The organism is Arthrobacter sp. Soil_C_60 (assembly GCF_057656375.1).
The window spans coordinates 169477-227147 of the sequence record NZ_JBDGKM010000005.1 but is presented as its reverse complement, the minus strand read 5'-3'; the positions used below and the strand labels follow the sequence as shown (position 1 = coordinate 227147).

The following is a 57671-nucleotide window of genomic DNA, read 5'->3' as shown; positions in this document are numbered from 1 at the left end:
GTCCGCCGCTAGGTATTGGCTGTCGACATTCGACTAGCTAGCCTGATGCCCTAAGCAGGTTTGCGGCCTGGAACGGTAACCGTTCCAGGCCGCAGGTTTGCCACTGGCGTCCCCTATCCAAGCGGGCCGGTAACGACTTCGACGGCGGTGCGCAGTTGTCCCGCAGCAATGAGTTCCTCCGCGGCGGCCAGCTCCGGCGCCAGGAATCGGTCAGGCCCAGGGCCAGCCACCCGTTCGCGCAACACTGCCAGCGCGGCGCCGGTGGCCGGTCCCGGTTGCAGCGGGGCGCGCAGTTCGATGCCACGGGCAGCTGCCACCAGCTCGATGGCCAGCACCCGGCGCAGATTGCCGACGGCGGTACGCAACTTGCGGGCAGCGTGCCAGCCCATGGACACGTGGTCCTCCTGCATGGCCGAGCTCGGGATCGAATCCACACTGGCCGGGGCGGCCAGTCGCTTGTTCTCCGAGACAAGGCCGGCCTGGGTGTACTGGGCGATCATCAGGCCTGAATCCACGCCTGGATCGTCGGCCAGGAACGGCGGCAATCCGTGAGAGCGGGCCGGATCCAGCAGCCGGTCGGTGCGACGTTCGGCGATGGAGGCGACGTCCGCGGTAACGATGGCCAGGAAGTCCAGTACGTAAGCCACGGGCGCGCCATGGAAGTTGCCGTTGGAAGTGACCGTACCGTCCGGCAGCACCACGGGGTTGTCGATGGCTGCGGCCAGTTCGCGCTCAGCAACGGTGGCTGCGTACTCCACCGCGTCCCGGGCGGCACCTGCCACCTGCGGGGCGCAGCGCAGCGAGTAGGCATCCTGTACCCGGGTATCACCCTCGCGGTGCGAGGCCACAATCGGAGAGCGGGCCAGCACGCGAAACATAGTATCCGCACTGACGGCCTGGCCCGGATGCGGGCGCAGCGGCCCGTGCAACTCGGGCCGGAAAACCTGATCTGTGCCCAGCAGCGCCTCCACGCTCATCGCTGCGGTGATATCGGCAACGGTCAGCAGTTCGCGCAGGTCCGCGATGGCCATGACCAACTGACCGAGCATGCCGTCGGTCCCGTTGACCAGGGCGAGTCCTTCCTTCTCGGCCAGCACCACCGGATCGATGCCCGCTTCGGCCAGCAGTTCGGGCACAGGACGTTCCTCGCCGTCGGGACCGGTGGCCCGGCCCTCTCCCATCAGCACCAGTGCACAATGCGAGAGCGGCGCCAGGTCCCCGGAACAGCCCAGCGAACCGTACTCGTGCACCACCGGAGTGATGCCCGCGTTGAGCAGGGCGATCATGGTCTCCAGCACCTCGGGGCGGATGCCGGTGCGGCCGGAGGCCAAGGTCTTGGCCCGCAGGAACATCAGGGCGCGGACCACTTCGCGCTCCACTACCGGTCCCATGCCAGCGGCATGGGACCGGATCAGGGACTTCTGCAGCTGGGTGCGGTAGTCGGCGGGGACATGCTTGGTCGCCAGTGCACCGAAGCCGGTGGAGATGCCGTATACCGGGGTATCTGACTTTGCCAGTGCGTCCACATGGGCCCGGACCCGGGCCACCTCTTCGCGGGCTTCGGGCGAGAGTTCCACGTGGGCACCGTGGCGGGCCACGGCAATTACGTCGTCCGCGGCGGCACCGGAAGTGCCGAGGACCACGGTGGCAAGCTGTGCCGTTGTCATAGTTATTTTCCTTCGTTCATTGGGATCCGGACGCCGCGCTCGGCAGCGACCTCGACGGCGCGCTCATAGCCGGCGTCGGCATGACGGATCACTCCCATGCCCGGATCGTTGGTGAGGAGGGCGGTGAGCTTGGCAGCTGCCAGTTCGGTGCCGTCGGCCACGGAGACCTGGCCGGCGTGGATGGAGCGGCCGATGCCGACGCCGCCGCCATGGTGGATGGAGACCCAGGTGGCGCCGGAGGACGTGTTGACCAGGGCGTTCAGCAGCGGCCAGTCGGCGATGGCATCCGAGCCATCGGCCATGGATTCGGTCTCGCGGTACGGCGAGGCCACGGAACCGGAGTCCAGGTGGTCGCGGCCAATCACAATCGGCGCAGAGACCTTGCCTTCGGCCACCAGCCGGTTGAACAGCAGTCCAGCCTTCTGCCGTTCGCCGTAGCCCAGCCAGCAGATCCGTGCCGGAAGACCTTCGAACTCGACGTGCTCCTGGGCGGCGTCGATCCAGCGGTGCAGGTGTTCGTTCTCGGGGAAGAGCTCCTTGATCGCCTCGTCCGTGACGCGGATGTCCTCCGGGTCGCCGGACAGGGCGACCCACCGGAACGGGCCCAAGCCCTCGCAGAAGAGCGGGCGAATATAGGCCGGGACGAAGCCGGGGAACTCGAAGGCGCGCTCGTAGCCACCCTGGCGGGCCTCGTCGCGGATGGAGTTGCCGTAATCGAACACCTCGGCACCGGCGTCCTGGAACTCGACCATCGCCTGCACGTGGCGGGCCATGGAGACCTGGGCTTTCTTGGTGAAGACCACAGGGTCCGCTTCAGCCTCGACGTGCCAGTCCTCGACGGCGATGCCTTCGGGCAGATAGCTCAACGGGTCGTGGGCGGAGGTCTGGTCCGTGACAATGTCCACGGTCAGCTCGCCGGCCTTGTGCCGGCGAAGGATCTCGGGGAAGACTTCGGCGGCATTACCGACGAAGCCCACGGACAGACCGCGGTTCTCGGCCTTGGCGGCCAGCACCTTGGCGATGGCGGCATCGAGGTCGGTCTCGACCGCATCCAGGTAGCGCTTGGACGCGCGGCGGCGCAGACGTGTCTCGTCGACGTCGACAATCAGGCACGCTCCGCCGTTAAGGGTCACGGCCAGCGGCTGTGCACCGCCCATGCCGCCGCAGCCGCCGGTGAGCGTCAACGTTCCGGCCAACGTGCCGTTGAACCGCTTGTCGGCGATGGCGGCAAAAGTTTCGTAGGTGCCCTGCAGGATGCCCTGCGTGCCGATGTAGATCCAGGACCCGGCGGTCATCTGGCCGTACATCATCAGGCCCTCGGCCTCGAGCCGGCGGAACTCCGGCCAGTTGGCCCAGTCCCCCACCAGGTTCGAGTTGGCAATCAGCACCCGCGGCGCCCATTCATTGGTGCGGAAAACGCCCACCGGCTTGCCGGACTGGACCAGCAGGGTCTCATCCTTCTCAAGGGTGGCCAGCGTGCGAACGATCGCGTCGTAGGCCTCCCAGCTGCGGGCCGCGCGGCCGGTGCCGCCGTAGACCACCAGGTCCTCGGGGCGCTCGGCGACCTCGGGATCCAGGTTGTTCATCAGCATCCGCAGCGGCGCTTCGGTCTGCCAGCTCCTGGCCCGCAGCTCAGTGCCGCGCGGCGCCCGGATGCTGCGGGACGGGTCATGCTGGGTGAAGTTCTCGACCATTTCGCGTTCCTTCTTTCGCGTCGTGGGGATTGTCGCGGATCCGTGGGTGGCACGGCTCACAACCTCTGCTTCTATGAAACAGCCGCGGCAGCCCTTAGGAGGGGGCTTTTGAATGTGTTTCGTCTGGGATACCAGACATCGGCTTTACGTGCCGTAGATGCGGTGCGAAACCTCGGCGGCCACGGAGCGAAGTTCGGCCAACAGCGCCTCGCGGTGTTCCGCCCCCATGCGGTGGCTCAGGAAGGTGACGGCGACGGCGGCCGCCGGCCAGCCGACGTGGTCCAGTGCTACCACTGCGAGCGAGGCGAAGCCGGCCGTGACATCCCCTTCTTCGGTCGCGTACCCGCGCTGGCGGACCTGCCCCAGGTGATGCTTCAGCTGTGTGTAGCCGGTAATCGCAGGATCCGGCTGCCGAACGATGAATGCGGACTTGTCCGGAAAGATCGCGCGCAACTGCGAAGCCGGCAGCGCGGCAAGGATGGCGCGACCGCTCGCGGTCAGGTGCGCCGGGAGCCGCACACCGACGTCGGTCACCAGCGACGGGCGGTTCTTGGCCCGTTCCTCCACCAGGTAGAGCACGTCGCGCCCGTGCAGGACGGCCAGGTGCGCACTTTCGCCCACCCGGTCCACCAGCCCTGCCAGCAATGGCCGGCCCAGCCGGGCCAAGGGTTCCTGGCGGCTGTACGCGGAGCTCAATTCGAAGGCGGCGATGCCCAACCCGTAGACCCGCTCCTGCGGCAGGTGCAGCACAAAGCCGTTCTCCTGCATCACGGTCAGCAGGTGGTACACGCTCGAGCGCGGCAGCTCGAGCGCGGCGGCGATGGCCGTGGCAGTGACGGGGCCGCGGCGCGAGGCCATGTAGCGCAGTATCCGCAGCGTGTTCTCGGCTGCGGGCACCTTGGAGACTGCCATTGGTTCCCTCCTCGCGGGTCTGCTTTGTCAGAAGCATTTGTCCGGAATCCCAGACTCTTTCCCGAAATTCTGGCACATCGGATGCCCGAAATGCGGTTTCGTTGCTTGAGCCGGTAATTCACGTCACAGAAAAGTCCCCCAAATCAGGATGCCCTTAACCATGTCCTCCCAGTTCGCCCCTCCGTCCGTCCGCCCAGTCTGGACTGGCCGCAACGACGGCGATTCGCCCCAGCACCGTCGCTGGCACAATGCCGTGGCCCAGGCCGTATCCCCCGATTCCACAACCGATGCTGAGAGCTCCACGGACACTTTGTCCATCGTCGGTTTCCTAAGCGACGAGGGGGTCCGGCGAAACCAAGGGCGTCCCGGTGCCCGGCATGCCCCGGCCGCAATCCGCCGGGCCTTGGGCCCGCTGGCGCTGCACGCCAGGTTTGCTGTCCACGACGCGGGGGACGTGGCCGTCAAAGGCTTCGGCCTCGAACCCGGCCAGGAATCCTTGGGGAAGAAAATTGCTGCCCTGCTGCCTCAGAGCCGGCTGGTGCTGGTACTTGGCGGTGGCCACGAAACCGCCTATGCCAGTTACCTGGGACTGGCCGGGTCCGGGCTGTTGGAGGGCAGGCGTCTGGGCATCCTGAACCTGGATGCCCACTTCGATCTGCGCCGTGATGCCCGGCCCAGCTCCGGAACGCCGTTCCTACAAATCGCTGAGGCCGAAGCGGCCGCCGGCCGGCAGTTCCGCTACGCCGTCGCCGGCATCAGCGCACCGAACAACACCCGGGCGCTGTTCGACACGGCCGACCGGCTCGGCGTCGAATACCTCACCGACGAGCAGTGTCAGGACGGCGCGACGCTGGAGCGTTTCGTGGCCAGCTTCACGGATTCGGTGGACCTGCTTTACCTGACCGTGGACTTGGACGTGTTACCGGCAGCAACGGCCCCAGGCGTGAGTGCGCCGGCCGCCTTCGGCGTCCCGTTCCCGGTCATCGCCGCTGCCTGCCGGCAGGCAGCGGCGAGCGGAAAGCTTGCACTGGCCGACGTCGTCGAACTCAATCCGGAGTACGACGACGACGGCGCCACCGCGCGCTGTGCCGCGCGCCTGCTGACCACCATTGCGCACTCGGCCTGACAGGCCGACCCCTACGCAGAAAGCAGTACGAGATGAAAACCATGACTAAAACCCAAGCCGCGGGCGGCCTGTCACGCGGCCTGACCGCACGCCATATCCACTTCATCGCCCTCGGCTCGGCCATCGGAACCGGGCTCTTCTACGGCTCTGCGGCCGCCATCGAAAAGGCCGGGCCGGCGGTGCTGCTGGCCTATATGATTGCCGGCGCCGCCGTCTTCGTGGTGATGCGCTCGCTCGGCGAGATGGCGGTGCGCCATCCGGTGCCCGGATCGTTCGGCCAGTACGCCAGCCGCTACTTGGGCCCGTTAGCCGGCTTCATCACAGGTTGGACGTTCGCCTTCGAGATGGTGATCGTAGCGCTGGCGGACGTCACGGCATTCGGCGTCTACATGGGGTTCTGGTTCCCGGACGTGCCGCGCTGGATCTGGGTACTGGCGATCATTTTCGTCATCGCCGGGCTGAACACACTGCATGTCAAAGTCTTCGGCGAAATGGAGTTCTGGCTCTCCCTGGTCAAGGTGCTGGCCATCGTGGCGATGATCATGGGTGGGATCGCCTTGATGGTCTTCGGGTTCCATCTGCAGGCCGAGGCCGCGGTGGGGCCGCAGAACCTGGTCGAACACGGCGGCTTCATGCCCCACGGTATCGGCGGGCTCATCGCGTCGCTGGCAGTGGTGGTCTTCGCCTTCGGCGGCATCGAGACCATTGGCATCACCGCTGGCGAGGCCCGGGATCCGGGGCGCAGCATCCCGAAGGCGATCAACACGGTGCCGGTGCGCATCCTGCTCTTCTACGTACTCACCCTGGGAGTGATCATGTCACTGTTCCCGTGGGACAAGATCGGGTCCGAGGGCAGCCCTTTCGTGCAGATCTTCGCCGAACTGGGCGTCCCCGCCGCTCCTTCGATCCTGAATGCGGTGGTCATTACGGCGGCTATCTCTGCAATCAACTCGGACATCTTCAGTGCCGGGCGGATGCTCTTCGGCCTAGCCCAGCAAGGGCACGCCCCGCAGGCCTTCGCCAAGGTCTCGCGCAACGGCGTCCCGCTGTTGACTGCAGCCATCATGGGCTGCACGCTGCTCATCGGGGTGGTCCTGAACGCCCTGCTGCCGGAGCAAATCTTCCTGATCATCGCCTCGATCGCCACCTTCGCTACCGTCTGGGTCTGGATCATGATCCTGCTGGCGCATATCGCCATGAAGCGCGAGCTGGCACGCAAAAACGCCGCGCCTTCGGCCTTCCCTGTGCCGTGGTGGCCGTTCGCCAGCTATGCGGCGCTGGCCTTCATGGGTCTGGTGCTTGCGGTACTCGGCTTCTTCGAGGATACCCGGGCGGCGCTGGTAGTCGGCGTGGTCTGGATCGGGCTGCTGGTGGCCGCCTACCGGATCTGGGTCAAGGGGCACGGCCGGCAGAAGGCGAGCCTGGAGGATACAAGCGAGGACCCGGCCGAAGACGCCGCCCGGGAAGCAGGCCAGGACACAGCGCCGGACGTCCGGGAGACAATACAGCAGACGGGTAACCGGTGAGCAAGCTATTGGAGTCTGCGCAGCCCAAGGAGCAGGCCGGCTGCCTCGACGCTCCCGGCAGCGTCTGGCGGACGCGGGCGGATGACTGGGAGTTCCTCGCCTACGCCACCCGGCAGCTGGCTGGCGGATGGCGGCCTGCCGGCCAGCCCGCAAATCAGCAGGACCAACCGGGAAGCCAGGCGCTGGCCGCCGAGTGCCAGCGGCGGCTGGCACGGCTCGAACCAATCGAGGCTTACTGGTCCTTTCCCGGCCCAGGACACGTGGAACGGATCCGCCGCTGCTTGGGCGCCGGGGATGCCCGGGCCGCCCTCACCCTGATCGAAGCCGTGACTCGGCGCCTTCAGCCGGTACACGGCGAGGACGGGGACGGAGCCGGGGAAGAGTCGGAGGTGCCGGCACGACGCACGTTCGAGGTCCTCGTTATCGACGACGTCCCGCCGGCGGAACGGGCGGCGCTGCAGGAGTCCATGCACCGGCTGCGGCATGCCTCCGATGAGTTCACTTACACCGTCAACGTCGTCCCCAGTGTTGAGGACGCCCTGGTGGCGGTGCTGCTGAACCCGGATATCCAGGCCTGCGTAGTGCGGCCCGGATTCGTCAACCGCTCGCAGGCTTGCCTGGGCAGCGGCTTGGCCGGGTACGTCAGCACGCTCGCCGGCGCCGATCTGGAGCGGCTGGCGGCGCTGCCGCGCACCCTGCGGCTCGCCGAAGCGCTCACCGAGCTGCGCCCGGAGCTGGACCTGTACCTGATTGCCGCCGTCTCCATCGAGGAGCTAGCCGAGTCCCTGGCCCGCAGGTTCCGGCGGGTGTTCCGGTGGCAGGCGCTGCAGGAGCTGCATCTGTCCATTCTGGCCGGAGTCGCCGAGCGCTATGAAACGCCGTTCTTTAATGCGGTGCGCCGGCACAGCCAGCGACCCGCCGGTGTATTCCACGCGATGCCCATCTCCCGCGGCACCTCGGTGGTCACCTCGAAGTGGATCGGGGATCTGGGGGATTTCTACGGACTGAACCTGTTCCTGGCCGAGACTTCCACGACTGCGGGCGGGCTGGATTCGCTGCTGGATCCGCATGGCACGTTGCGAGCCGCCCAGAGCAAGGCGGCGCGTGCTTTCGGCGCGCAGCGGACCTATTTCGTGACCAACGGGACCTCGACGGCGAACAAGATCGTCACGCAGTCCATCGTGGCCCCCGGGGACGTGGTTCTGGTGGACCGGAACTGCCACAAGTCGCACCACTACGCCCTGATGTTGGCCGGAGCCCGGGTGGCTTATCTGGAGGCCTACCCGCTCGATGATTACTCGGTCTACGGCGCGGTTCCGCTGCAGAGCATCAAAAAGATGCTGCTGGACTACCGTCGGGCCGGACGGCTGGACGAGGTGAAGCTGATCGCCCTGACCAACTGCACCTTCGACGGCATCGTGTACGACGTGCATCGGGTGATGGCTGAGTGCCTGGCAATCAAACCGGATCTGGTCTTCCTCTGGGACGAGGCCTGGTTCGCCTTCGCCGGCTTCCATCCGGTGCTGCGCCGGCGCACCGCGATGGCCTCCGCCCGCCGCCTCGAGCAGGAACTGGCAAGCCCGGAAGCCGCAGAGCGCTACGCGGAGCAACTGGCAGTGTTGCACGATGCCGACACCGGCGAGCCGCTCGACGACGAGGTGTGGCTGCACACCCGCCTGGTCCCGGATCCCGCCCGTGCCCGGGTGCGCGTCTATGCCACCCAGTCCACGCACAAGACCCTCACCGCGCTGCGCCAAGGCTCCATGATCCACGTGCATGACAGGGACTTCAACCGGCTCAATGCCGAGTCCTTCCACGAGGCGTACATGACGCACACCTCCACCTCACCGAACTACCAAATCCTCGCTTCCCTGGACGCCGGCCGCCGACAGGTGGAGCTGGAGGGTTTTGAACTGGTGCAGCGACAGATGGATCTGGCGGGGAGCATTGCCGCGGCGGTGGAACGGCAGCCGCTACTGCGAAAATATTTCCGGATCCTCGGCGCTGGGGACCTCGTGCCGCAGGCCTACCGCGAAAGCCACTCATCGCAATCCCAGCTTGTGGGCCTGGCGGAGTTGGATCGCGCCTGGCGCGAGCACGAATTCGTGCTGGATCCAAGCCGGCTGACGCTGCACATCGGGCTGACCGGCGTGGACGGGGACACCTTCCGCAACGGCTACCTGATGGACAGGTTCGGCATCCAGGTCAACAAGACCTCCCGCAACACCGTGCTGCTCATGACCAATATCGGCACCACCCGCAGTGCCGTGGCCTTCCTGATCGAGGTCCTGGTCCAGCTGGCTGAGGCCTTCGACGAGGAGCAGGCGGGGATGAGCCCGCTCGCACTGCAGGCCCGGCAGGTCCGGGTAGCCTCGCTCACTTCGGCGCCGCCCCCGCTGCCGAACTTCAGCCGCTTTGCGGACCGTTTCCGCTCCGGCCCGGACACCCCCGACGGCGACCTCCGGACCGCCCATTTCCTCACCTACCGGGAAGGCTCCTGCCGTTACCTGCAGCCGGAGGCTGCCGCGCGGCTCGTGGCGGACGGCGAGGAGCTGGTCTCCGCCGCATTCGTTACCCCATATCCCCCGGGCTTCCCGGTGCTGGTACCCGGGCAGGTGATCACTGGGGAGATCCTCGACTACATGGCCGCGCTGGACGTACGGGAGGTGCACGGCTTCCATCCGGAATTCGGATACCGGGTTCTGGCCTAAAGTTGGAACTGCCACCCTAATGATGAGCGTGTTCGCCGCCGCCTATATTCTCGGACTGGCTGTCACCCTGCTGCTGCCGGGGCACTCTCAGAGCATATAGACCGGAGGCGGGGTCGTGGTCGCCAGACGGTCAATATCCGGGCCCTAGGGTCAGGCCTCATGCCACAAGGGCAAGGGGACAACGCCGCGGCTGCGGCCCGACTCGTCCAGCAGGTGGCCGAGACGTTTGTAATTGCGTACCACTGCCTGCCGTGAAATGACGACGCTTCCTGGCGCACGTGTTGCCAGCTCCAGCTCGTGCCGTTGAATTTCCAGATAGTCATGTACCCAGAGCGTCACAACCAGGTTTTGGGCGCCCAGGACCTGTGCGCTGAGACGACAGCCTGGCAAACCTGCAAAGTACCGGCCCACGGACTGCACGTGCGTTGCCGGTACGTTCAGAATCAGGCTGACCTCGCGCAAACCCTTCTGGACGGCTATGGAAGTATCACATCTCATGGTCATGTGTCCGGCGGCAAGAAAGCGCTCCACTCGACGCCGGGCAGTCTGGGAAGACACACTGCAGGAAACGCCCAGTTCCGCCCAGCTGGCACGGCCATCACGGGCCAGCTCGGCCAGCAAGGCCGCATCCAGCCTGTCCGGTGAATAGCCGGCCGGTGCAGGCCGGACTTCCGTAGCGATGAGCCTCGCCTGCGCGGGTGCCAAGGTGCCGCTGCGCCATTCCGAGGCCTGTCGGTACAGCTCGGTAACAAAAACTACGTCCCGGTGGGTCACGCCGGGTAGGTCCGCGAAGGCGCCGGTGATAATGGCCATCAGTTCTTCGTGGCTCGAAGCAAAGCAGTCGACGAACAGGTCGTGCGGCCCGGATACCAGAGACACTGTGCCGAAGGCGGGTTCCGCGCAGAGCCGCCGGACGAGCTCCGTGTGCTCGGCTGGCAATGAGGACAGGTGGATGAAGGCCGACCATCCGGCCTTGAGGTAGCGGCGCCCCGGAGCAGGTGTGATCCACGCAAGTCCCTGTTCCCTGAGTGCACTCCAACGGCGCGCAAGAGTGGGACCGGAGAGCCCAATGGCCTTCCCGATCCGGCTCCATTCAGCCCGTGGGTTGATCTGTAGGGCGTTCACGATTTTGAGATCCATTTCAGAGATCATGGCTGATTCTTTCAAAAAAACAGTTGTATGGAGGTTTTATTCGTATTTTCTCATTTGTCTTGTTCCCATAACTAACGTGGTGACTCGCATCACTACAGACGATGGTGCCTCAACAGAAGGAATTCCATGGCAATGAGAACAGCAACGCCGACGTCGGCGGGGACCACCCGGCGGACCGTCACGGGAATGATCGTGGCAATGGCCCTGATCGAATCCCTCAGCGGGGTCACACAGGGTTATCTGAACCCGATCCTGCCCGCGCTCGGGCCCGTCTTTTCGATCGACGACCCGACAATCAATGGCATCTTCCTTATCGCGAGCGTCAGCTTTGCGGTACTAACTCCGATCATTTCGCGCCTCGGCGACAGCTATGGCTACAGGCTCGTGCTCCGATGCTCAACTGCGGTCGTCGTCGCTGGAGTGCTCATGATGGCCCTGGCACCCTCGTTGTGGACCGTGACGATAGGCGTCGTGTTCCTCACCTGCGTCGTGGGGTTCATTCCGCTGATGATGGGAATCCTCCGGGTCAGCAGCCCCGAGCACACCCGCACCGGAGTCAGCGTGATGATCGGCATGCTCATGATCATGGTGGGCGCCGGCGGACTGCTTGCCGGGATCGTCGGCGTCGATGATCCAACCCTAGGTTTTTGGGTGGCGGTCCCGTTCGCCATCGTGGCCCTGGTCTGTTCCTTCCTCCTGCCCGACGCCGGCACTCCCACCCGAGAAGGAATCGCGTTCGTGCCGCTGCTGGCTTGTTCCTTGGGCTTAATCGGCTTCGTGCTGGCCCTCTCCATGGGCCCGGACTGGGGCTGGCTGGACATCCGGACACTCGGGTCCGGTCTCCTGGGACTCGTATTGCTGGCCTACTGGGTCGTGCGGGACGTCCGCGGCGCCAAGGTTGGAAAGTGCTTCATGGATCTTCGCATGCTCTCTATTCCGCGTATCCGCGCGGTCTCTCTCGCCACGTTCTTCTTCGGCTTCGCCTCCATCAGCTACTTCGGCACGAACGGCATCTTTCTGCACGCCGACGCTACCGAAACTGGCTACGGCTTCGGGCTCAGCCCTCTGGCGATCGCGATTGTCCTCGCCCTGGCGTCGGTACTCTCACTCTTTTCTTCCTTGCTCACCGCCAGGACACTCAGAATGTTCGGTGAACGTGCCACCCTTGTGCTCGCTGGACTCCTGCTGGCCGCCGGCTTCATCGTCATGGTCCTTGTCCATGGTTCGTTGGCCGGGTACTGCGCGGGGTTTGCCTTGTTCAACCTGAGTCTGGGCATGTACCAAGCAGCGACCCGGTCACTTTCAGTGGAAGGGGTACCGCTAGAGGAAACGTCGACGGCGGCCGGGCTGAATGAACTGGCGCTGTCGGTCGGCATCGCGGTGGGTGCCGCCGTCGTGAAACTGCTCTCATCGTCATTCGAGGAGTCCGGGCATATCAGCGAGGGCGGCCTTATCGCTATCTGGGGCGCACTCGCCGCCGGGGCTTTGATTGCTGCAGCAGCATCCGCCTTCTATCCGAAGCGGCCCGTGCCCACTGCTGGGGTATCCGCGTGAGTCCGGCCCGTCTGTCTTCAGGGGATGTGGCCTCTGTCCCTTCGGCGGTGATCGAGCATCGTGTTGCGGCGGCTTTGGAGCACTGGGAGCAGGCGATTCTTGGCCTCAGCCATGCCATTTATGCCGACCCTGAGCTTGGCGGCCAGGAGTTCAGGGCCGTCAAACGTGTCCGTGAGCTACTCCGCTCCGCGGGATTCAGTTTTGACGATGCTCAGCCATCGCTACCTACCGCTTTCAGCGCCCGGTACGGATCCGGTGAACTTATCGTCGCGCTGTGCGTCGAATACGACGCACTGCCGGAAATCGGCCACGCCTGCGGACACAACGTGAACGCGGCTTCCGCCGTGGGAGCGGCCTTAGCGCTGGCCGCCGTCGCCGACGCTCTCGGGATCACAGTTAAGGTGCTAGGCACTCCCGCAGAGGAAACCACAGGCGGCAAGGTCGATCTCATCGAGGAAGGCTGGTTCGAGGATGTTTCCCTCGCCATGATGGCCCACGCCGGGGCTGAGGACGTAGTGGGGAGTTCGTCCCTGGCCATGTGTATGTGGGACGTGCTCTATGAAGGCCGGCCGGCCCATGCGGCAGTAGCACCCCATGAGGGCGTCAATGCCTTGGACGCCCTCATGGTCGCACAGACGGCCATTGCCTTGGCGCGGCAGCAGCTTCCCCCTGGTTCCGTCATCTCTCTGATCGTCAGGGAAGGCGGTAGCGCGGTCAATGTCATTCCTGAGCGGACACGGGCGAGCGTGGAGATGCGTTCACCCAGCCTCGACAATCTGCGCGTCATCGAGGAACGGGTGCGCCGGTGCCTTGAGGCCGGGGCCCTCGCCAGCAGTTGCAGTCTCAAAATCACGCCTGTAGGCAACGCCTACGCTGAACTGCGGCAGGACCGGTTTCTCAGCACTGCTTATCGCGATGCCATGGCCACCAGGGGGAGGGAAGTTACCTATAGTGAGGAACCGGTAGCTTCCACTGACATGGGCAACGTTTCCCGGCTCGTTCCGAGCATCCATCCCCTGCTTGGATACGACGTAGGAGGCTACGCCCACCATACGGCCGGGTTTGCCGCCTACGGCTCGTCCGCATCGGCAAACAGGGCAGTGCTGGACGGGTCCTTCGGCCTCGCGATGTCGGCAAGTGCAGCGGCGCTGAATCCGGAGCAAAGGAAGCGCCTGCTCCGTAACAGCGTCCCCTCAATGGCGTTGCCTGTGCCAGAGGATCCGCCGTACTGACAGCACACTCCCAGCGGGCCGTATGTATCGGTAACGGCACATACGGATGCCCAGCGTTCAAGACCCGGCATGGCAGACCAGTTTCGACGTCGTTATTCGCTACACCGTATCCGCAGCAGCGGCGAACTGGGACATGTATAGCCGGTAGTACGCGCCCTGGGCTTCAAGCAGTTCCGCATGGTTGCCCTGCTCCACAATCTGCCCGTCCTCCATCACCAGGATGATGTCGGCGTCGCGAATCGTGGAAAGCCGGTGCGCGATCACAAAACTGGTCCGGTCAGTGCGCAGCGCCGCCATGGCGTGCTGGACCAGCAGCTCGGTCCGGGTGTCCACCGAGCTGGTGGCCTCGTCCAGAATGAGCAGCGACGGGTTGGCCAGGAACGCGCGGGCAATGGTGATCAGCTGCTTCTCGCCCGCGCTGACGTTGTTGCCCTCTTCGTCGATCACGGTGTCGTAGCCATCCGGCAATGCCCGCACAAAGCGTTCCACGTAGGTGGCCTTCGCCGCCTCCAGCACCTGCTCTTCGGTGGCGTCGAGATTGCCGTAGCGGATGTTCTCCGCAATGGTGCCGCCGAAGAGCCAGGCGTCCTGCAGCACCATGCCCACCTTGGAGCGCAGCTCGGCCCGGCTGAGCTGAGTGATGTCCACGTTGTCCAGGGTGATCCGGCCGGAGTTCAGCTCGTAGAAGCGCATCACCAGGTTCACCAGCGTGGTCTTGCCGGCCCCGGTGGGCCCTACGATCGCCACCGTTTCGCCGGGCTTCGCCGCGAAGGACAGGTCCTCGATCAGCGGCTTGTCCGGGGTGTAGCTGAAGCTGACGTGCTCGAATTCCACATGGCCGTCCGTCTTGGCCGGCAGGGATTTGGTGGCCGTGTCCGGTTCCTGTTCCTCGGCGTCCAGCAGTTCGAACACCCGCTCTGCGGAGGCGACGCCGGACTGCAGCATGTTGGCCATGCCGGCCATCTGGCTCAGCGGCTGGTTGAACTCGCGCGAGTACTGGATGAACGCCGTCGCATCGCCCAGGGTCATGGAGCCGGAGGCCACGCGCAGCCCGCCCACCACCGCGATCCCCACATAGGAGAGGTAGGAGATGAACTGCATGACGGGCATGATCATGCCGGAGACAAACTGCGCGCCGAACGAGGCCTTGTAGAGCTCCTCGTTCTTCTCGTCGAACTGCGCCAGCGATTCCTTCTCCCGGCCGAAGACGCGAACCAGGTCGTGGCCGCTGAAGGACTCCTCGATGTGCCCGTTCAGCTGCCCGGTGTTCTTCCACTGGGCGGCAAAGAGCTTCTGGCTCCGTGCGCCGATCAGACCGGCGCCCACGGCGGAAAGCGGCAGCGCGATCAGGGCGATCACGGCCAACTGCCAGGACACGATGAACATCATGACCGTGATGCCGATCAGGCTCAGTGCGGACATGATCAGCTGCGCAAAGGCCTGCTGCAGCGCCTGCTGGACGTTGTCGACGTCGTTAGTTACCCGGGAGAGCAGATCGCCGCGCTGGCGGGTATCGAAGTAGTTCAGCGGCAGCCGGTTCAGCTTGTCTTCCACGTCGCGGCGCAGGTTGTAGACCACGCGCATGACCACCTTGTTCAGCACGTAGCCCTGCAGCCACATGAAGAGCGAGGACACCACGTACATGCCCAGCACAATCGCGATCAGCCGGCCCAGCAGCTCGAAATCGATGCCGGCGCCGGGCGTGATTTCCATCCCGGACAGCAGGTCCGCGAACTGGTCCTGCCCCTGCGCGCGCAGCCCCGCGATCACCTCTTCCTGGCTGGCGCCGGCGGGGAGGTTGCTGCTGATGGCGCCGTTGAAAATCACGTCCATCGCGTTGCCGAGGACCCGCGGGGCGATGACATTAAGTACGACGGCGATGATCACCATCGCGAGCACCACGGCGATTGCTGCCTTTTCCGGCTTCAGCAGCCCGAAGAGCCGCTTGGCGGACGGCCCGAAGTGCTTGGCCTTCTTCGCCGGCGTGCCGCCGAACATGTCGCCGTCGGCCTCGGTGGGCTGGAACTCCTCCTCAAGGACCTGCGCCTCGGCATCGGCGGCCGCGCCGGGAGTGGGTGCCACCACCGGGTCGATGGTGGGCCCGTCAATGGGGCGGTCTATGGCAGGGCCGTCGCTGGTGGGCGGGTCGAAGGTACGCGAGCTGGTCGCGCGGCCGTCAGATGTGCGGCCGTCGTCCTGCCGGAGGTCCTTGTCCGTGTCCTTGTCCGTGCTCATGCCACCTCCTCCGCCTGGGTCTGCGATTCAACAATTTCCTGGTACGTGGGCGAGGTTTCCAGCAGTTCCTCGTGGGTGCCGCGGGCCACGATCTGCCCGTGCTCCATCACCAGGATCTGGTCCGCCTCCGTGATGGTGGTGACGCGCTGGGCCACGATGATCACTGTGGCGTCCTTGGTCTTCGCCTTCAGGGCCGCCCGCAGCCGCGCATCCGTAGCCACGTCCAGCGCCGAGAACGAGTCGTCGAACAAGTACACCTTGGGCTTGGCCACCAGCGCCCGCGCGATGCACAGCCGCTGGCGCTGCCCGCCGGACACATTGGTGCCGCCCTGCGACACCGGCGAGTTCAAACCGTGCTCCTTGGCCAGCACGAAATCCGCGCCCTGGGCTACGGTCAAGGCTTCCCAGAGGTCGTCGTCGTGCGCTTGCGGGTTGCCGAAGCGCAGGTTGTGCGCGATGGTGCCGGAGAACAGGTACGGCCGCTGCGGCACCAGCGCCACGCGGTCCGTAATGTCCGGGCGCGCCATGCTGGTGATGGGGATGCCGTCGAGCAGGACCTCGCCGCTGCCGACGTCGAAAAGCCGGGGCAGCAGGGAAATCAGCGTGCTCTTGCCGGCGCCCGTACTGCCCACAATCGCCGTGGTCTGCCCGGGTCGGGCGGTGAAACTGACATCGTTGAGCACCGGGGCTTCGGCGCCCGGATAGGCGAAGGAGACGTTCCGGAACTCCACCACGCCGGCCTTGTCCGCCGGCTGCAGCGGCTGCTCGGGCTCGTGGATGGAGGGCTTGACGCCCAGCACCTCGCCGATCCGCTCGGCACAGACCGAAGCGCGCGGAATCATCATGGCCATGAACGTGCCCATCATGACCGCCACGAGGATCTGCAGCAGGTACTGCAGGAACGCGGTCAGCGCGCCCACCTGCATCTCCCCCGCGTCCACCCGCAGCCCGCCGAACCACAGCACGGCCGCCGTGGCCAGGTGCAGGATCATCCCGATCGCCGGGAACATCAGCACAAACAGCGAGCCCACGGCCAGGGACACGTCTGTCAATTCCCGGTTGGCCTTGCCGAACCGTTTGGCCTCGAACGGCTCGCGGACAAAGGCCCGCACCACGCGGATGCCGGTGACCTGTTCGCGCAGCACGCCGTTGATGTTGTCGATCTTGGTCTGCATGGACCGGAACAGCGGCATCAGTCGCCAGACCAGGAAACCAACGACGACGAACAGCGCAGGTACGGATACCCACACCAGCCAGGAGAGCGCAAGGTCCTCGCGCAGCGCCATGATGATGCCGCCGATGCACATGATGGGTGCCGCCACCATGAAGTTCAGGCCCATCAGCACCAGCATCTGGACCTGCTGCACATCGTTGGTGCCGCGGGTGATCAGGCTGGGCGCGCCGAACTCGTTGACCTCCTGGGCCGAGAAGCCGGATACCTTGTGGAAGACGCCCTTGCGCACATCACGGCCGACGGCCATGGCCGCTTTGGACCCGAACCAGACCGCGGCGATCGCCGTCGTTACTTGGATCAGGCTGACCCCGAGCATGACCATGCCGGTGTTCCAGATGTATTCGGTATCGCCGCGGGCCACGCCCTGGTCGATGATCTGGGCGTTCAGGCTGGGCAGGTAGAGGGCCGCGATGGTCGCTGCGAGCTGCAGGATGACCACCGCCAGGACCAGTGACAGGTAGGGCCGTAGGTAGTGACGGACCAGTTTGATCAGCATGAAGCCGGTTCCTCGGGATCGTGAGTGTTTAGCCAGGGTGCGGGGGTGCCGCGACAGACGGCGCCGGTTGCCGGACGGCGCCGCAGATAAAGCCGCACCCTAGCGTATGCCTGCGATCGGGAACTGTCTATCAGTCGAAAGGACGATCTTTGGGCGGGCGCTGAGGCTCGGTCAGTTAGACGGATTCGGTCATCTCCTCCGGCACGGCGATGACGTCCACCAGCGCGCCCGAGCGCATGACGGTGACGGGGAAGGGCACACCGATGGCGTCCGAAAAGAGCAGCTTCTGCAGGCTTTCGGCGCTGGCCACTGGACGGCGGCCCGCGCTGACTACCAGATCGCCCTGCTTCAGGCCGGCCTTGGCGGCCGGTGAACCGGGAATGACCTCGACGACGCGCAGGGCGTGGCGCTGCCCGTTGCGCAGCTTGACGGTGGCCGGCAGCTGGACCGGGGTACTAACCAGGCCGAGGTAGGCGCGCCGGACCCGCCCATCGGTCAGCAGTGCGGAAATGATGCGGCGGGTGGTGGCGTTGATGGGGATGGCCAGGCCCAGACCGGCGCCGGCCACGGCCGTGCTGATGCCGACGACGTAGCCGCGGCTGTCGGCGAGCGCGCCGCCGGAACTGCCCGGGTTAAGCGCAGCGTCCGTCTGAATGACGTCCTCGATCACCCGCCTGCTGCCGCCGGACCAGGCAGGCATCGAGCGGCCGAGACCGCTCACCACTCCTGCGGAAACGGAGCCGTTCAGCCCCAGCGGGTTGCCAACAGCAATGACTAACTGTCCCACCCGCAGCGCTTCGGCATCACCGAGCCGGGCAGGCGCCGGCGTGGCCGACAGTCCGCGGAGGACTGCCAGGTCGGACAGTGGGTCGGCGCCGATGATGTCGATGTCCGCGGCGCTTCCGTCCGCAAATACTGCCAGCCCTTCATTCGCGCGGGCGACCACATGCGCGTTGGTCAGCAGGTAACCGTCTTCGGTGAACACCACGGCCGAACCGGCACCCACCCGGACCGGGCCGTTGCGGCCATGGCGCGCCATCTCGATGGCAGCTACGTGCGGGGTAACGGACTCCGCCACGCGGATGACGGTCCGTGAGTAGGCATCAAGCGGGTCTTCGGCGCCGGGGGCTGGACCGGCGCCGGGTGTTGCGTTCACAGCGCACTTCCTCGAACAGTTGGTGATCTATTAAAACCACCTCGGGTCCGTGGTTGATCCGGCAGGCGCTACGCCTTCGGTGAACGCTTCCGGCCTCCTATACAGCGTTGATGGTTATCGTCTTGGTGGCCCGCACCTGCCCGGGCACCCAGGACAGGAACTTGATATGCATGAGGTACTTGCCGGGCGCGGGCGGGCGCAGCAGGAAGTCGTACTTTTCCGCCGCGCCGGAGGCAATCCGGCTGGTAATGAGTGGAAACTTGCTGGACCAGACCGGCTCGGATGGGCCGTTAGGAATTGCCGTATGCCGGAAGGGACGCCCATCATGGGCAATCAGGTCGGCCATCGCCACCGGTTTCCCCGTCAGATCGGTGAATTCCGTCAGGGTAGGGAAATAGTCCACGTTGACCATGCGAACCAACGTCGGTGCTAGCCCGCTTTGCTTCGTATTCGCCTTCATACTGGAGAAGGCCCAGACCCGGCGGCCGCCCGGCCGCTTGGGGATGACTCCGCCCAGGGTATAGAAATGCTTGGCCTTGAACCGGTTCAGGCCGGCGTCCTCGCCGGAGAGGCCGGCGGCGTGGTTCATCTCATGCCAGCTTGGATCGACCGAATAGGGCAGCAGCGCTGTTTCAGTGGCAATGTCGTACTCCGGGCCGTCAACGAAGGCGCGCCTTGTCCCCGGCTTCGGCGGCTTCACCCGGTCGATGGCAGGGTCCACGATGACCACACCGAACATGCCCATCTGGACATGCAGCGGAGTGTTGACGTGGCAGTGGTAGAAATACGTACCGGATCCACCGCGGTTCGGATTGCCTGCTTCGCCGACGTCCGGCCTCAGTTGGTAGGTGTAGTGGCCGGTGACCTCATAGGAGGTGTGGCCCACGCCGTCGTTGCGTGGATCGGGTTCGAGGCCATGCCAATGGATGGTGTGCACGCGCTTGCTCGGTTCAATGGTTCCGTGAAAGATGTCGCCTTCCGTGAACCGCGCCAGCGGACCGGGCAGACCGCGGTCCTTGCTATCGGTGGCAAAACTCCAGATATCGTGTTCTGCACCGTCCGGGAATTCGAGCTCCCGGCCGAAGAAGTCGAAGATCATTGAGACGTCCGGGCGCTGTCGGAACAGGGTTTCCGGGCTCCCCTCATGCGGCTGGTCTGAGGCGAAATCCACCTGGCTCTCGTACTTATGGTGGGCCTCGGCCTCCTGTTCACCGGCCAGCACCCAGTCCGCAACCAGGCCGCCCGGGTACAGGCCGCCGGCCGCCGTCTGTGAAGGTTCCGCATGGCAATGCATGGGATACCGCCAGTCTTCCTTACGGGCTTCCCACACGGCGTCGACACAGTCCGGCGGGCGCACCATCGGCAGAATGGCTTCTTTGCGTTCAAGCGGCGAAAGGGAAACGGTGTCTTCCCATTGCTGGAGGCTCACGTGGCCATCCGCCATCACTGATCCCCTGTCGCGCCGGAAGTCCCGCCCGTTCTCCCGGACGGTCCAGACATGGTTGCCGTGGTAATGCAGCTGGTGTCCCACGATGCCGGCGTTGACCATCCGGATCAGCTGTCCGGTCCGGACTGTTCCCGCGGCCGGCGACTGGCTGAAGTTCCGCACGTCCGTCAAGCGGGGGAAACCGGAGGGAAGGCTGTCTTCCTCCCGCTCTTCGTTCAATTCAGGGTCATCGGAGACGCCCAGGGACCGGAAGCCGGCCTCGTCATTCAGATTGAAGTAGCGCGGGGCTACGTCCGTCCCGATGCTGTCGAGCTTGCCGCCCCGGGAGGCAACGCTGGCCCACTCCGGCACCACGTTATGGCACATCCACAGCCATTGGCGCTCGAACTCCGGACCCTTCGGGCCGAGATGCCAAGCCCGGGCAGGGTCGATAACCACCAGTACCCCGTAAAGGCCCAGCGTGCGTTCAACAGCACCGTTGGTTGGATCTGTATAGAGGTACGTCCCCGGAGCGGGGGCCTTCAGGTCCAGCCTTCCGGTCGCGCCGGGGCTGATGGATCCGGTGGTGACGTCCCCCCGGTTAGCTCCCGCCCCGTGGATGGCAAGTTCGTGGGGCTGCGAAAGACGGTTGTGGATGCGCAGCCTGATGGTGCTTCCCACCTCCGCGATAATGGTCCGCTCCGGAAAATAGCTGGCCCAGTATCGGCGTTTTGGCAGGTAGTAGTACTCTTCCTGCGGATCCGGACGTTCCGGCGCGGGCCTGCCATGGGGCGGCAGCGGCCGGCCCAGCGGATAGGTACGGCTCTCGACTACCTGGCCGGACGCGGTAAAGATCCGCGGAGCTATCCTCAGGCTCGGGTTCGGGTCCGACGCCGCCGTCTGGCGGTCTCCAAAACCACGGTGGTAGATCAGCGCGCCGTCGACCATGGGCACAAAGCCCTCGTTGATGTAGAGATCCAGCACGCCAGCCGAACCAGTGGAACCGGTCCTGACGTTGGTGGCGGGCCCCGTTCCGCGCCGCAAAAGATTGGATAGACCGTTCCCCATGACTAAAGCCTCTCGATGCAAGTACTAATCCCCACAAGAAGTACTGCACCTAGTACGTCACCCCCATCTTGGAAAACCCTTGATCCGGAGGCTCCGCTTAGTTCACGACGGCGGATCGGACAGGCCCACGCCCAGCTCCTCTAGCGGCTATTTCGCCTCGGAACCACGCAAGGCGAGCACCGCCGTCGCACCTGCGAACAGCGCGAGGACGGCGGCAAAGATGGCGACGCCGGACCAGCCGAACTGCACGAAAAACAGGCCGCCGGCCCAGCCGAGCAGGCTCGATCCGGCATAATAGAACAGGTTGTAAAGGCCGGAGGCCTGGGACTGGCCCACGGTTGCCAGCCGCGGCGTCCAGCCCGACGCCACCGAGTGCGCGCCGAAGAATCCTCCGGTGAAGACCACCAGGCCCACCAGGATGACCGGCAGCGAATCGGCCAGCGTGATCGCCAGGCCCGCGATAATCACCGGGATGCTGGCGAGCAGCACCCGCAGCCGCCCGAACCGCACCGTCAGCCCGCCCGCCAAACGCGAGGACACCGTGCCGGCCAGGTAAGCCAGGAAGAGCAGGCTGGCCAACGACGTCGGCAGGTTGAAGGGCGGCGCCTCGAGCCGGAAGCCAAGGTAGTTGTAGACCGCGACGAAGCCGCCCATCAGCAGGAAACCCTGCGCGTAGAGGGCCAGCAGCCGCGGCGAGCGCAGGTTGATGAGGATGCGCTCGGCCAGCTTGGGCCCCTGCCCACGGACTACCGGCCGGAAACCGCGCGGCGCCGGGGCCAGCCGGACAAAAAGGACGGCGGCGACGCCGGAGAGCAGGCTCACCGCGAGCACGCCCGCGCGCCAGTCGGTAAACTCCGCCACCGGACCCGCCACGAGCCGCCCGGCGAGGCCGCCGATGGTCGTGCCCGCGACATAAGTGCCCGCGGTCACCGCAGCGTGCAGCCGCTGGACCTCCTCGTTCAGGTACACCAGTGCGACGGCGGGGATCCCGCCCAGCGCCGCGCCCTCCAGGAAGCGCAGCGCCAGCATGGCAGGAAACGTCGGGGCGAGCGGCAGCAGCAAACCAAGTACGACGGCGGCACTGATCGCCCAGGTCATCGTGCGTTTCCGGCCAGCCCGGTCGGCGATGGCGGACCACGGGATGACCGCCAGCGCCAAGCCGATGGTGGCGGCGGAAACGCTCAGGGCAGCGGCGGCCGCTGAAACCTGGAAGTCGCGGGCGATGCCGGGCAGCACGGCCTGCACCGAGTAGAGCTGGGCGAAGGTGGCCAGTCCGCCGAAGAGCAGCGCGATCAGCATATGCCGGTAGGCCCTGCTGCCTTTGGGGTGCCCCGGCCAGGGCTGCTGGTCCGCCGTCGTCACGCTTTAGATGCTAGGCGTCTTCCGGGCGCCGTCGTTAAACGGGGCCTGCACATGAACCGGTAGGCTGGTCCGGGCCGCATGGGCCGTTGGGACTTCACAGGGGGAAGCAGTGCGTAACGCCAGGCGTGGAACGGTCATGATGCTGGCGGCCGCGGCCCTGCTGGCTGGCTGCAGCGACAACGCCCCGGAACCTGCACCAACGCCGACGGCGACTCCCACCTGCCCCGCGGTGGACCCGGCCTCGGTGCAGGCCGAGCCAATCGGCAAAGGCTCCGCGGCACAGGTGGCCGCCAATGTACTGGCCAGTTACACCGCTTGGGCCAATGCCGGCACCGAACTGGCCGCCTCCCCGCCGTGGAGCGGCGCGGCCCTGCCGGCGAGCTGCGCCGAAGACCTCGCCCAGCTCCACCGCGACGCCTATGCCGGCACGCTCTTCGTCACCCGGTCGGACGTTGCGTGGGAAGCGTATTACGACGAGCAGCGCGATGTGAACGAACGGAACATCGCGCTGGCGCTGGAAGCTGGCCACCCCACCAACGGCGAATACGAACTCATGACCATGAAGGAACACTCCAGCACCGACGCCGGCACCTTCCTTAAGTTCGACGCCGCGTACATTCCCCCGCGTGGGGACGGATTCCCGCCCGTCTCGGCCGAGACCGTGAAGGCCCAGGAATGGTACGTGGCCTTGGTGCCGTGGGACGGGTTCATGATCATCGACTACATCGAGCTCAAGGACTCCGCCGACAGCTGACCCGGTGCCGCACTACCGGTCGAGGCCGAGGTCGTGGATGGTCGCGGCCACACGGGCACGCTGCTCCTCGTTCAGCCCTTGGATCGGCAAGGGCAGGCTCGCCCCCGGGACGAGTCCCAGCTGTTCCGCGATGGCTGCGACTACCCGGATGCTCCCGCCGAACTCGGCGAACAACTGCCACAACGGTGCGAGCCGTTCAGACTCGGCGAGCGCGTCGGAGACCCGTCCTTCCAGGGCAGCGCGGGTAATCCGCAGGGCCGGCGCGGGCAAGGTTCCTGCGATGACCGAGTACCAGGTATCGCAGCCGGCGGCCAGGCCCGCTGCCGCCTTGGCATCGCCGGATACCCCGATGGTTACGTGCGCCGGGACAGCTGCGCAGATTTCCTGGATCCGCGCCCGTGCCTGCTCCGGATCGTCCGGAACACCGGGGATTTTGATGGAAGCGATACCGGGAAGTTCCGCGATGCGTCCGTAGAGCTCGGTCGTGAACGTGAAGTGCGTGGTGCCCGGATTGTCATAGACGATGACGGGCAGCGATGAATTGAAGGTGACCGTCTGGAACAGTTCGAACACGTCGTCGTCGGTCAGGGGCTGGTACGTCATGGGCGCGAGCAGGAGGCCGGAAGCGCCCGCCTGCTCGGCCTTTTCAGCGTTTGCGAGGACCTGCGAGGTCCGCAGCGCCCCGATGCCAATGAACACCGGTGTTCCGCCAGCGTGCTCAACAGCCAGGCGGGCTACGCGGCTTCGCTCCTCACTGCTGAGGTAGGCGTAGGACCCGGTGGATCCGAGCGCGGTGATGGAATCTACCTTCGCGTCCGCGAGCCGTTCGATCAGGCCGCTGAAAGCAGCCTCATCCACCGCGTCATCTGACAGAGGGGTCAGGGGGAAGGCACTCAAGCCTGCGAACATCGTTGTCTCTCCTGTTGGTCGAGGGTCCTGTGCGTTTCATCCCTGCGCGACTTGGGGCAGGTGCAGTTTATCCTGCGGTGTTGCGCCGTTTCCGCTTAGGCTGATTCCGGCGGGTACTTAAATATAGAAGGAGGACCGGATGCGGATCGCGGTGATGCAGGCTGCCGGCGAGGTGCTGGACGTCGCGGGGAATCTTGCTCTGGTTGCTCGCGCCGCAGCCGAGGCGGAGGCAGCAGGAGCCGACGTCTTGGTCACCCCTGAACTGTTCATCTGCGGTTACGCACCTCTGGCCATTCAGTCCTCCCTGGGTCCAGAGTTATCCCGCATGATCGACGACGGCGCCGCCCAGATTGCGCGCGAACACCGGATCGGGCTGGTCTACAGTGCACCGGCAGCAGCCGACGGCGGCGGCTGGCACATTACCGCTGCGTTGCTGGGCCGGGCCGGGAATGAGCTCCTCCGGTATGCCAAGGTGCATTTGTTCGATCGCGAAGAACAGCAGGTTTTTGTGCCGGGCGAAGCTGCGCCGTCGGCGGTGGATTTCGAGGGCACCCGGGTGGGCCTGCTGATCTGCTATGACGTCGAATTCCCCGAGCCCGTCCGGGCCTTGGCCGACGCCGGCGCGGACGTGGCGCTGGTGCCGACGGCGCTCGGATCCGGCTTCCAGGACGTGCCCGGAATCCTGCTGCGGGCCCGCGCCTTGGAAAGCCAGCTAGCCATCGCCTACGCCAACCACACCGGGGCGTTGCCCGCGGACGCCGGCCAGGAGCTGCTGCTTGGCGGCCTCAGCGTGATCGTTGGCCCCGACGGCGCCTTGCTCGCCCAGGCAGGAACCGACACGGCGTTCGAAGTCCTGTGGGCAGACATCACCGCCGACGACGTCGCTGCTGCCCGCCTCCACGTGCCCTACCTTCGTGACCGCCGCCCTGCGCTTTACCGTGCCTGGCAGCAGCCGTAGCCCTACCACTAGCATTGTTAGCTGTGGTTCTTGTGCCTCTTCAGATGCAGATCTGAACGGCTGCGGCCGCGCTCGTCCGGCGCTTCCTTTGAATGCGGGCATCCATGCCTGTTCCAGGATCTGTTGTCCCATGCTGACGCCCGCGGCTTGTGTAGGAGGTGACAAGTGCCTCCTCTCGGCTGGCGTGTCCGCGGCGGTTCGAGAGGCGCAAGCCCGCGGTGAATTTCCAGTACAGTTCGCTTGCTCAGCAGTATCGATTCACTTCCAAAAGCGCTTCGAGAACTCAAGCAAGGCGCGCTCGTTCGCTTCAAATGACCGCCGATCCCGCCCATTTCAGCCGCGCATTCCGGAAGCAATACTGCGTTTGCCCTGGTAGTTTCCGGACCCGCCGGCGAGCAGGACGACGACGCTCCCCTGCAGCTCGGAAACGCTTGTGTCCTCAACCGAAGGCGGGACGAGTTAACGCCGGTAAAAGCGCGACTAATGCTGGCTGTTGTGTTTACGAAGGCGGGCACCGGTGGGCCAGCCTCGCGGAGTGACGATGATTCCTTGTATTGAGTTCATTTGTGTGAGGTTATGACACGTTATGCAAGAAACAGAATAAAGGGACATAACCAGGCATGAGTCTGACGGCTCTTCGAGTACCGGCCGATCGGAAAGCTTGCACGCAAGGATGCGCAGGAATCTTTCACGGTTCCGGCCGTACGTGCTGGCGGCAAGTTCGCCCCCTGCCGCGATTGACCTCCTCGTCGAGGCCTCCGGACAGTACCCGTACTTCATCCAGGAATTCGGCAACGCCCTATGGGAAGTAGCACTTGACACTCCGGTCACGAGCGAGGAGGCCGAGGGCTGCCGTTGCCGCCAGACTCCGCCGCCTGGCCGCCAGCTTCTTCCTCTCCCGCTGGGACCGCGCCGCTCCCCGCGAACGTGACTACATGAACGCGATGGCAAAAGACGATGAAGGCCCGTCCGGTACCGGCGAGATCGCTACCCGACCGGGGCGCAAAGTCACCAGCCGGGGCAAGCTCCGCGGCGCACTCGTTTCCAAGCATTGATCTACCCCGAATACGGGCAGCTCGCCTTCACCGTTCCTTGCATGGCCGACTTCATCGAACGGCAGAACCTCGAACTCCCCGGTCAGCATTAGACATCACAGCGTTCGCACCCCCTGCACGACAAGCAGTTTCCAATAGAACATGAACACATCCCTGTCAATCCGGAGGCCCTGCGGCAGCCGTGTCACCCTCCGCTCTGGACCACGCTCCGGCGAGTGCTTCGCCCATTTCCTGCACGATCATGTGCCCCGCGGCTGCGGCCCCCAACGCGAGCAGCACCAGGGCGGCATAACCAAACCTGAACGCTGTCTTCCCCATGAAGTTCATTGTGAGGCCGCTTCACCCTGCCGGCCGGCAACGACGCAGCGGGTCGCACCGGATTCTTCAGAACGAGGGACATGGGCGGAAGATCGAAGCCGGAGGGGCCCCTATCCGGTCGGGCATGGCCGGATACGGCATTCTCCACGCACGGCATCCAGACCTTCTCCTTTGTGAGGACAGCTAGATGTGAGTGGGCTCGACAGGGTCGCGCAGGACGTTCATATTTCCAAATGGTAATATGATGACATGAGCGCCTACGCCGCCCTGGCCGAACCTCACCGCAGGCAGATCCTCGACCTGCTCCGCGATAGCGAACGGCCCGCCGGAGAGCTCGTGGAGCATCTTGGGCTTAGCCAACCGGGCGTCTCTAAACACCTCAAGGTGCTACGTGAGGCAGGGCTCGTCGTGGTGCGCGCAGAGGGCAAGCAACGTCTTTATGCATTGCGCCCTGAACCCCTTGCAGAGGTCGACCAGTGGCTGGAGCCCTACCGGATGTTCTGGTCCAGCCGCCTCGACGACCTTGAACGACACCTAAAGGAGAACCCATGACCGACGGAACCCTCGAAACAATCAACGGTCGACCCGCCCTGCGCTTCGAGCGCACCCTCCCCCACCCGGTCGAGCGCGTATGGCGGGCAGTCAGCGACCCCGCAGAACTTGAGCGCTGGTTTCCAGCGGTCGTCCAATGGACACCGGCAGCCGGGGAGAAAATTGAGGCATACGGCATGACCGGCGAGGTCACTGAAGTCGATCCGCCCCGCCTCCTGAAATGGATCTTCAACGGCGATGAGTACAGCTTTGAGCTGGGGCCGGACGAGGAAGGCTGCCGCCTGGTCTTTACCCACGTCTTCGACGAGGGCACCCCGACAGCGCAGACAGCGGCAGGATGGGAGAGCTACCTCAAGCGTCTTGATGCCCACCTCGCGGGCGGGCACCTGTCCGAGGAGGCGGCGCACGAGTCATGGGGAGAAGTACACGAACGCTATGCCGAACGCTTCGGAGTTGACCCGGAACCCGGACGGCGCTTCTGGTCCCAGCTGCGCGCCAACCGATGACTGATCCGCGGACCTCGCGGGCCAAGTTCGGAGACCTCAACTGCCGATAACACAGCGGTTGAGGGCCTTACGGCCCTCTTGAACATGAGGAAGCGGACGGGGCTCTCAGGTGAAGGTTCGGTTCCTCAGGTAGTGGGTCCGGCTGCGCCCGCCATCATGCCGGGCTTTTCGTGTTCGGGGGTAGGGCGGGGGTTGAGCATGGCAAGTGCCAGTACTCCTGCGGTGACCAGTAGACCGGCCGCGGCTGTTAGGGCCGCGCTGTAGCCGGCGGTGAGGGCGGAGCCCGTGGCGGCATCTGCGTACTCCGGTCCAGTTGAAACGGTCGCGGCGATTCCGGCCAGCAGGGCCAGGCCGAGCGCGACGCCGATCTGCTGGGCAGAGTTGAGCAGAGCCGAGGCGATGCCGGCCTTGTCCGGGTCGACACGGTAGACGGCCGCCTGGGTGAGCGCGATGACGCCGAGGCCGAAGCCGAGTGCGAGGACGAACATGGCCGGCGCCAGATGCAGCCAGCAACCAGAGTCGACGTCGATAGTGGAGAACCAGAGTGCAGCCAGGGCGCTGAGGAGCGCCCCGGCCCCGGCGATGTAGCGTGGAGCGATCCGCAGCAGCAGTTTCGGGGCGCCACCGGCGCCGAGCACGAGCCCGGCCGCGAACGGCAACCAAGACAGACCTGTTTGGATCGGGCTGAGCTGCTGGACCTGCTGGAGGTAGAGGGTGATGACGTAGAAGGAACCCATGGGGCCGATGGCCAGCAACAGCATCGCCGCATAGGCGCCGGCGCGGTTGCGGTCCCGGAACAGGCTCAGCGGGACCAGGGGGTTGCGGCTGCGGGCCTGAGTGAGGGTGAAGACGATTAGCAGGACGACGGCGGACCCGAGCAGGAGCAGCGCGGCCGGGTCGGTGAATCCGGCCTCGCCGAACCGGGTGATGGAGTACACGAGGGCGACCATGCCGCCGGTACCGAGCGCCCCGCCGATAACGCCGAGCCGCCCCTGGTGGCGGTCCGCGGCGACGAGCGTGCGGCTGCCCACGAGCACAAGCAGGCCGATGGGAATGTTGATGAAGAACACCCACCGCCAGCCGAGGGTGTCCGTCAGGATACCTCCGAGCAGCAGCCCGATGACGATGCCGAGGGCTGACATCGCCGCGTAGAGGGACAAGGCGGTGTCGCGCGTCTTGCGGTCCGCGAACGTGGTGGCAATCAGCGCCAGGGCGTTGGGCGCGACCATCGCTGCCCCCACGCCTTGGGCGGCGCGGGCGATGATGAGCATCTCCGTGTTCTGCCCGAGGCCTCCGGCCAGTGAGGCCAGCACGAAGACCGCGATCCCCCATTGGAGGGTGCGGCGCCGGCCCCACAGGTCACCGGTCCGGCCGCCCAGCAGCAGAAGGGCGCCGAACGCGAGGATGTAGGCGTTGACGATCCAGGGCAGATGCACCGCATCCACGCCCAGTTCCCGTTGAATGCTCGGCAGCGCGATGTTCACGATCGAGTCATCGAGCACCAGCATCAGCTGGGCCGTCGCGATCACCAGCAGGGGCATCACGCCTGCCTGCTGCCTATTCCTTATTGCCACACTTCTCCTTCATCCGCTACCGGGCAGTTTGCCTTGTTCATCCGGGCTGGCCCCGCCCGTAAGCCTTCCAGCCCTCGGAGGCATGGAACTGCCGCCTGAGCGAGTACTTCAGACTCCACTATGTGAGCTCCTCAGGCGGCCCGTTTTCATATTGGTACCGGCTGATGGAAGTGTTCACGAAGGAGGTGGAATTACTCGTCTTCAGCGATGCTCTTCATCGCCTTCCACCCGTGCGTAACGCCGCCGCCGGCACGCAGAGCGGCCGCCACCATTACCGCCTCAGCGACATCGGCCTTGGACGCGCCGGCCTTGACCGCACGCTTGGCATGATCCTCGATGCAGAAATGGCACTGCGTGGTTACAGCGACCCCGACCGCGATCAGCTCGCGGGTCGCCAGGTCAAGGTTGCCGGTGTTCTTGTTGAACACAGCCTTGTCGAATCCGAAGAACGCCGAAACCATCTCAGGCACAGCGTCCTTGATATCGGACATGTACTTTGCTTCCTCACTGTGCGAATGCATCCCGCCGCCCTTTCTCGTAAGCCGTTACCTGCCCTGGCATCGCGAAAGACTACCGGGACACCACCCAAACTATACCGTACCCCCCTATGGTATAAAGACGGAATTGGCACCTGGCAAGACAGCAAGGGCTGAATCAGCGATCGATCACAGCCAGATCAATGTCACTCGTTGCAGAAATCCGTGCCAGTAACCAGCAGGAACTGCAGGAATGCGGGGACAGGATCAGGGAAATACATGGTGTTACGTCTCTAAGCACAAGCACATACACCGAGCTCGAAATAGACATCCTGCACACCCTCCAAGTTGAACAACTGAAAGTTGATGCCTTGGACCTGGCCTGCTGGACATCATCCGAGGCGATGGGCGCGCAACCTTCGCCAAGACGGCGGACGCCGTTGGCGTTTCCACAGGAACGGCCCACACACGCATGCGGCGAATGCTCGAAACAGGGATAGTCCGCATCGGAACCATGCGGCGTCCGGAAGCCCAACCCCGCCAAGTCCGGGTCGGCATCGGTATCGGCATCCAAGGCTCTTCCAGGCGACTCATGAACAGAATCGCGCAAACACCTGGACTCACATTCCTCGCCTCCGCCATTGGCCGGCCTGATCTACTGGCAACCGTCCACGTGGCAACTTTCGAAGAAGTTATTACTGCGCTAAGCGAAACCTGCGGACTCCTTGGGAGTGCATACCGTAGAAACTTGGGTGCATCTGAAGGTCCTCAAAGAACAGCACTAGGACCAGGTTCAGCTAGTCCTCACATCAAGGGACGATTGGCCCGAACCCCACGGACTGGTCACCGACCACGGATCCCCTGCCAACTTCGTTCCGTACAACAACGCCGCTAACTGGCTGCACCTGTTCCTCGGCTTCGTCATGGTCGCCCTGGGCCTCCTGCTCACCGTCGATCGTGACCTGCCCCGCCACACCACGCCCTAGTTGCAACCATTGGAACGACCGAAGGCCGATCAAGGGACCGGCGACCCGTGTGCGGCTCAGTGAGCAGGGCCACGGGCATATCAGGTCGGCGATCGGAGAGGCGCCGTGGAATGCGCCAAAAACCGGTGCTCCCTGCCCTCCCGCGCGGGACAATGACAGGCACCGGTGGGAAAATGGGTTCATGAGCGTCAATGTGTCATCCCGTGAAGCGGCCGGGGACAATTCGCCTGAGTCAACACTGCGGCTGACATCCGTGGTGGCGGTTTCGCGGGAACTCTACGCCACTGACGCCCCGGCCAGATACACGGTCTCGGCCGCGTTTTCCCGGCGTGTCCTTCCCGCCGAAGCGAGGCTGATCAAGGGACCCGCGGCCCACGAGCGGCTCACCGAGCAGGGCTACGGGCACATCAGCCTGGTGATAGAGGAGGCGCGGCTGCAGATCGTCAACACCAGCCTGGAAGAGCTGAAAGCCGGCCTAGCCTCCATCATCGGCTCCCTCATCAGGGACATCAGCGACCAGACCCGCCGGGAGCAGGAACAGCGGGACGAAGAGGTGCTGTCAAAGCAAAGGGCGGATGAGGCCCGCCGGCAGGAAATCGAGGCCCTGGCCCACGACATTTCCTTCGACTAGCTTCCGTACGGTAGCCACGGCTGCAGAACCGGGTTGTAAAGGGTTTCCGCCCCTCCCAGACCGGCTCGCGCGCCGGCGGGCGAAACGTTGATGTCGCCCGGACTAAGACCTGCCTGTTGCGGCACGTCCAGTAGACATGTCTTGGCGGAGCCGGCCAATTGCAGGCCTGCATCGGCCCGTCTCTTGAGAATCGTCCTGTTCCACGCCAGGCACCGGCAAGTTAGCCTGAAAGCCCGCTATTGAGGAGAGCAACGTGCAGGAGTTTTTTGCGGCTGGCGGTGAAGGCCGCAAGGTTGATGCATCAGTCGCGGCGTACATCATGAACACCCTGGTCGGTCAAGGCCATTTGTTGCAGATGAACAGGATCGGAGCGATTACCGCCGTCACCGCCGAACTGAAGCCAGGCGAATTTCAAACAGTCATCTGGGACTGGCGCGCACAGCAAGACCCGGACGTCGGCTGGATCGTTGCAGAATTCAAGACGCTGGAGCGGGCAGAGGGCTTCCAGTTCGCCCTGATTCAGTCGCTGTACCACGGAGAGTTCGGCAGCAGCGTGCGCGACGAAGCCGGCCGGTTCCCCGACGCGGGGACAATCCTCCCGGGCTGAAAGCGGGGCGCCGAACGCAGATAACGGTGCTTGCGTCCGAGACGTGGCGGGCTGGAGCTTAAGAGACTTGCCACCCGGGGATGGCCGGAGACAGGTCCGCCTCCGGGTCCTGCCATTACCAGCCCTGATCCGCCTGGGCTTTTCCCGTGGGGGCGCAGGAGCAAGGGGCGAACTCGCAGCCGGCTGCGGACGGCCGGCTCTGACATTTGAGGGGACAATGGATTCCATGATTGCGACGACGAAAAGGAAGATCACGGCCACCACGGCCGCGGAAGCACAGCAGTTGCTCGATGTCGTCGTGGACGAGCTTCGGGGCCTTGCCGTTAAAGAGGGAACTCACGGCATCCTGGTTACCAGGACCGGACCGGGCCAGTTCACTGTTGAAATGAGCGAAGACGTGCCTTACGGCATCACTGAAGAAGCCTCGGCAGACACTGCTTCCTAAACGTCTACACCGCGGCCAGACCAAACATCAACATTAATACCGCGGCGACCTGCCGCGCAGCACGTTGCCCCTATCGGCCGTAACCGGTGAGTGTTTGTGTATCCGGTGACGATTCAGGGCACCCGGCGGCAGGAAGGCCGGCTTCCGGCTCTGTCAGTCCCAGCGGGTGGACCCAAGCCTTCGGACAACAGTGACCAGCAGCTCCCGCAATTCCTTCGTAGCGACTTCCCCTCCCAACAGCATGTTCACCTCAAGCTGACGGGCTTCGTCCAGCGCCCTCTTGCCCGGCTCAGAGATAGCGACCTGGTGGCTGCGCCTGTCAGCCACGCCAGGTACCCGGGTCACGTGCCCGTGGGCCTCCAGCCTGGCCAGGGTCTTTCCGATTGTCTGCGCCTGCACACGGATTCCGACAGTAAGCCGGGCCTGCGTCATCGGGCCTTGTGCGTCGAGAACTTCCAGCGCAATGAACCCGCATGAGTCAGGCCCACGCCGGCGAGGTTCTCGTCCCAGGCATGCTCAACCAACCGGACGGCGGTCGAGAGCAGCCGCGGCGTTGGCCAGTTATTCGGATCCGGCGTCCTCCCACTCTAATCAGCCTGCTTACCGAAATGGGCAGGCTTCCATACCCGGTCCACCAAGTGGCTCCGCGGCCAGATATCAGCAACGCCCGCAACAGCGCATATGACAGCGTCCCATCCCTTTGGATTTCACGTGCCCTCTGGCTGTGGAATAACAGCCGGGTGCTGTACGTTGTACCGCGGTCATCCAATTCTGAAAGAAATGAGAACAAGCCAAGTGGCAACCGATTACGATGAGGTCCGTCCCGACGTCAAGGAGTCCCAGGAGAAGTCATTGGGGGCCGTGCAGTCCGCAAATGCACCCGGCGCCCGCAGCGTAACACTGGAACTGGATGAGGCCGACGGCTTGGACGGAGCCGGTGTCCCCGGCGGCGAGTTCATCACCGAGGAGCTCAATGTTCAGGTCATCCCGCAGGCCGACGACGAATTCACCTGCTACTCATGCTTCCTGGTCAGGCACCGCTCCCAGATCGCCCGGCAGCAGGGCACCCACGCCTACTGCGCCGACTGCGAGAACTGAACCCGCCCGCGCTATTCCACTTACCCCCAGATGGTTGCTGAGGCAAAGCCGATAACGGCGCTTCTGTCGTGATGAACAGTACGACAAAAGCGCTTCCCTTTTTGTCTCATGTCCTGTCTCGGTCTTGTTGGCCAGAATCTCAGTAGATCTGGCCAACCACGGATCGAGTCATCCTGTCTTGCTCGAGCTGCGTCACATCAGCGTGGCCAACTAAAGTGAGAGATCGACATGTATCAGCTCTTGGAATGCCACTGAGTTTCTGGTCAATAAGTGCGGATTGCCTCCAGCAGTTGACGGAATGCGGCCAGTCGGCGTGGAGCGGTTGAGGGGTCGCGGGAGGTATCGATTCCGGCTTCGCGGATCGCGCCGACGAGGAGGGCCGCGATCGCTTCGATGTCCAGGTGTGGTGATACGTCGCCGTGCTCCTGGGCGTGGCGCAGTCCGGCAATCAGGGCGTCGAGCGTGTGTTGCGATCCTGTACCGCGGCGTTGCATACCCACGAGTTGCGGGCCCGAAACGTTGTAAAAGAGGCCGAGCTCGCGTTTGGCGGAGAGTTCGAGCATGGCGCGGGGGTAGGCGCAGAGCCGCTCGATCCAGTCGGTGTGCCGGGCTGCGTCCCGCTCGGCGGCCTGGATCAGGTCCCGGCCGATGGTCTGGTACGCCTCGGCGAGGAGATCTGTTCTGCCTCCGGGAAAGTGTGCATACAGGGTTGCCCGTGAGGCTCCTGCCCGTGTTGTGATGCGCTCGATGGTGGCGGCGCCCAGTCCCCCGGCGCTGATGACGGTGATGACTGAGCGGACCAGGTCTTGGCGGGTGCGCAGCTGCTGGCGTTTCCGCAGCGAGGCCGGTGGCCCCGTGTGTTCATCATCGGCCCAGTGTTTATCAGTCATATTTTTGGCCCTGGGCAACTGACGGACAGGTGGTGTTCACGCCCGTGCCACGAGACTGTGGGTCTCGGCGACGAGTGCTGAATCGAGGGCGTCGATGACCCGGTCGAGTTCGTCCTTTTGGATGACGAGGGGCGGGCGGATCTTCAGGACGTTTTCGTGGGGTCCGATGCGGCTGATCAGGATGTGCTCGCGCAGCAGCGCCTCGACGATCCGTTTGGCCAGGGCGCTGTCGGGCTGGCCGTGTTCGTCGACGAGGGCCAGGCCGAAGAACAGGCCGCGGCCTTTCGCGGCGGCTGCGTGCAGGTGACTGGCAACGAGGGCATTAAGGCGTTCTGCCACGTGGCGTCCGAGGTCGCCGGTGCGGGCGATGAGGTCCCGGTCCCTGATTTCGTTCAGGACGGCCTGGCCTGCTGATGCCGCTGCGGGGGTTCCGGCGAAAGTGTTGAAGTACAGATTGGCGCTGCTGAAGTCCTCGAGGATCGCTTTGCTGGTGACGACGCCGCCGAGCGGGTATCCGTTGCCCAGCGGTTTGCCCAGGGTCACCAGGTCCGGGCTGATTCCGGTGGCCTGGTGGCCCCACCAGACATCGCCGAGGCGTCCGAGGCCGACCTGCACTTCGTCGGAGATGACCAGGCCGCCGGCGGCCTGGACGCGTTCGACGAGGCCGGCAAGATAGCCTTCAGGCAGTTGCGGCAGGCCTTCGGTGGTGAAGGCCGGTTCGATCAGCAGGGCTGCCATGCCGTGCCCGGCCTGCTCGAGCGAGGCGATCGCCGCGTCGATCTCGGCGAACGCTGTCTCGAGCCGTCGATGGGGATCTGTGGAACGGGGATCGTCAAGGTCGGGGATGCTGATGGCGCGGACGTGCTCGCCGAACGGTTCGGAGACCGGCAGTCCGGTCGTCAGGGCGGCCAGCGTGATCGTGTTGCCGTGGTAGCTGTGGTCGGTGACGATGATGCCGCTGCGGCCGGTCCGGTGCCGCGCAATGCGCAGCGCCAGTTCGTTCGCTTCGGATCCGCTGTTGGTGAAGTAGACGCGGTCCAGGGGCGCGTCGAAGGTCGCGAGTAATTGTTCGGCGTACTCGACGACTGGCTCGCTCAGGTAGCGGGTATGGACGTTGTAGGTGCGCATCTGCGCCCATACGGCATCGGCAACGCGGGGATTGGCATGCCCGACCTGGGGCACGTTGTTGTAGGCGTCGAGGTAGCGGTGGCCGTCGGCGTCGGTCAGCCAGACGCCTTCGCCGGCGACGAAGTGCCGCGGCCGGTCGTAGAAGAGCGGCGAGTAGGGTCCGATGGTCTCCGCGCGCCTCGCGAGCAGGAGCCGGTCCCGGTCGGGCAAGGGGTCCCCCTCAGGCGTTGTGGGATTGCTGGTGAATTTGCGGCAGAGTTCCAGGACGACCGGCAGGACTTCGGCACGCAGGAACGTGCTGGTCTCGTCCTCGGGGCGCTCGGCGGCCCATCCCAGGTAGGTGAGTCCGCGGGCGAGGATGAGGGCATCGAGCGCCGTCCGGGCCTGCTCCGGGATGGCCATGTGCCGCTCATAGCCTGCGAGCAGGGCGGTTCGGTACTCCTGGGCACGCGGATGGCGGTGGTACCAGAACAGCACGGTGGCGAGGTCGAACAGCCACCACCCCTCACCGAAGTCGTCAAAGTCGATGAGGGTCAGTTCCCCCTGGGCGAGGAGGATGTTCTCCGGGGTGAAATCCGAATGAATGACACCGTAGACATCGGCGCCGGTACCGAGGTTCTTCAGGGTCCGCCGGATTGCGTCCATGGCGTCCCCGATCACTGCGCGGTCATTCTCCGTCTCTGCCAGTCCGCGCGGGTCGCCCCACAGCGGATGCTGCCCCACCAGGCCATCAGCATCCCAGGCCTGGCGCGAGTAGCCCGGGACAGCTTTCAACTCCCGGGACACGAGGTGGAAGCGGGCGCAGAAATCCCCGAGCTTTTCGAACACCCCGGTTTCCAATTGGTCCGTCCCCGTCCAGGCTTCAACGGCGTCCCCCAACGGTGCCGAATCTTCGACCCACCGCTGGACATCCACCTGGTGATTCCGGCCCTGCCCGTCGGCAACGACCGCGAAGAGCTCGCCATTGGCGGCCGGGACGACCTCGGAGACCCGAACGCCGGCTTCTCGCAGGGCGAGCATGTACTCGTTCTCCGTGCGTACCTCGGCGTCGGTACGGTGCCCGTGTCGGTGGACACGCAGCGCATAGGCCTTCTGGGCATCCGCTACCCGGAAGACCACGTTCTCCCGGTGCTTCACAAAATCGACCGACGCATCGGCGCCGATCCCAAAGGACGGCAGGGCCGCCTGGGCGACGGACAGAGCGGCCTCGCGTGACAGGTTCGTCATGGTGATCCTTTCAATAACGGCCTTAGGACCGGACTTTGCTTCTGAAAATCAATACTGGCACCGCGGAGCGCTTATCGAAATAGGGTTCTAGTTTCCATACTTGCATTCTGGAAAACAGACACCTATTCCCATGACCTGAATCACACGGGTAGATTCGCTGCACGGCGGTCCAACGGGCCGGCACGGAACAAGCAGAGCGGAGCAGAAAGCATGACGGCCCTACCAACTGATAACGGGCTTCCCCGACGGGTAGTCGTTACGGGCGGATCCTCGGGGATCGGCCTGGCCGTCGCGCGGCACTTCCTTAACGCCGGTGCCAGCGTGGGTATCATCGGGCGGAACCAAACGCGATTGGACGCAGCCGTGGCGGAACTGGGCCCGGCGGTGGGAAGCCGGCTTGCCGCATCCTGCGCCGATGTCAGCGACGAACCACGGATCCAGGCAGCCATAGACGAACTCGCCGGAAAAGTGGGCGGGATCGACGCCCTGGTCACGGCTGCCGGCGCAGAAGGGGAAATGGGGGCGGCCTGCGAGGACGTCACCGCCGATTCCTTCCGCGAAGTGCTCGATATCAATGTCACCGGCACTTTCCTGGCCGTCCGGCATGCCCTGCCCCACCTCAAATGCGCCGAGAACGCCAGCATCGTGATCATCGGTTCGGACTCCGGCTTCGTCGCCGTGCCGGGAATGCTGGCCTACAACGCGTCCAAGGGGGCGCTGGTCCAGCTCACCCGGGCTCTGGCTGTTGAGCTTTTCGACGCGCACGGCATCCGGGCCAACAGCGTGTGCCCGTCCATTGTGGACACGCCGATGGCGCGCCGCGGACTGGGCGTCGAGTCCTTCGCCGACGTTGCCTACCCCGTCCAAACAGCGGAAGACATCGCATGGACTGTGGGATACCTCGCCTCCCACCGCTCCCGCGCGGTCAACGGCGTGAACCTGCTTTCCGATTTCGGCTATACCGGCCGATCCTCCTTCCCTGCCTAAAGCACCAGATATGAAAGGCCGGCCCATGACCGTCCCTACCACCAACACCCAGCAAGACGCGCTGTCGAAGAACTCTTTGGGAGTCTTCGGCGTCGCCTTCCTCGTCCTGGCCGCCGTCGCCCCTTTGACCGGCATTGTCGTGGTCACCGCGATCGGCATCGCCCTCGGCAACGGCGGCGGCATGGTCGCCTCCTTTATCGCTGTGACGGCAATTCTGCTGCTCTTCGGAACCGGTTATGCCCGCATGTCCAGCGAGCTCGTCAACTCGGGTGGATTCTACGCTTTCGTGCTCAGCGGACTGGGCAGGCCGGCAGCGCTTGTTACCGGACTCGTCGCCATGATTGGCTACAACTTCTTCGTGGCCGGTGCCGTCGGCACCATTGGCTTCTTCGCGCAGATCGTGATCGCGCAGCTGACCGGATTCGACATGCACTGGTACCTCTGGGCGATCATCTCCGTCGTCGCAGCGTTCGCCCTCAGCCGGAAGGGCATCGGCTTCAGCGCGAAGATGCTCGGAGTCGCGCTCGTCTGCGAGGTGCTCATCCTCCTGGTCTTCGACTTCGCTGTGCTTTTCACCCACGGCTTCGACCTTGGCGTATTCAAGCCCGAAATCGCCTTCACCGGGGCCGTGGGCATCGGCTTCCTCTTTGCCGCCAACGCCTTCGTCGGCGTTGAAGCCACCGGGCTGTTCAGCGAAGAGGCCAGGAATCCCAAACGCACCATCCCCCGCGCCACGTTCACGGCCATCGGCTTCATCGGGCTTTTCGCGGCCTTCACCACCTGGGCCATCGTCAGCGCGACCGGCGCCGCCCAGGCGCAGAACACCGCCCTCGAGCACCTGGAGGCCGGAGACCTCGTCTTCTCGCTCTCCGGCGCCTACCTCGGGACACCGCTCACCAACGTGATGATGGCGCTTCTGCTGGTCAGCCTCTTCGCCGCGCTCATGGCCCTGCACAACTCGGCAACCCGCTACATCTACTCCCTCAGCCGGGCTGGCATCCTGCCGCGAGGCCTGAGCCGCACCCGCCACAACGGGGTCCCCGAGCGCGCCTCGATCGTACAGTTCATCTTCGCCACCGCCGTCGCCGGACTCTTTGCCCTGGCCGGACTCGATCCAATCATCTCCCTGGTCCCAAGCATGACCGGCTTCGGCACGCTGGGCATCATCACCCTCCAGCTGCTCGCAGCCCTGGCCATCGTCGTCCATTTCCGCCGCACCCGGGACCCCCGGCTGTTCTCCACCTTCATCGCACCGGGCATCGGCCTTCTCGGACTCACCGTGATCGTCGTACTGGCCATCATCAACTTCCCGATCCTCGCCGGCTCCGACGCACCCGTCATCGCGGCCCTCCCGCTCCTGCTGCTGGCCGCACTGGCCGGCGGACTCCTGTACGCGGAATACCTCCGCCGGAAACGGCCCGACGTCTACGAAGGGCTTAACCGCGATCTCGAACGCTTCGACGAAACCGAACAGGCGCAGAAGGTCAACAGATGACACCTGCACGAAGCACGCCAGCTGAGGTGGAAGAGCCGGCTCGAGGGTTACTTTCACGGAATGCAACTGGAAGTGCCGGACAATCAGTCGGCACCCAGGAATTCGCGAATATGGTCCCCACCTCGCACCGAGACGACGTCCCTCGCGACCGGAATCGTTGCAGCGCTGGTGCGGTCAGCCGGGATTTGCGCTGCCGGTAAGGCACTACTGTGTTTGGCCATTGGGTATACACCTGCAAGCGCTCGAGATACGGGCAGAGCCCGGTGAGGGACCAGGACGGCTGGCGCGGGTGAGCGCTGTGGGTCGCAGACGTTTCGTGGCGGAGGGCCGCAAGGTGCTCGATAGCAGACACGCCTATGTTGGCAGTGCGGCCTTCATTGCGGTCAGCAGCGCTTCAATCTGGCCTTGGTATACGGCAAAGCCGTCCCTGATCCGAAGTTCGTTCTGCAGCGCGGTGAGGTACGGAAATTCCTCGGGTTTGACCGGCCGGTATTCCTGTATCCAGAAACTGCCTGGCTCGGTCCCGGCTTCAGCCGCGGCCGTGAGCATTGCGGCGTTTCGGCCGCTGAGCGCGAGGACCATGTTGGCGTACATCTGGTAGTTGAAGACGGCCTCGTGTCCCCTCCAGCCGGCCTCGTGAATGGCTTCCAGGATGGAGTCGACGACGCGGATCTCGTTCGGTCCCAGGGTGACCCTATAGAACGTATGCATTGCTGCTGCCGGATGCGCCGCGAACGTGTGCCAGGCCCGGTAGGCAAGGTCGCGGAGGGAGTCCATCCACGATTCAGCGGGCTTGTAGCCGTCGATGGATAGTCGAATGAGCTCGTCCGCTACCGCCGTCACGATCTCGTCCCGGCTTGAGAAGTGTCGGTACATTGCCGTCGGGGATGCACTGAGTTCCTTGCCGAGCCGAGCAAACGTCAGGGCGTTGACCTGCCCCTCATCGAGGATCCGCAGCGCGGCTTCGACGATGACCTCGCGGGTCAGGGTTCCACGCTCCAGCCTGGACCGGGTCTTTTTCCGAGGCGGGGCAGGAGCCTCAGTTGCCTCACTCATATGCGAGCCTCCTATGCTCCGTTGCCAGTTAACTTATACGACACTGCCACACGGCGGTGGGAAGAAATAACCCGCAAAAACTTTTTAGTGAATGTCATTGACTATCTCATTCACCATGAATCATAGTATTCGCATGACGCAGATCACAACCGCAGTTCCGAAAATAAATGCAACCTCCCGGCCGAACCTGCAGTTCCGCTTCCGCATCGCCGCGGAGGTAGCGCCCTTTGAAACCATCGACGAGACGGGCTCCGGCGAACTGGGTTTCATTCCCATTACTGGAGGAACCGTCACAGGCGACCTGGCAGGCACCGTCGTAGGCAGCGGTGGCGACTGGTGCCTGATCAAGTCCCCGGGGACCTACCGGGTCGAAGCCCGCTACGGGATCCGCACCGCGGGCGGAGCCTACATCGACGTATTCAACGCCGGTATCCTGACCCGTCCGGAAGAAGGTGCGCATACCCCCGGACGCCCCTGCGAGTACTTCATGACGACGCCGGTCTTCCGCACGAACGATGCTTCCCTGGCCTGGCTCACCCAATCAGTTTTTGTCGGCCACGCCACCGCCGGCGACGGTGCAACCTCCATCGACATCTATGAAGTTCTGGCACCTGGTGCACCGGACTGAACTACTTCGATGCCCAAGACCAACCGCCTGTACCCAGCCAATTTCGTGCACTAGCAAAGGATCATGATGAACCGTTCACTCATGCCCGCCGGGGCAGCCCTCGCGGCGACAGGCCTGCTGCTCACCGCCTGTACAACCGCGAGCCCTTCGGCCGGCGGGACCGCAGCCGCAGATGCCGCGGGTACCGCTTCGACGGACACCGTCAGGACGACGATCGATTTACCTGCAACACTCGATCCTACGAAGGGTCTCTCACTGCCCGATTTCCTCACGGCCCGCATGAGCTTTGACACCCTGGTGCGGAAGGATGAGGGCAATGCCCTGGTTGGCGGTCTTGCCGAATCGTGGGAAACCACCTCTGCCGGAGCCGTTTTCACGCTGCGTCAGGGCGCTACTTGCTCGGACGGCACTCCGATCACAGCCTCTGTGGTCAAGGAATCACTCGACTACATGGCCTCTCCGGCGACCGGCGCGGCCGCCGCACCCCAGGTATTCGGAGTAGCCGGGGAACCCGAGATCACGGCCGACGATGCTGCCCGCACGGTCGCCATCGAACTGGCCGAACCGTGGCCGGACATGCTGACAGGATTGTCCATGGCCGCGACCGGCATCATTTGCCCCGCCGGGCTGGAGGACCCGGAAGCACTGGCCGCGGGAACGGCGGAGGGCGCAGAATCCGGCCCCTATGTCTTGGCTGATAAGGAACACGGTGTCCGCTACACCTACAGCCTTCGGGACGACTACGATGCCTGGCCCGACTACGCCGCCGAACTCCCGGGGCGAGCCCCCGCAACCATCGTGTACAACGTCATACCCGACAAGAACGCGACGGCCAATCAGCTGCTCGCTGGCCAGTTGGACGCCGGATTCATCAGTGCCAATGGCCTCCCCCGCTTCGAGGGAAACGATAAGTTCACCGTGACCAACGAGGCACTCTCGGACTTCTACGTGCTGTTTAACCAGCGCGAAGGCAGCCCCTTCACAGACCCGGCGAAGCGCACCGCCGTCGCACAGGTGCTCGACCGCACGGCTTTCGAGAGCATTACGTCGAACGGGCAGGGCCAGGTGACTACGCAACTGGTGGCCAACGGAACCAAGTGCTCCTCCCCCGAGCAGTCCCCGGTGATCAGCGTCGACACCGCGGCGGCCAAGTCTGCGCTGGCGGGTGTGAAGATCCGCATGGTCGGCGCACAGATCCTCGGCCCGCAGGGTTCGGGCAACGTCTACGTACAGGAGCAACTCCGCGCCGCCGGTGCCGAGGTGAGCCTGGAGAATCTCGACGTCGGTGGCTGGATCGGCACGGTATTCGGCGAACCCACCGGGTGGGACCTCACGGTCTATGCAGACCTGAACTTCATGGGAACGATGTCCAACCCGGTGAACTCCATGGTGGGCCCGGCGATTGAGGAAGGCGGCGGCAACATCGGCGCGACCGACAATCCGGAGGCAGCCGAAGCTTTGGCCAAGTTCCGCTCAGCAGCCGATGAGGATTCGCAGTGTGCCTCGCTGCAGGACGCGATGAACTCGATCATCGCCAACGCCGATGCGATCCCGCTGTCCAACGATCCGCGGCTCATGGCCTCGGCCGACGGATTCGCTGTCGTCTCCCTGGGTGGAGCCCTGGACGACCAGCACTACCGCATTACCAAATAGCCCAGGTCAGGCGCCGGACCGGTCAGTCCGGCGCCTGCCACCTCTACTCGTACGAACTTATACAGGAGCAGCAATGGACCTTTTTGACTCGGCCACAGCCTTGGCCGGCGCCATCCGCCGTCGTGAAATTAGCCCCGTCGAAGTTGTCGACGCGTATCTGGACCGCATCGACGAAGCCAACCCCCTGATCAACGCCATCGTGTGGCGCAACGACGACGAGGTCCGTGCCGCAGCGCGGGAAGCCGAACGGGCGTTGCTCGTGGGCGAGCCGGTAGGCCCGTTCCACGGGGTGCCGATTCCGGTCAAGGACCTCTCGGACGTCGCGGGACAGCCCAATACGCACTCGTCGCTGGCGATCGACGCGACGCCGAGGGCCACCACGGACCTTAGCGTGCGTAAGCTTCAGGACGCCGGCTTCCTGCTCATGGGCCGCACGAACTCGCCGGAACTCGGGCCGCTGACGGTCGCCGAGAACGCCCGGCACGGCAAGACCCGCAACCCCTGGAACCCGGAGTACACGCCGGGCGGTTCCAGCGGCGGCGCGGCGGCGGCGGTCGCTGCCGGGATGGCCCCGATCGCCCACGCCTCCGACGGCGGTGGATCAATCCGCGTACCATCGTCGGCCTGTGGGCTCGTCGGGCTGAAACCCAGCCGCGGCCGCGTTCCGCAAGAGGTCTTCGCGTGGGAGCACTCGACGGTCGAAGGCGCCATCGCGCGGACCGTGGCCGACGCCGCCGGGGTGCTCGACGTGATGAGCGAATCGGACCGGTTGGCCTGGTACTCTGCGCCGGCCCCCGAGCGGCCGTTCTCGGCGGAAGCCGGACGTGATCCGGGCAGGACCAGGATCGGTATGCTGCTTCAGGCTCCCACCGGGCTGCCCGTTGACCCGGAGTGCGTCGAGGCCGCCCAACTGCTGGCCGGAGCCCTTGGGGCTGCCGGGCATGAAGTCTTCGACGTTTCGCCCGAGCTCTTCTCGCGCGAGGCGATCGACGCCTTCCAGGTGATCATCAGTGCTTCAGTCTGGGCGACACCTTTCGACGATGCCTCTAAGGTCGACCCGTACATCGCGCACCGGATCCGGCAGGCCGAAGGATTCCACGCCGGCCTGTACGCCCGTGCCGCTGCCCTGATGCAGCTCGAATCCCGGCGCATCGTTGCGCAGTGGGGTCGCGATTTCGATGTCCTGCTTACCCCGACCATGGCCACGACGACCCCGCCCGTCGGCGTCGTGCTGGATGAGGCAAACCAGGACCCGGCCGGTCCGCGGCTGACGGAGCTGCGGATGATTTCCTTCACGTCCTTCTGCAACATGGCGGGCCTGCCGGCCATCAGCCTGCCCGTCCACAGGGACGGAAAGGGCCTGCCGGTCGGGGCGCAGCTGGTCGGCGGTCCTTTTGGTGAGGGACTGCTCGTTGCCCTCGCCGCGCAGGCCGAGGCACATTTCCGCTGGCAGGAGCAGATTGCTCCGGTGCTTAACGGGGTCCGTCCATGACTGTCAGTCCGCGCACCCTGGAAGCCGCAACCGGCCCGGCCGCAGGAAGCCCGCTACCGGGCAAGCCCGCCACGAACGCAGGGCGCCGCTGGACCTCCAGCGCGTGGCTGGACTTCGCGCTGCGCCGGGCCGGCGGTCTGCTGCTGTCGCTGTTCCTGCTGGTGGTGCTGACGTTTATGATGGTGCCGCTGATCCCGGGCGACCCCGCGCGTGCCATCGCCGGTACGGATGCTTCCACGGAGACCCTCGCGCGGCTGCGTGCACAGATGGGGCTGGACGATCCGCTGCCCGTCCGCTTCCTGGACTACATAGCCGGATTGGCGCAATTCGACCTGGGCAACAGCTTCCGTTTCAACGGTGCGGTCGCGGACATCATTGCCACCAAGCTCCCGTACACCGCTCAGCTGGCCTTCCTGGCGATCGCAGTCGTGCTGCTTGTCGCCGTCCCGGCCGGCATGGCCGTCGGGGTCCTCACACGCGGCGGCCGGCAGCGCTGGCTGGATCTGGCATTCGGCAATATCGCAGGCTTCCTCGCCTCCTTGCCTGGCTACGTAACGGCAACACTGCTTGTGGTGGCATTCGCCATCATGGTGCCCATATTCCCTGCCGGCGGCGCCGACTCACTGTCCGCGCTCGTGCTACCGACCCTGGCACTGGCCATCGGCCCGACCTGCGCAGTCGCGAGGGTGGTGCGCCAGGAAACCGCCACTGTACTGGAACAGGACTATATGCGCACCGCCCGCGGCCGCCGAATCCCACCGCTGCGGCTCTACCTGCGGCACGCCCTGCCGAACCTGCTGACCAGCACGCTGACCCTGGCCGGCCTGATTCTGGCCAGTCTGCTTGGCGGCGCGATCATCATCGAAACAGTCTTCAATTATCCCGGCCTTGGCAGCGAGATCATTCAGGCCATCATCTACCGCGACTACCCGCTGATCCAGGGCATCATCCTGGTAATCGGGCTGATTGCCACGATGCTCAACCTTCTGGTCGACGTCGTCCTCGGCATCATCGACCCGCGCACGCTCGGAGCTAAATCCCATGGCTGACAACGTCACGACTTCACACCGTTTCCGCTGGAGTGCAGGGCTCATCATCGGGCTCGTCCTGACCGCAGCGCTGGTCCTGACCGGCCTCCTCGCCCCGTTCTTCCTCACCGAAGCCGCGGACACGCTCAGCTCCGAGTCGCGGCAAAGCCCCAGCGCCGCACACTGGCTGGGAACGGACGACTTCGGCCGCGACATTCTCGCCCGTTCCCTGGTCGCCACCCGGCTGACCCTGATCATGTCCGTCGCCGCCACGGCCGTCTCAGTCCTCGGCGGCCTGGCCGTCGGCTCCGCGGTCTGGCTGGCCCCACGCCGAGTCCGCGAGGCAGCCCTGCGCCTGATTGAGGCGGCCGTCGCCTACCCGTCACTGATCTTCGCCCTGATCGTCGCCGCCATTCTGGGACCGGGAAGTACCACGGCGGTCATCGCCATTGGTCTCGCCGGCATCCCCGGTTTTGCGCGCCTCACCGCGAACCTCGCAGCATCCGTCTCACACCGCAACTTCGTGGGAACCGCCCGGCTGCTCGGCGTACCCGCACCCCTGCTCATCAAACGCCACCTACTGCCGAACATGGCCGAACCGATCCTCGTCATGGCCACTTCCAGCTTCGCCCTGTCCCTGCTGGAGATCTCCTCGCTATCCTTCGTGGGACTCGGCGTGCAAAGCCCCGAATACGACTTCGGCCGGCTCCTCAACGAGGGTCTGGTCTCCATCTACTCGCAGCCACTCCAGGTCGTAGCTCCTTCGATCATGCTGGTCATCGCCGGCCTCGGGGCCATGCTGATCGGCGACGGTCTCGCCTCCGCAGCGGATCCCCGTGGCGGCCGGCGGTTCCTCGGGCTGCGCCGGCCCGCCGGATGCCCCGCCTCGGCAACACCCGCCCCCGAAGCGCTGCTCGAGGTGGATAACCTCACGGTCACCGCCCCGAACGGCAGAATCTTGGTGGACGGCGTCTCCTTCAGCATCGAACGCGGGCAGGTTGTCGGACTGGTCGGTGAATCAGGATCCGGAAAATCAATGACCGCGATGACCGTCGCCGGGCTGCTCGCCGACGGCGTGACGGCCTCGGCGCACACCCTGCGCCTGGACAGCCTGAACCTGCTCGGCCGCAACGATCCGAAAGTACTGGCCGCGAGCACCGGGCTGGTCTACCAGGACCCCGGGACGACATTCAACCCGGCGCTGCGAATGGGCCCGCAGCTGACCGAAGTCCAACGCGTCCACCTGGGCCGCAACCGCCGGACGGCGGACCGCGAGATGATTGCGGCGCTGGACGAGATGGCCATCCGGAACCCTGAATTGAGGATGACCCAGCATCCCCACCAACTCTCCGGCGGGATGCTGCAGCGGGCGATGATCGCTTCCTCGACCATCGCCGAACCGACGTTGCTGATCGCTGACGAACCGACCACGGCCTTGGACGTGACGGTTCAGGCCGAAGTGTTGCGAAAGTTCCGCAAGGTCAACCGCGAACGCGGGACCGCCCTGCTGTTCATCTCGCACGACATCGGTGTGGTCCAGGAACTATGCGACGAAGTCCTGGTGATGCACGGCGGTCGCATCCTTGAACGCCTGAGCGGACGCCAGCTCAAAGAAGGCCAGGCAACACACCCTTACACCAAGGCGCTGCTGGCGGCCACTCCCAGCATGGCCGGGGAGCGCCGGGCACTCGTCGGTGCACGCTGGACGGCGGCGCACTCGGACACGCATGGAGCGGCGCTATGAAAGGAACGACGACGATGGACAACAGGTCCTTACCCACCATCACGGGAGTGGAAACCATTGGTGGACCCACCCGCGGCCGCCTGCTCGAGATCGACGACATCAGCGTCGAACTGGGCTCCGGCGCCACCCGGGCACGCATCCTCAACAACGTAACCCTCACAGTGCGCCGTGGCCAGACGGTCGGATTGGTCGGCGAATCCGGCTCGGGCAAATCCACACTCGCCAAAACGCTCGTCGGAGACCTGCTGCCAACCAGCGGAACCATCCGCTTCGACGGCACAGTGACAAAGGGGCTGAAAGGCGTCGGACTACGACGGCTGCGCCGCCAAGTCCAGCTGATTCCGCAGGACCCCTACTCATCGTTGAACCCGCGGCGGACCATTGGCCAGACCCTCGCCGAAGCAATCGATCCCCGCGGCGGCAACCCACGCCGCCACGCCACCGAGATTGCGAGCTGGCTGGACCGCGTCTCCATGCCGACAGAAGCGGCGGAGCGCTACCCGCACGAGTTCTCCGGCGGCCAGCGGCAGCGTATCGCCATCGCCCGGGCACTTGCCGTCCGACCGGAGCTCATCATCGCCGATGAAGTCACTTCCGCCCTGGACCTGACAACGCAGGCCGACATCCTCAACCTCCTGGACGAATTGCGCCGCGATCTGGGACTGACCATGTTGTTCATCTCGCACGACCTCGCAGTAGTGCGCCATGTCAGCGACGAAGTCGCCGTGCTCTACCATGGCGATCTGGTGGAATACGGTGCCATCGATCAGGTCTACGCCTCGCCGTCCCACCCCTACACCCGAAAGCTCCTCGATTCCGTGCCGGGAGGACTCGGTTTCAACATCGACGGCGACGTCGAGCAATGTGTCGAGGCGTGAGCGCGGAAAACAGGTCGATCGCCCAGCGTCTTCCACCCCGGGTACGTTCGTTGGGACGGTTGATTGACCGCCTACCCATCAGCCCCAAAGAGTCTCTTTATAATGCTCATGTCGAAGCGGCCTGAGCACTATGGCTGGCCGCCCGGGCGACCGGCGTACCGGCTTGGGTTCGGACCGCGCCGAGGCTGACGAAAAGTTCGTCAGGGCGGGCCTTGTCGCCGATGAGTGGGACGGGACCATCGCCCTCCTCTCACGACGGGCGTCAGCGCCGGCGGAATAAGGTGACCAGGTTTGCCGCAGCCGTGTACAGCCCTGGAGGGACCTCGGAGTACGACGGCCAATGCGAAGGCTGTACCGCCGGACTGTGAGTCGAATGGCCTGTCCGTGCGACCAGGACAAGCGCTCGGCAGGCATTGGTGTGAAGGCTTTACCTACTGGCTGCCCGTGGTCTCGCTCTGGAAACTGAGACTGATCCGCGAGGCGTTCGGTTCCTGCAGTCCCCGGACGGAACCGTGTGGGTGCGAAGGAACAGGACCGAAAGATGACTGCGGATGACGTCCGTCCCTTGGCAACGGCGCCCTGACCCCTTAGGGTCGGTGTTCAGAATCAAGAGTTCCAACGTCAAACCCTGGTTTGTTGGACGGCAACCCTCTCGCTGTAGTGGGGTGCCCCAGGTGAGGATTCGGCCCGGCACGGACCTGTGCGGGCAAGTATGGCGCCTCGTTTTCCCAGCTGCGCCCCGTCAGTGCAAGGGTTATCCATGTCCATTCAGGAAGCTGCTACGACCGTCTCATCGCAGACCGTTGGCCCGATCCGTATCAGGGACAAGAAACGGGTCCTGACCTCTGCCTTCGTGGGCACCACTATCGAGTGGTACGACTTCTATCTCTACGGCACCGCTGCGGCGCTGGTCTTCAATGTCCAGTTTTTTCCCTCCGGCTCCGCCCTCGCGGGAACACTCGCAGCGTTCGCAACTTTTGCGGTCGGGTTTATCGCCCGACCGGTCGGCGGCATCATTGCCGGCCATCTGGGCGATCGGATAGGGCGTAAATCCCTGCTGGTCATTTCGTTGATGACCATGGGAGTCGCCTCGACCGCTATCGGACTGCTGCCGAATTACGAAAGCATCGGCACCCTCGCCGTTATCGGACTTGTCACTTTGCGCCTGCTCCAGGGCTTGGCTGCCGGGGCCGAATGGGGTGGATCAGCGCTGCTATCGGTGGAGCATGCGCCACGGCACTTGCGGGGATTCTTCGGCAGTTTCACCCAGGTCGGTTCTGCTGCCGGTATGCTGCTGGCCACCGGCGCTTTCGCCCTCACTCAGGCACTGACCACATCCGAACAGTTTCAAAACTACGGCTGGCGGATCCCGTTCCTCGTCAGCGCGGTACTGGTCGTCGTCGGACTTTACATCCGGGTCGGGGTGGAGGACTCCCCCAGCTTCCGGCAGCTTAAATCCGATAACAAGACCGCGCAGGCACCGGTTTGGCAGGTACTGCGCCACCATAAGCGCGCACTGTTGGTCACTATGGGATTGCGGATGGCACAGCCTGCCCTGTTCGCCATTCTTACCGTGTACGGAATCGGTTACATCGCCGCCCGGCGGGATGATCCGGTATCGGGGGTCACCGCCGTCCTCATCGGTTCCGCCCTCGGTCTCGTATCCGGTCCGGTCTGGGGCTGGTTGTCCGACCGGTGGGGGCGCCGGCGCATCGCCATCGCCGCCATCGTCGGAATTGCGGTTTTCATCTGGCCGTTCTTCTGGTTCCTGGACCACGGCTCCCTGCTCCTGCTGCCGCTGCTGATGATCCTCGGCATGAATGTCCTGCACGATTCGATTTACGGCCCCCAGGCGGCGTGGTTGGCCGAACAGTTCCCGGTCCACCTGCGCTACACCGGGATCTCCCTCGGCGTGCAGGTCGGCACCGTGCTCTCCGGAGGACTAACCCCGGTGATCGCTGCCTCTCTTCTGATATTCGGCGGTAATGAGCCGTGGCTGATCTGCGCCTACATCACCCTTCTGGCGGGTCTGTCATTTGCGGCCGCCCTTGCCGCCAAGGACCCGGCCGGAGACTACGCCCAGGACACCACCACCACCGACACTTTCGAGGAGATCTCGTGACCAAGCAGATCCTGCTCAATGCCTTTGAAATGTTGGTGCCCGTGCACCAATCGCCCGGACTGTGGCGACACCCCGATGATCAAATCCGCCGATACACCGAACTGTCCTACTGGACTGATCTGGCAAAGACCCTGGAATCCGGCGGGTTTACCGGCATCTTCCTGGCCGATGTCCTTGGCCAGTACGACACCTACGGCGGCAATGCTGACGAAGCAATGCGCGGAGGCGTGCAGTACCCGCTGTTAGACCCCACGCTCATCGTCAGCGCCCTGGCCGCCGCCACCAGCCGCATCGGCTTCGGCATCACCGCCTCGGTCACCTACGAACAGCCCTACCTGCTGGCCCGCCGGTTCGGCACGCTGGACCACCTCACCGGCGGGCGGGTCGGTTGGAACATCGTCACCTCCTACCATGAGTCCGCCGCCCGCAATCTGGGACTGACCAAACAGATTCCCCACGACGAACGTTATGACCGGGCGGAGGAGTACATGGACGTGGTCTATAAGCTCTGGGAAGGTTCGATGGACGACGACGCCGTGACAGCCGACCCCGAAACCGGTGTATTCGTGGACCCCGACAAGGTCCGCGGGATCGGCCACGACGGCGAACACTTCAAGGTCCCCGGTCCTGCCCTGGTCCAACCATCACCACAGCGCACCCCGCTGCTGTTCCAGGCCGGCGCCTCCCCGCGGGGACAGGCCTTCGCCGCCAACCACGCCGAGGCCATCTTCTTCAACGGCTACTCCACGGACATCGTCCGCGGCTGGGTGGATACAGTCCGGGGCGAACTCGCTTCGCGCGGCCGCGCGGCCGAATCCGTGAAGGTCTTCGCCCTGGCCACCGTCATCGTGGCAGAAACCGACGCCGCAGCCCAAGCCAAACTCGAGGACTACACCCAATATGTGGACCCAGAGGCCGCCCTGGCACTATTCAGCGGCTGGACGGGAGTCGATATGAAAAATATCGACCTGGACAGCCCATTGGAATACATTCAGTCCGACGCCCAACAGTCCGCGCTTGCCTCGTTCACCAAACTGGACCCTACGCGCGTCTGGACCCCGAGAGAACTCGCCCGGTTCGTCAGCATCGGCGGACGCGGACCGGTGATCGTCGGCGCCCCCGAGACCGTGGCGGACGAACTGGAACGCTGGATGGTCGAGGCCGATATCGATGGCTTCAACATTTCCTGCGCGGTCCGCCCCGCCGATCAGGAAGACTTTGTCCGCCTGGTCTCCCCCGAACTACGCCGCCGCGGCCTACTGCCCGAAACCCCTGAAGGACAAACATTCCGCGAAACTGTGCTAGGCAAAGGGCCGCGCTTAGCCGACGACCATCACGGCGCGAGTTTCCGCCCGGCGGCCCTCGCGTCTCCGCAGGTGTAAGCCAGGTTGTCAGCGGCCGCTTCTGAGGACAGCGGGCTCAGGTAGGTCTTGAGATTGGTTGGATCGCGGGGGGTGATGGCAACGAGGGAGCTGCTGAACTCTTCAACGACCTCTTCGTAGACGTCCTTCCAATAATGAAACTGGCTATTCCGTGCCAGGCAACATGTCAGGCGGGCTGTAGTTCAGCGCGATCAGGAGTTCGGCCCGTGTCTGCGCGTCGGCCAGATCCCGGCCCAGCAGCTCGCCCACCTGGCCGATCTGCCGCCGGACACTATTGCGGTGCAGGCCCAGCGCCTTGGCCGAGCCATCCCAACTGCCGTTCGCCTCCAGCCACGCCCGCAGCACCGCCAGCAGGGCGGAGGCGCGCTCCGGCTCCAGCTGCCGCAGTGGACTGAAGCTCCGGTTGAACAGCATCGCCCCGGCCTCCGGGCCCAGCAGGCCAGTGACCGAGAACTCGATCTGGTCCGCCCTGACACTGCGCCCGGCAACCTGTGCCTGCTGCCGCAGCGACGTGGCCAGCCGGTAGGCCTCGGGAAGCTCCGGCAGTTCGGCCGTATCGGAGATGACAAGGTGCCAGCCGAGTTTCTCCACCTCCGCCACCACCGCGTCGTCCACCCGGAGCCTGGTGATGGCAGCGAAACCGTAGTCGGTGCTTTCCACCAGCTTCGTGTCGAAGATCCGCCGCCACTGCAGCAGTCCGCGGACCGGGTCCTCGCCTCCTGTCCCGTGCGAGACGCCCGCTTTTTCCGCTGGTTCCAGAGCCGGCCCGCCCGCCCGGAAGCCCTGCACCACACGGAGTTCAGCATGGCGCGGCGCGGACACGCTTTGCGCCACCAGCCTGCCGACCGCCTGCGAGTGCCGGGACCCCGCCGTCGTTGTTTCCGGGTGCAGCAGCAGTGCCGTTGCCAGTTGGCTGGGTGCCAGGGAGCCGACAGTACGTTGACGCAGCAAGGCTTCCAGCAGCCCGACGGCGGTCTCGACAATGTTCCTCTCTACCGGTTCCAGCGGGTTCGCCGCACCGACAACCAGGGCACCCAGGTTGGCGTCCCGGGTGCTGCGGAGCGGATACCCCACCACCCGCCGGGCCCCGGGCGCGTCAAAGCTTTCCAGTTCGACCCGCGGTCCGCTGCCGGCGAAGAGCCGGGCCAGCATCGGTTCCAGTTCCACCGCCTCGGGCACGCCGTCTTGCAGCGGCGCGGGGACGGCGCGGGAGCGGACGCGCCGGTTGGCGCCGACCAGCACTGCCCACACCGGGACGTTCCGCACCAGGGCCTCCAGCAGTTCGGCCTCGGGCCGCGGGGTCAGCACTGCGCGCATCAGCTGCCTGTTTGCTTCCGAGAGCAGGCGCAGCACCCTGAGGTTCTCCGCCTCCAGCAGCCGGGCGAATTCGAGCCCCAACGCGGCAAAGGGAACTTCTTCCGGAATGGCGACCAGCGTCAGGGAGTGCTTGCGGCAGGCCTCGGCCAGGGTCTGGGGGATGTTGCTGAAATAGGGGCTGATGCCGAAACCAAGGGCGCAGACTTTCGCCTGCACCAGCCGTTCGATGTACCGGTCCACTGCTTCGGGGGTTCCGCCGTCGTCGAGGAACGGGAGTCCGGCGGTCAGGACGAATTCGCCCTCCAGCAGATACGGGGCGGGATCTTCCAGCTCGCTCGGCTCGACCCAACGGACCAGAGCCGGTTCCGTAGCGCCCTGCCGGCCGTCGTGGACCACCGTCAGGGTGTCCGGCAGCCGGTCCAGGAAGCGTTCCAGCGAGACCGCCGCGAAGGCTCCGGCCGTGCTGCCGCTAAACTGGTCGGCGCCCGCCCGTACAGGCCGGACATCCTCCCCGCCACCGGCGGATGGTGCAGAATGTCTCATGCGAGAAGAGTGTAGGTCATTTTGCCCCAGCTTGTTAGCTGCCTCACATGGCACGCTGGTGGAACGGAAGAAGCCTCCAGATTGGAACCGAGAATGATCGACACCCCTCCCGCAACGAAGCGCCGGGGCCTGCCCCTGGGCAGCCAGTTGCTGCGACGCAAGCCGCTCGGCCAGATGCTCAACGAGGCCGGTACCGGCGCTGACGGCAGTTCCGGCGGCCCCCGCCTGAGGCGCAGCCTCGGCGTTTGGCAGCTGACCATGATCAGCGTCGGCGCCACCCTGGGCACCGGCATCTTCGTGGTCCTCGGCGCCTCGGTTCCGCTGGCCGGACCCGCCATCTGGATCTCGTTCCTGGTGGCAGGCTTCGCGGCGCTGCTCTCCGCGATTTCCTACGCGGAGATGGCCGGCGCTGTTCCTGTCTCTGGCTCCAGCTACTCCTACACGTACGCCACGATGGGTGAAGGAATCGCCTGGATCTGCGGCTGGTGCTTGGTCCTCGAATACGCGGTCTCCGTGGCCGCGGTGGCGGTCGGCTCCGCCGAGTACGTCAACGAGATGTTGCAGACGTTTGGCCTGGCGCTGCCGGCCGCGATTGCCGCCCCGCCCGGCGCCGAAGGCGGTGTGCTGAACCTTCCGGCGATCGCCGTCGTTGTCCTGGCGATGGTCCTGCTGGTGCGCGGTGCCAAGGAAAGCGCCTGGGTGAACACCGTCATGGTGGTCATCAAGATCGCCGTGCTGCTCATGTTCATCGCCATCGCCTTCACCGCCTTCCGGGCCAGCCACTTCGAAACCCTGATGCCGATGGGCGTGGCCGGCATGTCAGCGGCAGCGTCACGCCTGTTCTTCTCCTACATCGGCTTCGACGCCGCCTCCACCGCCGGCGAGGAAGCCAAGAACCCGCAGCGCGACCTGCCCCGCGCCATCATCGCGTCCATGATCATCATTACCGGCATCTATATCCTCGTCGCCGTCGCGGCCATCGGTGCCCGCGAGTGGACCTGGTTCGACGGTACGGAAGCCGCCTTGGTGCAGATCCTGCAGGAGCTGACCGGCAACCCGTGGATGGCGCTCGTCTTCGCCGTCGGCGCCGTGGTGGCCATCGCGAGCATCGTGCTCACCGTGCTCTACGGGCAGACGCGGATCCTGATGTCCATGTCTCGGGACGGCCTGGTACCCGAGGTCTTCGGCCGTGTCTCGCCGCGGACCGGAACCCCCGTGGCGGGGACGTTGATCGTCGGCAGCGCCGTTGCGCTCACGGCCGGACTGGTCCCGCTCGGCGAGCTGGCGGATGCCACCAGCATCGGTACGCTCTTCGCCTTCGCGCTGGTCAACCTCTCTGTGATCTACCTCCGCCGTTCCCGGCCGAACCTGCCGCGGACCTTCCGGGTACCGTTCTATCCGCTGACCCCGATTCTGGGTACCGTCATGTGTATCTACCTCATGGCGAACCTCGGTTCCAGCACCTGGTGGGTCTTCGCGGTGTGGATGCTGGTAGGCGCCGCCGCCTACTTCGGCTACGGCCGCCGCCACTCCCGGGTGGCGCAGCTGAGCCGCAACGATTATGAATACCTTTCCGCCCAGGATCCCGCCGCCGAGCCCGCACCGTCAGCAGCCGGCCGCTGATTCCCGGCCCCTTCCCCCCGCCCGAGCAACCGAAAGCTAAGCACCATGACACTGGCCACCGAACTCCACGCCCCGGCCGCCGCGGACGAGAATCCGATCACCATGCTGAACCCGGATTTCCCGTTCAGCTACGACCACTACCTCGCCCACCCCGCCGGGCTGGGCGCCGTCCCGGAGCACCTGCACGGCACGGAAGTGGCCGTGGTGGGCGCCGGGCTGTCCGGACTGGTGACGGCGTACGAGCTGATGAAACTGGGGCTGAAGCCGGTTGTCTATGAGGCCGGCGCGATCGGCGGCAGGCTGAAGACGGCCGCGTTTCCCGGGGCTCCCGACGTCGTTGCGGACCTGGGCGGCATGCGCTTCCCGGTTTCCGGCAGGGCCTTCTACCACTACGTGGACAAGCTCGGGCTGGAAACCACCGAGTTCCCCAACCCGCTGTCCGGGCCCACTACCAGCACTGTCATCGAGCTGGGCGGGCAGAAACACTACGCCGAGCAGCCCGAAGACCTGCCGGAGTTCTTCCGCGAGGTGGCCGATGCGTGGAAGGCGGCGCTGCGCGAGCACGCATCTTTCGACGAAATGCAGCAGGCTATCCGGAAACGCGACACCGCCCGCATCAAGGAATTGTGGAACGCGATGCTGCCGGAGTTCGACGAGCAGACATTCTACGGATTCATCGCCGCCAGCCGCGCCTTCAAGGCCGCCGGATTCGAACACCGCGAGGCATTCGGCCAGGTGGGTTTCGGCACCGGCGGCTGGGACACGGATTTCCCCAACTCCATCCTGGAAATCCTGCGCGTGGTCTACACCGACGCCGACGACCTGCATCGGGGCATCGTCGGCGGAGCCCAGCGGCTGCCGGAAGCGCTCTGGAACCACGCACCCAAGGACTGTGCCTTCTGGCCGGCCGGGACCTCGCTGGCCAGTCTCCACCGCGGCAGCGCCCGCGGTGCCGTGGCAAGCATTACCCGCGCCGCCCCCACCGACGAAAATCCCGACGGCGACATCGTCATCGCGGACAAGTGGGGCCACAGTGCCAGCTACCGCTCCGCGGTGGTGACCTGCCAGACGTGGCTGCTCTCCACCCGGATCCACACCGAGGAAGCGCTCTTCGAGCCGGGCGTGTGGACCGCCATCGAGCGCAACCACTACATGCAGTCCTCCAAGACCTTTGTCATGGTGGACCGGCCGTTCTGGAAGGACCGCGACCCGGCGACCGGCCGCGAAGTGCTCAGCATGACGCTCACCGACCGGCTCCCCCGCGCCACCTACCTGCTGGACAATGGGCCGGATAAGCCGGCGGTCATCCTGCTCTCCTATACCTGGAACGACGACGCCCTGAAGTGGCTTTCGCTCGATGCCGACGAGCGGGTCCGGCTGATGCTGCACTCGCTGGCCCAGATCTATCCCGGCGTGGATATCGCCTCGCACATTGTCGGCGAGCCGATCACCGTCTCCTGGGAGGCCGACCCAAACTTCATGGGCGCGTTCAAGGCGAACCTGCCCGGCCACTACCGCTACCAGCAGCGGTTGTTCACACACTTCAAGCAGGACCAACTGCCTGCCCGGCAGCGCGGCATCTTCCTCGCCGGGGACGACGTCTCATTCACGGCGGGCTGGGCCGAGGGTGCCGTGACGACGGGGCTGAATGCGGTCTGGGGCGTGGTCAACCACCTCGGCGGAAAGTGCGCGGAAGACAACCCGGGACCCGGCGAGCTGCTGGCGGAGCTGGGCCCGGTCGCTCTGGACTAAGGTGGGCCGTAGAGAATAGACTGGAAGAAGTTCTCGCAATGCAATAAAGAACTTCCGCAATACGAAAGGGACTGCTCCATGACGCAACTCCAGCCAGGAACCCCCGCCCCGTCCTTCACGCTGCCCGACGCCTCCGGCAGCAAGGTCTCGCTGGCCGACTACGCCGGCCGCAATGTGGTGGTCTACTTCTACCCGAAGGCCGCCACCCCGGGCTGCACCACGGAAGCCTGCGATTTCCGCGACAACCTGAACTCGCTGCAGGCCGCCGGTTTCGACGTCGTCGGCATTTCTCCGGATGAACCCGAAGCGCTGCAGGACTTCGCCGAGGCCGAGTCACTGACCTTCCCGCTCCTCTCGGACACCGGCAACGAGGTGGCCAAGGCCTACGGCTCGTTTGGCGAGAAGGAGTTCAACGGCAAGACGTTCACCGGCACGCTGCGCAGCACCGTCGTCGTCGATCCTGAGGGCAACGTCCGCCTGGCCGAGTACAACGTGGACGCCAAGGGCCACGTGGCACGGCTGCGCGAATCGCTCGGCGTGAACTGACACCCCGGCTACAACTGATGGAGGCCTTCCCCGCGGGGAAGGCCTCCATTTTCTTGCCTGCGTTCAGTATCGAGCGCTGGCAGCATTTTGGTCGGCAGACCGGGACCGTAGCCGCGGCCTGCCGGGCTTAAAGGGACGACGCCGGAGGGGCGCCGCGGAGGGGCGGATCGGCCCCGGACCTCAAGCGGTGCCGCGGCGGATCAGCCGGCCGGTGGGCGTCTCGCCGTCGATCTCCGCGCCGCGCAGGAACGTCCGACGGACGACGCCGGCCAGCGGCTTGCCGTCGTAGGGCGTGATCGGATTCTTGTGCTTGAGCTTCTTCGCGTCCACCACGAAGCTCTCGTCAGCCGCGAAGACGGAGAAGTCGGCGTCGTAACCCAGCGGCAGCTGGCCCTTCCGGGTCATTCGCGCAAGTTCGGCCGGGCGGCGGGACATCCAGTCCACTACCTGTTCCAGCGGGATCCCCCGCTGCCGGGCTTCGGTCCAGATCAGCGAGATCCCCAGCTGCAGCGAGGCAACGCCGCCCCAGGCCACGCCGAAGTCGCCGTTCTCCAGGTCCTTCAGGTCCAAGGTGCTGGGCGAATGGTCCGAGACGATGCAGTCGATGATGCCGTCCTCGAGGCCCTTCCACAGCAACTCCCGGTTGGATGCCTCGCGGATGGGCGGGCAGCACTTGAACGCCGTCGCGCCGTTCGGGATTTCTTCTGCCAGCAGCGTCAGGTAGTGCGGGCACGTCTCCACGGTGAGCTTCACGCCGTCG

49 protein-coding genes and 1 riboswitch (2 of these 50 only partly in view) are annotated in these 57671 nt (G+C 65.1%); of the genes, 30 read left to right on the top strand and 19 right to left on the bottom strand.

All coding sequences use genetic code 11. The annotated features are described in order from the left end of the window. On the top strand, window positions 1-12 hold the 3' portion of the coding sequence (locus tag AC3A4M_RS13145; RefSeq protein WP_498736155.1) for a GlsB/YeaQ/YmgE family stress response membrane protein. 249 nt of this gene lie to the left of the window's left edge; 12 of the gene's 261 nt are visible here — the last part of the coding sequence; its start codon lies off the left edge, out of view; it ends in the stop codon at window positions 10-12. Window positions 13-113: 101 nt separating this feature from the next. On the opposite strand, the gene hutH is transcribed toward AC3A4M_RS13145, so the two are convergent. The 3 genes from hutH to AC3A4M_RS13130 all read right to left on the bottom strand — a co-directional run bounded on the left by hutH (window position 114) and on the right by AC3A4M_RS13130 (window position 4273). Then, window positions 114-1673 carry a histidine ammonia-lyase gene (gene hutH, locus AC3A4M_RS13140; RefSeq protein WP_498736197.1) on the bottom strand — a complete coding sequence of 520 codons (1560 nt, stop codon included), beginning with the start codon at window positions 1671-1673 and terminating at the stop codon, window positions 114-116. After that, window positions 1670-3361: a urocanate hydratase gene (gene hutU / locus AC3A4M_RS13135; RefSeq protein ID WP_498736154.1), complete on the bottom strand. Its 1692-nt coding sequence runs from the start codon at window positions 3359-3361 to the stop codon at window positions 1670-1672. Before hutU ends, hutH begins: the two co-directional genes overlap by 4 nt. Window positions 3362-3505: 144 nt before the next feature. Beyond that, complete coding sequence (locus AC3A4M_RS13130) at window positions 3506-4273, bottom strand: IclR family transcriptional regulator (protein ID WP_498736153.1); 768 nt, start codon at window positions 4271-4273, stop codon at window positions 3506-3508. 160 nt (window positions 4274-4433) lie between these two features. Here AC3A4M_RS13130 and hutG point away from each other — a divergent pair, with 160 nt between their 5' ends. The 3 genes from hutG to AC3A4M_RS13115 are packed head-to-tail and all read left to right on the top strand — an operon-like array spanning window position 4434 to window position 9636. Continuing rightward, entirely contained in the window at window positions 4434-5399 is a 966-nt protein-coding gene (hutG, locus tag AC3A4M_RS13125) for a formimidoylglutamase (protein ID WP_498736152.1), read from the top strand. A gap of 41 nt (window positions 5400-5440) precedes the next feature. Next, window positions 5441-6925: an amino acid permease gene (locus AC3A4M_RS13120; protein WP_498736151.1), complete on the top strand. Its 1485-nt coding sequence runs from the start codon at window positions 5441-5443 to the stop codon at window positions 6923-6925. Continuing rightward, complete coding sequence (locus AC3A4M_RS13115; protein WP_498736150.1) at window positions 6922-9636, top strand: aminotransferase class I/II-fold pyridoxal phosphate-dependent enzyme; 2715 nt, start codon at window positions 6922-6924, stop codon at window positions 9634-9636. The genes AC3A4M_RS13120 and AC3A4M_RS13115 overlap by 4 nt, the downstream gene beginning before the upstream one ends. A 150-nt stretch (window positions 9637-9786) precedes the next feature. Here AC3A4M_RS13115 and AC3A4M_RS13110 read toward each other — a convergent pair whose 3' ends face one another. Continuing rightward, window positions 9787-10788 (bottom strand): AsnC family transcriptional regulator, encoded by a 1002-nt coding sequence (locus AC3A4M_RS13110; protein WP_498736149.1) that lies wholly within the window; start codon window positions 10786-10788, stop codon window positions 9787-9789. A 126-nt stretch (window positions 10789-10914) separates the two neighbouring features. Between AC3A4M_RS13110 and AC3A4M_RS13105 the strand changes: the two genes are divergently transcribed. Both AC3A4M_RS13105 and AC3A4M_RS13100 read left to right on the top strand, forming a co-directional pair. After that, window positions 10915-12342, top strand: coding sequence for an MFS transporter (locus tag AC3A4M_RS13105; RefSeq protein ID WP_498736148.1), 1428 nt, complete (start codon window positions 10915-10917; stop codon window positions 12340-12342). A gap of 26 nt (window positions 12343-12368) precedes the next feature. Continuing rightward, window positions 12369-13574 carry a M20 family metallopeptidase gene (locus AC3A4M_RS13100; RefSeq protein ID WP_498736147.1) on the top strand — a complete coding sequence of 402 codons (1206 nt, stop codon included), beginning with the start codon at window positions 12369-12371 and terminating at the stop codon, window positions 13572-13574. Between the two features lie 99 nt (window positions 13575-13673). Here the strand turns inward: AC3A4M_RS13100 and AC3A4M_RS13095 are convergent, their stop codons facing one another. The 5 genes from AC3A4M_RS13095 to AC3A4M_RS13075 form a co-directional block, all read right to left on the bottom strand. Continuing rightward, window positions 13674-15572 carry an ABC transporter ATP-binding protein gene (locus AC3A4M_RS13095; protein ID WP_498736196.1) on the bottom strand — a complete coding sequence of 633 codons (1899 nt, stop codon included), beginning with the start codon at window positions 15570-15572 and terminating at the stop codon, window positions 13674-13676. Window positions 15573-15805: 233 nt separating this feature from the next. Continuing rightward, the gene (locus AC3A4M_RS13090; RefSeq protein ID WP_498736146.1) at window positions 15806-17539 is read right to left on the bottom strand and encodes an ABC transporter ATP-binding protein; all 1734 of its coding nucleotides are present in this window, start codon (window positions 17537-17539) and stop codon (window positions 15806-15808) included. A gap of 175 nt (window positions 17540-17714) precedes the next feature. Next, the gene (locus tag AC3A4M_RS13085) at window positions 17715-18695 is read right to left on the bottom strand and encodes a S1C family serine protease (protein ID WP_498736145.1); all 981 of its coding nucleotides are present in this window, start codon (window positions 18693-18695) and stop codon (window positions 17715-17717) included. Window positions 18696-18792: 97 nt separating this feature from the next. After that, window positions 18793-21189, bottom strand: coding sequence for a multicopper oxidase domain-containing protein (locus AC3A4M_RS13080; RefSeq protein WP_498736144.1), 2397 nt, complete (start codon window positions 21187-21189; stop codon window positions 18793-18795). Between the two features lie 147 nt (window positions 21190-21336). Continuing rightward, the gene (locus AC3A4M_RS13075) at window positions 21337-22488 is read right to left on the bottom strand and encodes an MFS transporter (RefSeq protein WP_498736195.1); all 1152 of its coding nucleotides are present in this window, start codon (window positions 22486-22488) and stop codon (window positions 21337-21339) included. A 172-nt stretch (window positions 22489-22660) separates the two neighbouring features. Here AC3A4M_RS13075 and AC3A4M_RS13070 point away from each other — a divergent pair, with 172 nt between their 5' ends. Further along, window positions 22661-23305 (top strand): hypothetical protein, encoded by a 645-nt coding sequence (locus AC3A4M_RS13070; protein ID WP_498736143.1) that lies wholly within the window; start codon window positions 22661-22663, stop codon window positions 23303-23305. Between the two features lie 12 nt (window positions 23306-23317). On the opposite strand, the gene AC3A4M_RS13065 is transcribed toward AC3A4M_RS13070, so the two are convergent. After that, a complete protein-coding gene (locus AC3A4M_RS13065; RefSeq protein WP_498736142.1) occupies window positions 23318-24214 on the bottom strand; it encodes a dihydrodipicolinate synthase family protein in 897 nt (298 codons plus the stop codon). Between the two features lie 139 nt (window positions 24215-24353). Between AC3A4M_RS13065 and AC3A4M_RS13060 the strand changes: the two genes are divergently transcribed. Further along, window positions 24354-25172, top strand: a complete 819-nt coding sequence (locus AC3A4M_RS13060; RefSeq protein ID WP_498736141.1) for a nitrilase-related carbon-nitrogen hydrolase — start codon at window positions 24354-24356, stop codon at window positions 25170-25172. An 815-nt stretch (window positions 25173-25987) separates the two neighbouring features. Next, complete coding sequence (locus AC3A4M_RS13055; protein ID WP_498736140.1) at window positions 25988-26227, top strand: DUF8462 domain-containing protein; 240 nt, start codon at window positions 25988-25990, stop codon at window positions 26225-26227. 156 nt (window positions 26228-26383) lie between these two features. Here AC3A4M_RS13055 and AC3A4M_RS13050 read toward each other — a convergent pair whose 3' ends face one another. Next, window positions 26384-26545 (bottom strand): hypothetical protein, encoded by a 162-nt coding sequence (locus tag AC3A4M_RS13050; RefSeq protein ID WP_498736139.1) that lies wholly within the window; start codon window positions 26543-26545, stop codon window positions 26384-26386. 249 nt (window positions 26546-26794) lie between these two features. On the opposite strand from AC3A4M_RS13050, the gene AC3A4M_RS13045 reads away from it, so the two are divergent. After that, a complete protein-coding gene (locus AC3A4M_RS13045; protein ID WP_498736138.1) occupies window positions 26795-27097 on the top strand; it encodes an ArsR/SmtB family transcription factor in 303 nt (100 codons plus the stop codon). Then, window positions 27094-27603 carry an SRPBCC domain-containing protein gene (locus tag AC3A4M_RS13040; RefSeq protein ID WP_498736137.1) on the top strand — a complete coding sequence of 170 codons (510 nt, stop codon included), beginning with the start codon at window positions 27094-27096 and terminating at the stop codon, window positions 27601-27603. The genes AC3A4M_RS13045 and AC3A4M_RS13040 overlap by 4 nt, the downstream gene beginning before the upstream one ends. A 125-nt stretch (window positions 27604-27728) precedes the next feature. Here AC3A4M_RS13040 and AC3A4M_RS13035 read toward each other — a convergent pair whose 3' ends face one another. Continuing rightward, the gene (locus AC3A4M_RS13035; RefSeq protein ID WP_498736136.1) at window positions 27729-29177 is read right to left on the bottom strand and encodes an MFS transporter; all 1449 of its coding nucleotides are present in this window, start codon (window positions 29175-29177) and stop codon (window positions 27729-27731) included. A 191-nt stretch (window positions 29178-29368) separates the two neighbouring features. Beyond that, window positions 29369-29668, bottom strand: a complete 300-nt coding sequence (locus tag AC3A4M_RS13030) for a carboxymuconolactone decarboxylase family protein (RefSeq protein ID WP_498736135.1) — start codon at window positions 29666-29668, stop codon at window positions 29369-29371. 367 nt (window positions 29669-30035) lie between these two features. Between AC3A4M_RS13030 and AC3A4M_RS13025 the strand changes: the two genes are divergently transcribed. The 5 genes from AC3A4M_RS13025 (at window position 30036) to AC3A4M_RS13005 (ending at window position 32322) form a co-directional block, all read left to right on the top strand. After that, entirely contained in the window at window positions 30036-30548 is a 513-nt protein-coding gene (locus tag AC3A4M_RS13025; RefSeq protein ID WP_498736194.1) for an Lrp/AsnC family transcriptional regulator, read from the top strand. Continuing rightward, on the top strand, window positions 30493-30639 hold the full coding sequence (locus AC3A4M_RS13020; RefSeq protein ID WP_498736193.1) for a DUF4383 domain-containing protein: 147 nt from the start codon (window positions 30493-30495) through the stop codon (window positions 30637-30639). Before AC3A4M_RS13025 ends, AC3A4M_RS13020 begins: the two co-directional genes overlap by 56 nt. Window positions 30640-30820: 181 nt before the next feature. After that, entirely contained in the window at window positions 30821-31270 is a 450-nt protein-coding gene (locus tag AC3A4M_RS13015) for a hypothetical protein (protein WP_498736134.1), read from the top strand. Between the two features lie 253 nt (window positions 31271-31523). After that, a complete protein-coding gene (locus AC3A4M_RS13010; RefSeq protein ID WP_498736133.1) occupies window positions 31524-31877 on the top strand; it encodes a hypothetical protein in 354 nt (117 codons plus the stop codon). Window positions 31878-32103: 226 nt separating this feature from the next. Further along, window positions 32104-32322, top strand: coding sequence for a hypothetical protein (locus AC3A4M_RS13005; protein WP_498736132.1), 219 nt, complete (start codon window positions 32104-32106; stop codon window positions 32320-32322). 153 nt (window positions 32323-32475) lie between these two features. Here AC3A4M_RS13005 and AC3A4M_RS13000 read toward each other — a convergent pair whose 3' ends face one another. Beyond that, complete coding sequence (locus AC3A4M_RS13000) at window positions 32476-32754, bottom strand: winged helix DNA-binding protein (RefSeq protein WP_498736131.1); 279 nt, start codon at window positions 32752-32754, stop codon at window positions 32476-32478. A gap of 363 nt (window positions 32755-33117) precedes the next feature. Between AC3A4M_RS13000 and AC3A4M_RS12995 the strand changes: the two genes are divergently transcribed. Next, the gene (locus AC3A4M_RS12995; protein WP_498736192.1) at window positions 33118-33420 is read left to right on the top strand and encodes a DUF4193 domain-containing protein; all 303 of its coding nucleotides are present in this window, start codon (window positions 33118-33120) and stop codon (window positions 33418-33420) included. A 263-nt stretch (window positions 33421-33683) separates the two neighbouring features. Here the strand turns inward: AC3A4M_RS12995 and AC3A4M_RS12990 are convergent, their stop codons facing one another. After that, window positions 33684-34310 (bottom strand): TetR/AcrR family transcriptional regulator, encoded by a 627-nt coding sequence (locus AC3A4M_RS12990; protein WP_498736130.1) that lies wholly within the window; start codon window positions 34308-34310, stop codon window positions 33684-33686. Between the two features lie 36 nt (window positions 34311-34346). After that, window positions 34347-36665, bottom strand: a complete 2319-nt coding sequence (locus tag AC3A4M_RS12985; RefSeq protein ID WP_498736129.1) for an aminotransferase class III-fold pyridoxal phosphate-dependent enzyme — start codon at window positions 36663-36665, stop codon at window positions 34347-34349. Window positions 36666-36875: 210 nt separating this feature from the next. Here AC3A4M_RS12985 and AC3A4M_RS12980 point away from each other — a divergent pair, with 210 nt between their 5' ends. Then, window positions 36876-37652: an SDR family NAD(P)-dependent oxidoreductase gene (locus tag AC3A4M_RS12980; RefSeq protein WP_498736128.1), complete on the top strand. Its 777-nt coding sequence runs from the start codon at window positions 36876-36878 to the stop codon at window positions 37650-37652. Window positions 37653-37677: 25 nt separating this feature from the next. Further along, on the top strand, window positions 37678-39147 hold the full coding sequence (locus AC3A4M_RS12975) for an APC family permease (protein WP_498736127.1): 1470 nt from the start codon (window positions 37678-37680) through the stop codon (window positions 39145-39147). Between the two features lie 354 nt (window positions 39148-39501). Here AC3A4M_RS12975 and AC3A4M_RS12970 read toward each other — a convergent pair whose 3' ends face one another. Then, window positions 39502-40203 (bottom strand): TetR/AcrR family transcriptional regulator, encoded by a 702-nt coding sequence (locus tag AC3A4M_RS12970; RefSeq protein ID WP_498736126.1) that lies wholly within the window; start codon window positions 40201-40203, stop codon window positions 39502-39504. A gap of 133 nt (window positions 40204-40336) precedes the next feature. Between AC3A4M_RS12970 and AC3A4M_RS12965 the strand changes: the two genes are divergently transcribed. The 8 genes from AC3A4M_RS12965 to AC3A4M_RS12930 all read left to right on the top strand — a co-directional run bounded on the left by AC3A4M_RS12965 (window position 40337) and on the right by AC3A4M_RS12930 (window position 51130). Then, window positions 40337-40831 carry a DUF3237 domain-containing protein gene (locus AC3A4M_RS12965; RefSeq protein ID WP_498736125.1) on the top strand — a complete coding sequence of 165 codons (495 nt, stop codon included), beginning with the start codon at window positions 40337-40339 and terminating at the stop codon, window positions 40829-40831. A gap of 66 nt (window positions 40832-40897) precedes the next feature. Beyond that, window positions 40898-42484 (top strand): ABC transporter substrate-binding protein, encoded by a 1587-nt coding sequence (locus AC3A4M_RS12960; RefSeq protein ID WP_498736124.1) that lies wholly within the window; start codon window positions 40898-40900, stop codon window positions 42482-42484. A 73-nt stretch (window positions 42485-42557) separates the two neighbouring features. Further along, window positions 42558-43976, top strand: a complete 1419-nt coding sequence (locus tag AC3A4M_RS12955; RefSeq protein WP_498736123.1) for an amidase — start codon at window positions 42558-42560, stop codon at window positions 43974-43976. Continuing rightward, window positions 43973-45025, top strand: a complete 1053-nt coding sequence (locus AC3A4M_RS12950) for an ABC transporter permease (protein ID WP_498736122.1) — start codon at window positions 43973-43975, stop codon at window positions 45023-45025. Before AC3A4M_RS12955 ends, AC3A4M_RS12950 begins: the two co-directional genes overlap by 4 nt. Then, the gene (locus AC3A4M_RS12945) at window positions 45018-46748 is read left to right on the top strand and encodes a dipeptide/oligopeptide/nickel ABC transporter permease/ATP-binding protein (RefSeq protein WP_498736121.1); all 1731 of its coding nucleotides are present in this window, start codon (window positions 45018-45020) and stop codon (window positions 46746-46748) included. Before AC3A4M_RS12950 ends, AC3A4M_RS12945 begins: the two co-directional genes overlap by 8 nt. A 14-nt stretch (window positions 46749-46762) precedes the next feature. After that, window positions 46763-47626, top strand: a complete 864-nt coding sequence (locus tag AC3A4M_RS12940; RefSeq protein ID WP_498736120.1) for an ABC transporter ATP-binding protein — start codon at window positions 46763-46765, stop codon at window positions 47624-47626. A 604-nt stretch (window positions 47627-48230) separates the two neighbouring features. Next, window positions 48231-48345: riboswitch (SAM riboswitch) on the top strand. Window positions 48346-48386: 41 nt separating this feature from the next. After that, the gene (locus AC3A4M_RS12935) at window positions 48387-49748 is read left to right on the top strand and encodes an MFS transporter (RefSeq protein WP_498736119.1); all 1362 of its coding nucleotides are present in this window, start codon (window positions 48387-48389) and stop codon (window positions 49746-49748) included. Beyond that, entirely contained in the window at window positions 49745-51130 is a 1386-nt protein-coding gene (locus AC3A4M_RS12930) for an LLM class flavin-dependent oxidoreductase (protein WP_498736118.1), read from the top strand. The genes AC3A4M_RS12935 and AC3A4M_RS12930 overlap by 4 nt, the downstream gene beginning before the upstream one ends. Before the next feature lie 144 nt (window positions 51131-51274). On the opposite strand, the gene AC3A4M_RS12925 is transcribed toward AC3A4M_RS12930, so the two are convergent. Further along, on the bottom strand, window positions 51275-52990 hold the full coding sequence (locus AC3A4M_RS12925; protein ID WP_498736117.1) for a PucR family transcriptional regulator ligand-binding domain-containing protein: 1716 nt from the start codon (window positions 52988-52990) through the stop codon (window positions 51275-51277). 93 nt (window positions 52991-53083) lie between these two features. Here AC3A4M_RS12925 and AC3A4M_RS12920 point away from each other — a divergent pair, with 93 nt between their 5' ends. The 3 genes from AC3A4M_RS12920 (at window position 53084) to bcp (ending at window position 56911) form a co-directional block, all read left to right on the top strand. Then, complete coding sequence (locus AC3A4M_RS12920) at window positions 53084-54613, top strand: amino acid permease (RefSeq protein ID WP_498736116.1); 1530 nt, start codon at window positions 53084-53086, stop codon at window positions 54611-54613. A gap of 45 nt (window positions 54614-54658) precedes the next feature. After that, a complete protein-coding gene (locus AC3A4M_RS12915; RefSeq protein WP_498736115.1) occupies window positions 54659-56365 on the top strand; it encodes a flavin monoamine oxidase family protein in 1707 nt (568 codons plus the stop codon). A gap of 78 nt (window positions 56366-56443) precedes the next feature. Next, on the top strand, window positions 56444-56911 hold the full coding sequence (gene bcp, locus AC3A4M_RS12910) for a thioredoxin-dependent thiol peroxidase (RefSeq protein WP_498736114.1): 468 nt from the start codon (window positions 56444-56446) through the stop codon (window positions 56909-56911). A gap of 180 nt (window positions 56912-57091) precedes the next feature. Here the strand turns inward: bcp and allB are convergent, their stop codons facing one another. Then, on the bottom strand, window positions 57092-57671 hold the final stretch of the coding sequence (gene allB / locus AC3A4M_RS12905) for an allantoinase AllB (RefSeq protein ID WP_498736113.1). It continues 776 nt past the right edge of the window; 580 of the gene's 1356 nt are visible here — the last part of the coding sequence; its start codon lies off the right edge, out of view; its stop codon occupies window positions 57092-57094.

Coding starts and splice junctions, on each gene's coding strand:
- hutU (WP_498736154.1), bottom strand. CDS start 3,361: ATGGTCGAGAACTTCACCCAGCATGACCCGTCCCGCAGCATCCGGGCG.
- AC3A4M_RS12925 (WP_498736117.1), bottom strand. CDS start 52,990: ATGAGACATTCTGCACCATCCGCCGGTGGCGGGGAGGATGTCCGGCCT.
- bcp (WP_498736114.1), top strand. CDS start 56,444: ATGACGCAACTCCAGCCAGGAACCCCCGCCCCGTCCTTCACGCTGCCC.
- AC3A4M_RS12990 (WP_498736130.1), bottom strand. CDS start 34,310: ATGACTGATAAACACTGGGCCGATGATGAACACACGGGGCCACCGGCC.
- AC3A4M_RS12980 (WP_498736128.1), top strand. CDS start 36,876: ATGACGGCCCTACCAACTGATAACGGGCTTCCCCGACGGGTAGTCGTT.
- AC3A4M_RS13065 (WP_498736142.1), bottom strand. CDS start 24,214: ATGTTCGCAGGCTTGAGTGCCTTCCCCCTGACCCCTCTGTCAGATGAC.
- AC3A4M_RS13130 (WP_498736153.1), bottom strand. CDS start 4,273: ATGGCAGTCTCCAAGGTGCCCGCAGCCGAGAACACGCTGCGGATACTG.
- AC3A4M_RS13060 (WP_498736141.1), top strand. CDS start 24,354: ATGCGGATCGCGGTGATGCAGGCTGCCGGCGAGGTGCTGGACGTCGCG.
- AC3A4M_RS12920 (WP_498736116.1), top strand. CDS start 53,084: ATGATCGACACCCCTCCCGCAACGAAGCGCCGGGGCCTGCCCCTGGGC.
- AC3A4M_RS12970 (WP_498736126.1), bottom strand. CDS start 40,203: ATGAGTGAGGCAACTGAGGCTCCTGCCCCGCCTCGGAAAAAGACCCGG.
- AC3A4M_RS13040 (WP_498736137.1), top strand. CDS start 27,094: ATGACCGACGGAACCCTCGAAACAATCAACGGTCGACCCGCCCTGCGC.
- AC3A4M_RS12945 (WP_498736121.1), top strand. CDS start 45,018: ATGGCTGACAACGTCACGACTTCACACCGTTTCCGCTGGAGTGCAGGG.
- AC3A4M_RS12965 (WP_498736125.1), top strand. CDS start 40,337: ATGACGCAGATCACAACCGCAGTTCCGAAAATAAATGCAACCTCCCGG.
- AC3A4M_RS13090 (WP_498736146.1), bottom strand. CDS start 17,539: ATGCTGATCAAACTGGTCCGTCACTACCTACGGCCCTACCTGTCACTG.
- AC3A4M_RS13120 (WP_498736151.1), top strand. CDS start 5,441: ATGACTAAAACCCAAGCCGCGGGCGGCCTGTCACGCGGCCTGACCGCA.
- AC3A4M_RS13000 (WP_498736131.1), bottom strand. CDS start 32,754: ATGACGCAGGCCCGGCTTACTGTCGGAATCCGTGTGCAGGCGCAGACA.
- AC3A4M_RS13080 (WP_498736144.1), bottom strand. CDS start 21,189: ATGGGGAACGGTCTATCCAATCTTTTGCGGCGCGGAACGGGGCCCGCC.
- AC3A4M_RS13030 (WP_498736135.1), bottom strand. CDS start 29,668: ATGTCCGATATCAAGGACGCTGTGCCTGAGATGGTTTCGGCGTTCTTC.
- hutG (WP_498736152.1), top strand. CDS start 4,434: ATGTCCTCCCAGTTCGCCCCTCCGTCCGTCCGCCCAGTCTGGACTGGC.
- AC3A4M_RS13045 (WP_498736138.1), top strand. CDS start 26,795: ATGAGCGCCTACGCCGCCCTGGCCGAACCTCACCGCAGGCAGATCCTC.
- AC3A4M_RS13050 (WP_498736139.1), bottom strand. CDS start 26,545: ATGGGGAAGACAGCGTTCAGGTTTGGTTATGCCGCCCTGGTGCTGCTC.
- AC3A4M_RS12940 (WP_498736120.1), top strand. CDS start 46,763: ATGGACAACAGGTCCTTACCCACCATCACGGGAGTGGAAACCATTGGT.
- AC3A4M_RS13075 (WP_498736195.1), bottom strand. CDS start 22,488: ATGCTGATCGCGCTGCTCTTCGGCGGACTGGCCACCTTCGCCCAGCTC.
- AC3A4M_RS12935 (WP_498736119.1), top strand. CDS start 48,387: ATGTCCATTCAGGAAGCTGCTACGACCGTCTCATCGCAGACCGTTGGC.
- AC3A4M_RS13110 (WP_498736149.1), bottom strand. CDS start 10,788: ATGATCTCTGAAATGGATCTCAAAATCGTGAACGCCCTACAGATCAAC.
- AC3A4M_RS13015 (WP_498736134.1), top strand. CDS start 30,821: ATGAGCGTCAATGTGTCATCCCGTGAAGCGGCCGGGGACAATTCGCCT.
- AC3A4M_RS12950 (WP_498736122.1), top strand. CDS start 43,973: ATGACTGTCAGTCCGCGCACCCTGGAAGCCGCAACCGGCCCGGCCGCA.
- AC3A4M_RS12915 (WP_498736115.1), top strand. CDS start 54,659: ATGACACTGGCCACCGAACTCCACGCCCCGGCCGCCGCGGACGAGAAT.
- AC3A4M_RS13105 (WP_498736148.1), top strand. CDS start 10,915: ATGGCAATGAGAACAGCAACGCCGACGTCGGCGGGGACCACCCGGCGG.
- AC3A4M_RS13005 (WP_498736132.1), top strand. CDS start 32,104: ATGATTGCGACGACGAAAAGGAAGATCACGGCCACCACGGCCGCGGAA.
- AC3A4M_RS13095 (WP_498736196.1), bottom strand. CDS start 15,572: ATGTTCGGCGGCACGCCGGCGAAGAAGGCCAAGCACTTCGGGCCGTCC.
- AC3A4M_RS12955 (WP_498736123.1), top strand. CDS start 42,558: ATGGACCTTTTTGACTCGGCCACAGCCTTGGCCGGCGCCATCCGCCGT.
- AC3A4M_RS12985 (WP_498736129.1), bottom strand. CDS start 36,665: ATGACGAACCTGTCACGCGAGGCCGCTCTGTCCGTCGCCCAGGCGGCC.
- AC3A4M_RS12975 (WP_498736127.1), top strand. CDS start 37,678: ATGACCGTCCCTACCACCAACACCCAGCAAGACGCGCTGTCGAAGAAC.
- AC3A4M_RS12960 (WP_498736124.1), top strand. CDS start 40,898: ATGAACCGTTCACTCATGCCCGCCGGGGCAGCCCTCGCGGCGACAGGC.